At 70.1% G+C, this 55,308-nt stretch carries 57 protein-coding genes and 1 rRNA gene (1 of these 58 only partly in view); 20 read left to right on the top strand and 38 right to left on the bottom strand.

Translation table 11 applies throughout. The features are described 5' to 3' along the window. Nucleotides 1-3,676 carry the 5' portion of a type I polyketide synthase gene (locus ACFC06_RS00290; protein ID WP_375925865.1) on the bottom strand. Its footprint begins 2,795 nt before the window's first position, so only the first 3,676 of its 6,471 coding nucleotides appear in the window; its start codon is at nt 3,674-3,676; its stop codon lies beyond the left edge, outside the window. A 233-nt stretch (nt 3,677-3,909) separates the two neighbouring features. Here ACFC06_RS00290 and ACFC06_RS00285 point away from each other — a divergent pair, with 233 nt between their 5' ends. The 3 genes from ACFC06_RS00285 to ACFC06_RS00275 are packed head-to-tail and all read left to right on the top strand — an operon-like array spanning nt 3,910 to nt 7,216. Beyond that, nucleotides 3,910-4,806: an SDR family NAD(P)-dependent oxidoreductase gene (locus ACFC06_RS00285; RefSeq protein WP_375925862.1), complete on the top strand. Its 897-nt coding sequence runs from the start codon at nt 3,910-3,912 to the stop codon at nt 4,804-4,806. Continuing rightward, nucleotides 4,796-6,004, top strand: a complete 1,209-nt coding sequence (locus ACFC06_RS00280; protein ID WP_375925859.1) for a lipase family protein — start codon at nt 4,796-4,798, stop codon at nt 6,002-6,004. The genes ACFC06_RS00285 and ACFC06_RS00280 overlap by 11 nt, the downstream gene beginning before the upstream one ends. A 24-nt stretch (nt 6,005-6,028) precedes the next feature. Next, nucleotides 6,029-7,216, top strand: a complete 1,188-nt coding sequence (locus ACFC06_RS00275) for a lipase family protein (protein ID WP_375925856.1) — start codon at nt 6,029-6,031, stop codon at nt 7,214-7,216. Nucleotides 7,217-7,269: 53 nt separating this feature from the next. Here ACFC06_RS00275 and ACFC06_RS00270 read toward each other — a convergent pair whose 3' ends face one another. Continuing rightward, nucleotides 7,270-7,524 (bottom strand): hypothetical protein, encoded by a 255-nt coding sequence (locus ACFC06_RS00270; protein ID WP_375925853.1) that lies wholly within the window; start codon nt 7,522-7,524, stop codon nt 7,270-7,272. Nucleotides 7,525-7,680: 156 nt separating this feature from the next. Between ACFC06_RS00270 and ACFC06_RS00265 the strand changes: the two genes are divergently transcribed. Next, a complete protein-coding gene (locus tag ACFC06_RS00265; RefSeq protein ID WP_375925850.1) occupies nt 7,681-8,043 on the top strand; it encodes a nuclear transport factor 2 family protein in 363 nt (120 codons plus the stop codon). 65 nt (nt 8,044-8,108) lie between these two features. Here the strand turns inward: ACFC06_RS00265 and ACFC06_RS00260 are convergent, their stop codons facing one another. Continuing rightward, nucleotides 8,109-8,693 carry a VOC family protein gene (locus ACFC06_RS00260; protein ID WP_375925847.1) on the bottom strand — a complete coding sequence of 195 codons (585 nt, stop codon included), beginning with the start codon at nt 8,691-8,693 and terminating at the stop codon, nt 8,109-8,111. Nucleotides 8,694-8,917: 224 nt separating this feature from the next. Between ACFC06_RS00260 and ACFC06_RS00255 the strand changes: the two genes are divergently transcribed. The 3 genes from ACFC06_RS00255 (at nt 8,918) to ACFC06_RS00245 (ending at nt 10,834) form a co-directional block, all read left to right on the top strand. Then, nucleotides 8,918-9,619 carry an SDR family oxidoreductase gene (locus tag ACFC06_RS00255; protein WP_375935099.1) on the top strand — a complete coding sequence of 234 codons (702 nt, stop codon included), beginning with the start codon at nt 8,918-8,920 and terminating at the stop codon, nt 9,617-9,619. 18 nt (nt 9,620-9,637) lie between these two features. Continuing rightward, on the top strand, nt 9,638-10,057 hold the full coding sequence (locus ACFC06_RS00250) for a tautomerase family protein (RefSeq protein WP_375925844.1): 420 nt from the start codon (nt 9,638-9,640) through the stop codon (nt 10,055-10,057). 66 nt (nt 10,058-10,123) lie between these two features. After that, on the top strand, nt 10,124-10,834 hold the full coding sequence (locus ACFC06_RS00245; RefSeq protein WP_375925841.1) for a hypothetical protein: 711 nt from the start codon (nt 10,124-10,126) through the stop codon (nt 10,832-10,834). Nucleotides 10,835-10,838: 4 nt separating this feature from the next. On the opposite strand, the gene ACFC06_RS00240 is transcribed toward ACFC06_RS00245, so the two are convergent. The 5 genes from ACFC06_RS00240 to ACFC06_RS00220 all read right to left on the bottom strand — a co-directional run bounded on the left by ACFC06_RS00240 (nt 10,839) and on the right by ACFC06_RS00220 (nt 13,757). After that, entirely contained in the window at nt 10,839-10,964 is a 126-nt protein-coding gene (locus ACFC06_RS00240) for a hypothetical protein (RefSeq protein ID WP_375925838.1), read from the bottom strand. Next, the gene (locus tag ACFC06_RS00235) at nt 10,964-11,317 is read right to left on the bottom strand and encodes a DUF2510 domain-containing protein (RefSeq protein ID WP_375925835.1); all 354 of its coding nucleotides are present in this window, start codon (nt 11,315-11,317) and stop codon (nt 10,964-10,966) included. The genes ACFC06_RS00240 and ACFC06_RS00235 overlap by 1 nt, the downstream gene beginning before the upstream one ends. A 178-nt stretch (nt 11,318-11,495) precedes the next feature. Further along, nucleotides 11,496-12,029, bottom strand: a complete 534-nt coding sequence (locus ACFC06_RS00230) for a hypothetical protein (RefSeq protein WP_375925832.1) — start codon at nt 12,027-12,029, stop codon at nt 11,496-11,498. A 44-nt stretch (nt 12,030-12,073) separates the two neighbouring features. Next, nucleotides 12,074-13,162: a PQQ-dependent sugar dehydrogenase gene (locus ACFC06_RS00225; protein WP_375925829.1), complete on the bottom strand. Its 1,089-nt coding sequence runs from the start codon at nt 13,160-13,162 to the stop codon at nt 12,074-12,076. Between the two features lie 46 nt (nt 13,163-13,208). Further along, nucleotides 13,209-13,757 (bottom strand): hypothetical protein, encoded by a 549-nt coding sequence (locus ACFC06_RS00220; RefSeq protein WP_375925826.1) that lies wholly within the window; start codon nt 13,755-13,757, stop codon nt 13,209-13,211. Between the two features lie 369 nt (nt 13,758-14,126). Between ACFC06_RS00220 and ACFC06_RS00215 the strand changes: the two genes are divergently transcribed. Then, nucleotides 14,127-14,711 carry a YdcF family protein gene (locus ACFC06_RS00215; RefSeq protein ID WP_375925823.1) on the top strand — a complete coding sequence of 195 codons (585 nt, stop codon included), beginning with the start codon at nt 14,127-14,129 and terminating at the stop codon, nt 14,709-14,711. 2 nt (nt 14,712-14,713) lie between these two features. Here the strand turns inward: ACFC06_RS00215 and ACFC06_RS00210 are convergent, their stop codons facing one another. After that, nucleotides 14,714-15,697 carry an alpha/beta fold hydrolase gene (locus ACFC06_RS00210; RefSeq protein WP_375925820.1) on the bottom strand — a complete coding sequence of 328 codons (984 nt, stop codon included), beginning with the start codon at nt 15,695-15,697 and terminating at the stop codon, nt 14,714-14,716. A gap of 48 nt (nt 15,698-15,745) precedes the next feature. Between ACFC06_RS00210 and ACFC06_RS00205 the strand changes: the two genes are divergently transcribed. Further along, the gene (locus ACFC06_RS00205; RefSeq protein ID WP_375925818.1) at nt 15,746-16,594 is read left to right on the top strand and encodes an SDR family NAD(P)-dependent oxidoreductase; all 849 of its coding nucleotides are present in this window, start codon (nt 15,746-15,748) and stop codon (nt 16,592-16,594) included. Between the two features lie 90 nt (nt 16,595-16,684). Then, entirely contained in the window at nt 16,685-17,665 is a 981-nt protein-coding gene (locus ACFC06_RS00200) for a diiron oxygenase (RefSeq protein ID WP_375925815.1), read from the top strand. A 17-nt stretch (nt 17,666-17,682) separates the two neighbouring features. On the opposite strand, the gene ACFC06_RS00195 is transcribed toward ACFC06_RS00200, so the two are convergent. The 3 genes from ACFC06_RS00195 to ACFC06_RS00185 are packed head-to-tail and all read right to left on the bottom strand — an operon-like array spanning nt 17,683 to nt 20,647. Beyond that, nucleotides 17,683-18,426, bottom strand: coding sequence for an SDR family NAD(P)-dependent oxidoreductase (locus tag ACFC06_RS00195; RefSeq protein ID WP_375925812.1), 744 nt, complete (start codon nt 18,424-18,426; stop codon nt 17,683-17,685). Continuing rightward, complete coding sequence (locus ACFC06_RS00190; protein WP_375925810.1) at nt 18,423-19,442, bottom strand: phosphotransferase family protein; 1,020 nt, start codon at nt 19,440-19,442, stop codon at nt 18,423-18,425. Before ACFC06_RS00190 ends, ACFC06_RS00195 begins: the two co-directional genes overlap by 4 nt. Beyond that, nucleotides 19,439-20,647 (bottom strand): acyl-CoA dehydrogenase family protein, encoded by a 1,209-nt coding sequence (locus ACFC06_RS00185; protein ID WP_375925807.1) that lies wholly within the window; start codon nt 20,645-20,647, stop codon nt 19,439-19,441. Before ACFC06_RS00185 ends, ACFC06_RS00190 begins: the two co-directional genes overlap by 4 nt. Before the next feature lie 129 nt (nt 20,648-20,776). On the opposite strand from ACFC06_RS00185, the gene ACFC06_RS00180 reads away from it, so the two are divergent. Then, complete coding sequence (locus ACFC06_RS00180) at nt 20,777-21,643, top strand: TetR family transcriptional regulator (protein WP_375925804.1); 867 nt, start codon at nt 20,777-20,779, stop codon at nt 21,641-21,643. A gap of 251 nt (nt 21,644-21,894) precedes the next feature. Here the strand turns inward: ACFC06_RS00180 and ACFC06_RS00175 are convergent, their stop codons facing one another. Then, entirely contained in the window at nt 21,895-22,632 is a 738-nt protein-coding gene (locus ACFC06_RS00175; protein WP_375925801.1) for a PaaX domain-containing protein, C- domain protein, read from the bottom strand. A gap of 101 nt (nt 22,633-22,733) precedes the next feature. Here ACFC06_RS00175 and ACFC06_RS00170 point away from each other — a divergent pair, with 101 nt between their 5' ends. Continuing rightward, nucleotides 22,734-23,573, top strand: a complete 840-nt coding sequence (locus ACFC06_RS00170; protein WP_375925798.1) for an SDR family oxidoreductase — start codon at nt 22,734-22,736, stop codon at nt 23,571-23,573. A gap of 2 nt (nt 23,574-23,575) precedes the next feature. Here the strand turns inward: ACFC06_RS00170 and ACFC06_RS00165 are convergent, their stop codons facing one another. After that, nucleotides 23,576-24,625, bottom strand: a complete 1,050-nt coding sequence (locus tag ACFC06_RS00165; protein WP_375925796.1) for a glucose 1-dehydrogenase — start codon at nt 24,623-24,625, stop codon at nt 23,576-23,578. A gap of 148 nt (nt 24,626-24,773) precedes the next feature. Here ACFC06_RS00165 and ACFC06_RS00160 point away from each other — a divergent pair, with 148 nt between their 5' ends. Continuing rightward, nucleotides 24,774-25,256 (top strand): cation:proton antiporter regulatory subunit, encoded by a 483-nt coding sequence (locus ACFC06_RS00160; protein WP_375925793.1) that lies wholly within the window; start codon nt 24,774-24,776, stop codon nt 25,254-25,256. Nucleotides 25,257-25,268: 12 nt separating this feature from the next. On the opposite strand, the gene ACFC06_RS00155 is transcribed toward ACFC06_RS00160, so the two are convergent. Continuing rightward, complete coding sequence (locus ACFC06_RS00155; RefSeq protein ID WP_375925790.1) at nt 25,269-25,550, bottom strand: hypothetical protein; 282 nt, start codon at nt 25,548-25,550, stop codon at nt 25,269-25,271. A gap of 550 nt (nt 25,551-26,100) precedes the next feature. Between ACFC06_RS00155 and ACFC06_RS00150 the strand changes: the two genes are divergently transcribed. Beyond that, nucleotides 26,101-26,925 (top strand): SAM-dependent methyltransferase, encoded by an 825-nt coding sequence (locus ACFC06_RS00150; RefSeq protein ID WP_375925787.1) that lies wholly within the window; start codon nt 26,101-26,103, stop codon nt 26,923-26,925. A 210-nt stretch (nt 26,926-27,135) separates the two neighbouring features. Continuing rightward, nucleotides 27,136-27,849, top strand: a complete 714-nt coding sequence (locus tag ACFC06_RS00145) for a GNAT family N-acetyltransferase (RefSeq protein WP_375925784.1) — start codon at nt 27,136-27,138, stop codon at nt 27,847-27,849. A 15-nt stretch (nt 27,850-27,864) separates the two neighbouring features. Here ACFC06_RS00145 and ACFC06_RS00140 read toward each other — a convergent pair whose 3' ends face one another. Beyond that, a complete protein-coding gene (locus ACFC06_RS00140; protein WP_375925781.1) occupies nt 27,865-28,713 on the bottom strand; it encodes an alpha/beta fold hydrolase in 849 nt (282 codons plus the stop codon). A 48-nt stretch (nt 28,714-28,761) separates the two neighbouring features. Further along, nucleotides 28,762-30,018, bottom strand: a complete 1,257-nt coding sequence (locus tag ACFC06_RS00135) for an aspartate kinase (RefSeq protein ID WP_375925778.1) — start codon at nt 30,016-30,018, stop codon at nt 28,762-28,764. Nucleotides 30,019-30,221: 203 nt separating this feature from the next. On the opposite strand from ACFC06_RS00135, the gene ACFC06_RS00130 reads away from it, so the two are divergent. Further along, nucleotides 30,222-31,340 carry a homoserine dehydrogenase gene (locus tag ACFC06_RS00130; protein WP_375925776.1) on the top strand — a complete coding sequence of 373 codons (1,119 nt, stop codon included), beginning with the start codon at nt 30,222-30,224 and terminating at the stop codon, nt 31,338-31,340. A gap of 29 nt (nt 31,341-31,369) precedes the next feature. On the opposite strand, the gene ACFC06_RS00125 is transcribed toward ACFC06_RS00130, so the two are convergent. Beyond that, on the bottom strand, nt 31,370-32,257 hold the full coding sequence (locus tag ACFC06_RS00125) for an alpha/beta fold hydrolase (protein WP_375925773.1): 888 nt from the start codon (nt 32,255-32,257) through the stop codon (nt 31,370-31,372). A 97-nt stretch (nt 32,258-32,354) separates the two neighbouring features. Here ACFC06_RS00125 and ACFC06_RS00120 point away from each other — a divergent pair, with 97 nt between their 5' ends. Then, nucleotides 32,355-32,951 carry a TetR/AcrR family transcriptional regulator gene (locus ACFC06_RS00120; protein WP_375925770.1) on the top strand — a complete coding sequence of 199 codons (597 nt, stop codon included), beginning with the start codon at nt 32,355-32,357 and terminating at the stop codon, nt 32,949-32,951. An 11-nt stretch (nt 32,952-32,962) separates the two neighbouring features. On the opposite strand, the gene ACFC06_RS00115 is transcribed toward ACFC06_RS00120, so the two are convergent. Beyond that, the gene (locus ACFC06_RS00115; protein WP_375925767.1) at nt 32,963-33,331 is read right to left on the bottom strand and encodes a VOC family protein; all 369 of its coding nucleotides are present in this window, start codon (nt 33,329-33,331) and stop codon (nt 32,963-32,965) included. A 62-nt stretch (nt 33,332-33,393) separates the two neighbouring features. Between ACFC06_RS00115 and ACFC06_RS00110 the strand changes: the two genes are divergently transcribed. Beyond that, nucleotides 33,394-33,840 (top strand): MarR family winged helix-turn-helix transcriptional regulator, encoded by a 447-nt coding sequence (locus ACFC06_RS00110; protein WP_375925764.1) that lies wholly within the window; start codon nt 33,394-33,396, stop codon nt 33,838-33,840. 57 nt (nt 33,841-33,897) lie between these two features. On the opposite strand, the gene der is transcribed toward ACFC06_RS00110, so the two are convergent. The 12 genes from der to ACFC06_RS00050 all read right to left on the bottom strand — a co-directional run bounded on the left by der (nt 33,898) and on the right by ACFC06_RS00050 (nt 46,118). Next, a complete protein-coding gene (der, locus tag ACFC06_RS00105; protein WP_375925761.1) occupies nt 33,898-35,316 on the bottom strand; it encodes a ribosome biogenesis GTPase Der in 1,419 nt (472 codons plus the stop codon). After that, entirely contained in the window at nt 35,313-36,017 is a 705-nt protein-coding gene (gene cmk / locus ACFC06_RS00100; protein WP_375935097.1) for a (d)CMP kinase, read from the bottom strand. The genes der and cmk overlap by 4 nt, the downstream gene beginning before the upstream one ends. Nucleotides 36,018-36,055: 38 nt before the next feature. After that, nucleotides 36,056-37,288 (bottom strand): pseudouridine synthase, encoded by a 1,233-nt coding sequence (locus ACFC06_RS00095; RefSeq protein ID WP_375925758.1) that lies wholly within the window; start codon nt 37,286-37,288, stop codon nt 36,056-36,058. Between the two features lie 8 nt (nt 37,289-37,296). Next, entirely contained in the window at nt 37,297-37,953 is a 657-nt protein-coding gene (gene scpB / locus ACFC06_RS00090; RefSeq protein ID WP_375925756.1) for an SMC-Scp complex subunit ScpB, read from the bottom strand. Further along, entirely contained in the window at nt 37,950-38,822 is an 873-nt protein-coding gene (locus ACFC06_RS00085) for a segregation and condensation protein A (protein WP_375925753.1), read from the bottom strand. Before ACFC06_RS00085 ends, scpB begins: the two co-directional genes overlap by 4 nt. Further along, nucleotides 38,819-39,652: a ParA family protein gene (locus ACFC06_RS00080; RefSeq protein ID WP_375935094.1), complete on the bottom strand. Its 834-nt coding sequence runs from the start codon at nt 39,650-39,652 to the stop codon at nt 38,819-38,821. The genes ACFC06_RS00085 and ACFC06_RS00080 overlap by 4 nt, the downstream gene beginning before the upstream one ends. A 243-nt stretch (nt 39,653-39,895) precedes the next feature. Next, a complete protein-coding gene (gene xerD / locus ACFC06_RS00075) occupies nt 39,896-40,825 on the bottom strand; it encodes a site-specific tyrosine recombinase XerD (RefSeq protein WP_375925750.1) in 930 nt (309 codons plus the stop codon). A 72-nt stretch (nt 40,826-40,897) separates the two neighbouring features. Continuing rightward, nucleotides 40,898-41,560, bottom strand: coding sequence for an NUDIX domain-containing protein (locus ACFC06_RS00070; RefSeq protein WP_375925747.1), 663 nt, complete (start codon nt 41,558-41,560; stop codon nt 40,898-40,900). A 13-nt stretch (nt 41,561-41,573) separates the two neighbouring features. Beyond that, nucleotides 41,574-43,295, bottom strand: coding sequence for a CTP synthase (locus tag ACFC06_RS00065; RefSeq protein ID WP_375925744.1), 1,722 nt, complete (start codon nt 43,293-43,295; stop codon nt 41,574-41,576). 171 nt (nt 43,296-43,466) lie between these two features. Further along, nucleotides 43,467-44,408, bottom strand: coding sequence for a copper transporter (locus ACFC06_RS00060; RefSeq protein ID WP_375935091.1), 942 nt, complete (start codon nt 44,406-44,408; stop codon nt 43,467-43,469). Beyond that, complete coding sequence (gene steA, locus ACFC06_RS00055) at nt 44,405-45,604, bottom strand: putative cytokinetic ring protein SteA (protein WP_375925741.1); 1,200 nt, start codon at nt 45,602-45,604, stop codon at nt 44,405-44,407. Before steA ends, ACFC06_RS00060 begins: the two co-directional genes overlap by 4 nt. 49 nt (nt 45,605-45,653) lie before the next feature. Further along, the gene (locus tag ACFC06_RS00050) at nt 45,654-46,118 is read right to left on the bottom strand and encodes a MarR family winged helix-turn-helix transcriptional regulator (RefSeq protein ID WP_375925738.1); all 465 of its coding nucleotides are present in this window, start codon (nt 46,116-46,118) and stop codon (nt 45,654-45,656) included. Between the two features lie 113 nt (nt 46,119-46,231). On the opposite strand from ACFC06_RS00050, the gene ACFC06_RS00045 reads away from it, so the two are divergent. Further along, a complete protein-coding gene (locus ACFC06_RS00045; protein WP_375925735.1) occupies nt 46,232-46,669 on the top strand; it encodes an SgcJ/EcaC family oxidoreductase in 438 nt (145 codons plus the stop codon). Nucleotides 46,670-46,715: 46 nt separating this feature from the next. Further along, nucleotides 46,716-47,135, top strand: a complete 420-nt coding sequence (locus tag ACFC06_RS00040; RefSeq protein WP_375925732.1) for an SRPBCC family protein — start codon at nt 46,716-46,718, stop codon at nt 47,133-47,135. Between the two features lie 40 nt (nt 47,136-47,175). Here ACFC06_RS00040 and recN read toward each other — a convergent pair whose 3' ends face one another. From recN to rrf, 7 genes are all read right to left on the bottom strand, one after another. Beyond that, complete coding sequence (gene recN, locus ACFC06_RS00035; RefSeq protein ID WP_375925729.1) at nt 47,176-48,945, bottom strand: DNA repair protein RecN; 1,770 nt, start codon at nt 48,943-48,945, stop codon at nt 47,176-47,178. Then, complete coding sequence (locus ACFC06_RS00030; RefSeq protein ID WP_375925727.1) at nt 48,923-49,867, bottom strand: NAD kinase; 945 nt, start codon at nt 49,865-49,867, stop codon at nt 48,923-48,925. Before ACFC06_RS00030 ends, recN begins: the two co-directional genes overlap by 23 nt. Beyond that, a complete protein-coding gene (locus ACFC06_RS00025) occupies nt 49,864-50,685 on the bottom strand; it encodes a TlyA family RNA methyltransferase (RefSeq protein WP_375925724.1) in 822 nt (273 codons plus the stop codon). Before ACFC06_RS00025 ends, ACFC06_RS00030 begins: the two co-directional genes overlap by 4 nt. A 1-nt stretch (nt 50,686) precedes the next feature. Beyond that, nucleotides 50,687-50,959, bottom strand: coding sequence for a hypothetical protein (locus ACFC06_RS00020; protein ID WP_375925722.1), 273 nt, complete (start codon nt 50,957-50,959; stop codon nt 50,687-50,689). A gap of 13 nt (nt 50,960-50,972) precedes the next feature. Beyond that, complete coding sequence (locus tag ACFC06_RS00015) at nt 50,973-51,866, bottom strand: HAD-IIA family hydrolase (RefSeq protein WP_375925719.1); 894 nt, start codon at nt 51,864-51,866, stop codon at nt 50,973-50,975. Nucleotides 51,867-52,144: 278 nt separating this feature from the next. After that, nucleotides 52,145-53,257, bottom strand: coding sequence for a hypothetical protein (locus tag ACFC06_RS00010; RefSeq protein ID WP_375935088.1), 1,113 nt, complete (start codon nt 53,255-53,257; stop codon nt 52,145-52,147). 1,776 nt (nt 53,258-55,033) lie between these two features. Beyond that, nucleotides 55,034-55,150 (bottom strand): 5S ribosomal RNA (gene rrf, locus ACFC06_RS00005). Between the last annotated feature and the right edge of the window lie 158 nt (nt 55,151-55,308).

The following is a 55,308-nucleotide window of genomic DNA, read 5'->3' as shown; positions in this document are numbered from 1 at the left end:
CCCAGCTCAGCTCATACAGTCCGCCGTCCGAGGGCACCTGGCGCTGTCCCAATGCGGCGAGGGGGATCTCCCGCAATGCCAGCGACTGCACACTCGCCACCGGCTGACCTGCCGAGTCGCTGAGTTCGAGACCGATCCGGTCGGTGCCGACCGGTGTGAGGCGAACCCGCAGCGACGACGCGCCGACCGCGTGCAGCGAGACCCCTTCCCAGGCGAACGGGAGCCGGATCCTGCCGGATTCGGTCGGGCCGACCGTGCCGGTCACGATCATCGCGTGCAGTGCGGCGTCGAGCAGCGCGGGGTGCAGACCGAATTCGGCGGCCTCCCCGGTGGCCGATTCGGGCAGTGTCACCTCGGCCAGGACGTCCTCGCCGTGGCGCCAGATCTGGCCGAGGCCCCGGAAGACGGCGCCGTAGTCGTAACCGGCCGCGGACATCGCTTCGTACGCGTCGCCGATCGCGACCGGCACCGCACCGGTCGGAGGCCAGGTACCGCAGGCCGCCACCGCGATCTCGTCCGCCGGTCGCACGGTGCCGGTGGCGTGACCGGTCCAGGGTCGCTCCTCGGTGGCGGCGGTCTGGATACGCGAGTACATCCCGATCGTTCTGTGCCCGGATTCCCGAGCCGGTCCGACCAGTACCTGCAGTTCCACCGCGCCGTCCTCGGGAATCACGAGTGGGGCCTCGAGCACGAGTTCGCCGACGATCGGGCACTGCGTCAGTTGGCCCGCATGCCAGGCGAGTTCGATGAACGCGGTACCGGGCAGCAATACCGCCCCACCGATCCGGTGACCGGCCAGCCACGGGTGCGAGTGCAGCGACAGCCGCCCGGTCAGCAGCAATCCGCCGTCCTGAGCCAGGCCGATCCTCGCACCGAGCAGCGGATGGCTGTCGGCGTCGAGACCGGCGCCGCGCACATTGCTGCCCTCGCTGACCTCGAGCCAGTACCGATCACGCTGGAAGGCATAGGTCGGCAGATCGACCGCTCGCGCGTCGGCGCCGTCGAACAGCGAGGTCAGATCGAGAGCCGCCCCGTGTGCGTACAGCGCGGACAGTCCCGCGACGAATGCGAGATCGCCCGCGAGACCCGGCCGCTGCAACGCGGCGGCCGTCAGCGCCGCACCGTCGTCGACGATCTCGTGCACCATCGCCGTCAGCGCCGCCCCGGGGCCCATCTCGGCGAAGCAGTCGACCCCGCCCTGCTCACGGGCCCACCGCACCGCGTCCAGGTAGCGCACCGGCTCACGCAGGTGGCTCACCCAGTACTCCGGCGAACACAATTGCGCGGCCTCGGCCACCTTGCCGGTCAGCGCCGAGATCACCGGCAAGGTCGGCGGCCGATAGGTCAATCCGCGACAGACTTCGGCGAATTCCGCCAGCACCGGGTCCATCCGCGAGGAATGAAAAGCATGGCTCACCCGCAGTCGGTGGGTGCGGACGCCCTCGGTCGACCAGTGCTCCACAAGAGCGTCCACCGATGCCCGCACACCCGAAACGACCACGGAGCCAGGACCATTCACCGCGGCGATGCCGACGTCGTCGTATCGGCCCACGAGTTCCGCGACGGACTCGAGATCCGCGGCGACGGCGACCATCGCCCCACCCGCAGGCGCGGACTGCATGAGCCGACCACGCGCGGCGACCAGGGTGCAGGCGTCCTCGAGTGACCACACTCCGGCCACATGGGCCGCGGCGATCTCACCGATCGAGTGGCCCAGCACGAATGCCGGTCGCAGTCCGCATGATTCGGCCAGCCGGTACATCGCCACCTCGGTGGCGAACAGGGCGGGCTGGGCGTTCTCGGTCCGGTCGAGCGATTCCGCTTCGCCGGTGTCGAAGATCAGGTCGCGCAGCGGTGTTTCGCGATGGCGATCGAAGGTCGCGCAGATCTCGTCGAAGGCGGCCCGGTACACCGGATAGCCGTGGTGCAGCTCCTGTCCCATCCCGGCGCGCTGGGCACCCTGACCGGGGAACATCACCGCCGTGACCGCCGCGGTCGTGCTGCCGCGCACCACATTCGGCGCAGGCGTCCCCGCCGCGAGTGCCCGCAGTCCGGTGGTCAGCTCCTCGGCGTCGTGACCCACGATCACCGCGCGATGCTCGAACCGGGCCCGGGTCTCCAGCAGCGCGACACCCACGTCGACCGGGTCGGTGTCCTTGGCCTCGAGCCGGGCCAGCAGCGCGTCGGCCTGCGCGACCACCGCGGCGGCGGATCGCGCGGAGATCACCCACGGAATCACCGACGGTGCGGCTGTTCTCGCGGTCTCGTCGATCTGCGGTGGGTACTCCCCGCGCTCGACGACGACGTGGGCGTTGGTTCCGCTGATCCCGAACGACGACACCGCGGCCCGCGGCGTCCGCCCGGTCGCGGGCCAGGCTCGCGCCTCGGTGACCAACCGGACCGAGCCGGAGGACCAATCCACGTGGGGCGTCGGCTCGTCGACGTTCAGTGTCGGCGGCACCACCCCGTGCCGCATCGCCATCACCATCTTGATCAGCCCACCGACCCCGGCCGCGGCCTGCGTGTGCCCCATATTCGACTTCAGCGACCCGAGCAGCAGCGCTTCCCCGCCGCGCTCGGCGCCGTAGGTCGCGAGCAGGGCTTCGGCTTCGATGGGGTCACCGAGGCGGGTTCCGGTGCCGTGCGCCTCGACGACATCCACCTCGGTCGTGCTCAGCCCGGCATCGGCCAGCGCGGAGCGGATCACCCGCTGCTGGGACCGCCCGTTCGGGGCGGTCAAGCCGTTGGACGCGCCGTCGGAGTTCACCGCTGTCCCCCGCACCAGACCCAGGATCCGGTGGCCGAGACGCCGGGCCTCGGAGACACGCTCGAGCAGCAACATACCGACGCCCTCGCCCCACGCGGTGCCGTCGGCGCCGGCGGCGAACGACTTGCACCGGCCATCGGGCGCGAGCGCGCGCTGGGTGGAGAACGCGACGAACGCGGCGGGTGTGGCCATCACCGTGACGCCGCCGGCCAGCGCCATCGTCGACTCACCGGTGCGCAACGATCGCACCGCCTGATGGATCGCGACCAGCGAGGACGAGCACGCGGTGTCCACCGTGACCGACGGACCCTCCAAGCCGAGCACATACGAGACCCGCCCCGAGGCGACGCTCGATGCTTGACCGGTCATCAGGAACTGTTCGATCGTCGCGCGCACCCGCTCGTCGATATCGCGTGAGGACGGGCCCTCGGTATCGGGCATCAACCCGACGAACACCCCGGTGGCACTGCCGCGCATGGTCGTCGGATCGATACCCGCCCGCTCGAAGGCCTCCCAGGCCGTCTCGAGCACGAGACGCTGCTGGGAATCCATCGCCTGCGCCTCGCGCGGGCTGATCCCGAAGAAGTTCGCGTCGAAACCGGTGGCGCCGTCGAGAAATCCACCCATCCGCACATACGACTTGCCCGGTACCCCCGGCTCGGGATCGAACAGACCCTCGATGTCCCAGCCGCGATCGGCCGGCCACTCCGACACCAGGCTGCGTCCCTCGACCGCCGCCTGCCACAGCTGCTCCGGCGAGGTGACCCCTCCCGGATAACGGCACGCCATGCCGACGATGGCGATCGGCTCGGTCGCGCGCGCTTCCACATCGTCGAGGCGGGCGCGGGTGGTCTGCAATTCCCGGATCGCCTTCTTCATGTAATTGCGTAGTTCGTCTTCGCGAGCCATAGGGCAAACATCTCCTGCATCAGAGGTACGACAGGGAATCGAGCAGTGCGACGGGATCGGGTTTCGCCGGCGATCCACTCGACAACACTGACCGGCGCCACGCTACGACAGCCGACGACCGAATTCCTGGCCCGTCCGGCCTCTTTGGGAAACGACCAATGTCTGCCGCCTCGTCCCTGACGTTTTCCAAACGCATTGCCACCCGATGACCGTGATTCGTAAGGTCATGCGCCATGGCAAGGACTCCCGATCCGATACCGGATCAGCACGGCCGACGATTCGTGATCACCGGAGCCAACGGTGGCCTCGGCGAGGTGGTGACCCGCACGTTGGCCGCCCGTGGCGCCACGGTGATCATGGCGTGCCGCGATGTGGACCGGGCGCGCGAAATCGCCCGGCGGCTCCCCGGCGATATCTCCGTTGCCGCCCTGGATCTCGCCGATCTCGCCGATGTACGGCGGTTCGCGGCGGAATGTGGCGAATTCGATGTGCTGATCAACAATGCGGCCCTGATGAATGTGCCGTTCGCCCGGACAGCCGACGGATTCGAAAAACAATTCGGCGTCAACCACCTCGGCCACTTCGCTTTGACAGGTCTGCTGCTGGACAGGATCCGGGACCGGATCATCTCTGTGTCGAGCATTTCCCACGGATGGACCAAGGCGCTGCCCCTCGACGATCTGCGCTTCGACCACCGCCGGTACAGCCGGCACGCGGCCTATCCGGAATCGAAGCTGGCCACCCTGATGTTCGGCCGCGAACTCCAGCGCAGATTGCGCGAATCCGGGTCGACGCTGCGCTCCTACGCCGTGCACCCCGGCATCGCGCCGACCGGGCTCGTCGCCAGGACCCAGACACCCCTGGACTACGTCGCCGAACCCTTCATCCGACTGGTGGGCCAATCACGCACCGCCGCAGCGCAATCGATGCTGTACGCCGCCACCGCGCCGGACGCCGATCCCGACGTCTACTGGGGCCCGACCAGGCTGTTCAATACCCGAGGCCCGGTCAGGGCCTGCCCGTCGAGCGCGCTGTCACAGGACCGGGCCCTCTGGGCGCAACTGTGGGCGGCCTCCGAACGCGCCACCGGTGTCCGATTCCCCGTGGTGGCGGCGACCCATGAGAATTGATCCGCGCGCACTGGCCTGTGCGGTCATGGTCGGACTGCTCACCGCCGCGGGCTCGCCGTCGGCCGCCGGGGCACCGCCGGTCTACCCGGCTCCCGACCCCGACCCCTTCTACGCGGCGCCCGCCGATATCGCGAGCAAGGAACCCGGCGCCGTGCTGGCGGTCCGGACCCAGGAGCCACTGCCCTACTTCCCCACCGCCACAGTCACTTTGATCAAGTTCCGATCCAGCGACTCGCACGGTCGGCCGATCGCCGCGACCACCACGGTCCTCACGCCGGCCGACCATCGCCCCGGCGCGCCCCTGCTGTCCTACCAGCACATCATCAACGGCCTCGGTACCCAGTGCGCGGTCTCGCGCGCCCTCTACGCCTACGATCCCAATCTGCTCTATCGTGCGGTGCCCCTGCTGAACACGATGCTGCTGCGCGGCTGGAGCGTCGCCCTGCCCGACCACCTCGGCCCCCACGCCGCCTACGGCGCGGCCAGACTGGGCGGGCAGATCACTCTCGACGGCATTCGCGCCGCGACCAGGGTCCCCGAACTCGGACTCGCCGAGAGCCCCTCGGCCATGCTCGGCTACTCCGGCGGTGGCATGGCGACCGGCTGGGCCGCCGCGCTCGCACCCCGGTACGCGCCCGAATTGCGCCTGGTGGGCGCCGCGCAGGGCGGGGTACCGATGAACATCACCACGATGGCGCGCGCGCTCGGCTTCGCCCCACACCCCATGTTCGGCCTCGCGATGGCCGCGGCGCTCGGCCTCGAACGCGAGTACCCCGACCGGCTGCCGATCAGCGAGCAGCTCAACGACACCGGCTTGGCGGTGCGCGACGCCATGGCCAACGGGTGCACGGTCGAGCTCATCGCCGCGGGCGCCATGCACAGCGCCGCCGATCTCGCCTCGACCGTCTCCCTCATCGACGACCCGCGCGCGTGGGAAGTCGGCGACGCCAACAGCCTCGAACTGTTCGAGCCCGTGCCGACGATCCCGATCTTCGAGTGGCACACGCCCATCGACCCGCTCATCCCCGTCGACGCGGTCGACCGTACGAACGAGCGGTACTGCCGGGCCGGGACACCGGTGCTGTCGGAGCAGTATCCGAGCCCCGATCACCTGGCCACCGCGGTCATGGGTTTCCCGTCTGCCGTCGCGTGGCTCGATGCCCGCTTCCGCGGCGAACCCGCGCCGAGCAACTGCTGACTTCCCCAGAGAGAAGGATCCACCATGCGCCGGATTCTGACGGCCGCACTCACGGTGCTGTTCTACGGCCTCACCGTTGCCCTCTTCGCCCCCGCGGCGACACCGGAGCCGCGATATCCCACCCCCGATCCCGACCCGTTCTTCACCGCGCCTGCCGATATCGGCGACTTCGCGCCCGGTGACGTCGTGCGGCAGCGGAAGTTCAACCTGGGCGCCTACCAGGGAACAGATATCTGGCATGTCGCCTTCCGCTCGACCAACTCCGCAGGCGACCCCATCATGGGCGTCACCACGGTCTTGATCCCCGCCGGTGTGACGGACCCGCCGCTGGTCTCCTACCAGGCGCTGATCAATTCCCTCGGCACCAAATGCAACCCCTCCGCGTCGCTGATCAACGACGAGACCCCTGACATGTTCGGCGCGGTACTGCCGCTGGGCCGTGGTTGGGCGGTGGCCTTGCCGGACTACCTCGGGCCCACGGTCGCCTACGGCGCCGCCAGACTCAGCGGCATGGTCACCCTCGACAGTGTGCGAGCGCTCCAGCGCGCGCCCGAACTCGGCCTCGGCCGGTCCCCGATCGCGCTCGCCGGATACTCCGGCGGCGGCCTGGCGACCGCGTGGGCGGCGGCGATGCAACCGACCTACGCACCGGAACTGAAGCTCGCGGGCGTCGCCGCCGGTGGTATTCCGGCCGACCTCGAACAGATGGCCCTCGGGATCGGCTTCGGGCACCATCCCGGGTTCGGCCTCGCCTGGGCCGCGGCGATGGGCCTGGAACGCGAATACCCCCAGCGCCTGCCCATTTCCGACCAGCTCAACAGCGAGGGCCTGTGGTTCCGTGACTTCACCGCCGACGAGTGCCGACGTTTCCTGCTGTTCCACGGCGTGGCCCGCAGCGCCGAGCAGCTGGCGGCCACCAAATCCCTGATGGACAGCCCCGAGGCGCGAGCGGTGTTGCGCGAGAACAGCCTCCGCTACGACTCCGCGGTGCCGGACACCCCGATCTTGATCTGGCAGGGCGTCTTCGACGAACTGACCCCCTTCGACGCCGTCGAAGACGTCGCCACCCGCTACTGCGCGGCAGGAGCGCCGGTCACGTTCTCCCGCTACCAGATAGCCGAACACATGACGACCGCGGTGGCCGGCCTGCCCGAGGCCTGGAACTTCATCGAAGCGCGGTTCCGCGGCGAACCGGCACCGACCCGCTGCTGAGCACAGCGTCGACCGTCCCGCCCGATGACCTGGTCGATCCGCGGCGACACCCGTCAGTCGGTCAGTGTGTCCTGCACGGTGTCGAGCAAGTCGGCCACGTCATCTCGGCCCGGCGCGAAGACCCACACCTCGGCGCCCCCTTGGAGTGCGCAGAATTCGGCGCGGGCTATGCCGTTCTCGGTCCAGAGTCGCAGAGCGCGGCCATCGGCGAAGTCGATATCGACCGCCCCGGCCGCGCCGTGGGTCCCGGTGATGTGATCGGCGAACTGATCTGCCACCTGCTGGTGAATGCTGTCGACGGTGGTCATAGCCGAACTCCTCGGATGGGTCGCACGGGGCGCTCGCCCGCGTCCCACGGACTCTGACACGTGCATGCGAGAACTGCCATGTTCCCATCGGGTGGTGGCTGCGCTGTCAGCGAAACGGGCGGGCCGCAGCGGCGCTCGGCTGGCATGCTCGGAGATATGGAGAACGAGTTGCGGGACGCTGAGCGGCGGCTTCAGGCCGCGCAGCTGGCCGGGGATGTGCGGGCGCTGGACGAGTTGCTCGATGACCGGCTGATCTTCACTTTCGGGGCGGACACGTTCACCAAGGCCGATGATCTCGAACTGCACCGCACCAAGACCCAGATCATGAGCAAGCTCGAGGAAGAGCAGCTGACGGTGCTGGTGGAAGGGACCACCGGGGTCACGTGGTTCCTCGGCGTCGTCGAGGGCAGTGTTCACGGATCACCCTTCGCGGCCAGGATGCGCTATACCCGCACCTGGGCGCACGACGACTCGCGTGGCTGGCGAGTCGTCGCCGCTCATGCCTCGGCGGTTGCGTAGTTCTCGCCCCGGAGGTCCGGAGCACGATGCCCTGCGGCGCGGACGAGGCCGCAGGGCACAGCAGGTCAGCGGGTGCGCGGATCCTTCAGCGACGCCATCGCTTCCATGAGCGAGGAATGAATGGCGCTCAGTTCCGGGGTGGCGAACGACTCCCAGGACTGTTCGCCCGCGCCGTCCTCGGCGGAATCGGCCTGCCCCCAGTCACCTTCGCCGGCGCCGTCCGCCGAGCCACCGTCCCAGGACGCGTTACCCGGATTGTGCTTGTACACCCACCACAGGTGGCCGAACGGGTCGGCGAAGCGCGAGAGTACGTCGCCCCAGAAATCCGTCGGCTCGGTCACGATCCGCGCACCGCGCGCGGCGGCTCGTTTCAGCGTGGCAGCCGGATCGTCGACGTAGACACGGACGAAGGACGGCATATACGGCCAGTCCGGCTTGCGATCGGCGATCGTCAGCGTCGAATCACCGATCCGCAGTTCCGAATGCAGGATCAGGCCGTCGGTGTCGGCGGTCCGCGTCTCGGGGACCTCGATCGCGCCGAACACATCGACGAGGAAGTCGAGCAGACCTGCCGCGTCATCGGTCCAGATGAAGGGGTCGACCGTTGCTGATCCGGCGGGCGCCGCGGGCACGGTGGGGGTGGTGGACATAGTGTCTCCTTCCGGTTGGTGCCCCCACGGTCGCAACCGTCGCGGTCAGAATGTGGCCGCAAAGGCCCCGAACCTCAGTACGTGCCCCCCGGCACCCGCAGTCGACGCGCGCCGAAGCAAGCCATGGTGACCTACCGCACATAATCGGCGACCTGATTCCCCTCGCATCTCCGCGATTCATCTAGCTATAGTGAGCCATAGTCAGATGGATCGGGAAGGTGAACATGACAGTGATCAACGGCGCACGCGCCCTGGTGACCGGCGGGCAGCGGGGCCTGGGCAAAGCCATAGCCGACGAGCTGCTCGACCGTGGCGCGAGCAAGGTCTACGTCACCGCACGCGAGCCGAAGCCGAGTACGGACAGCCGGATCGTCGCACTTCCGTTGGAAGTGACCGACCCGAATTCTGTTGCGGCACTGGCAGAGCGGGCGCGGGATGTGAACATCGTGGTGAACAACGCGGGCATCCTGCGGCCCGCTCCCCTGCTGGACGCCGAGATGGCCGACGTCGTGGAAACATTCGAGGCCAATGTGTTCGGTCCGCTGCGGATCGCGCGGGCCTTCGCGCCGATCCTCACGGCCAACGGCGGCGGGGCACTGGTCGACATCCACTCGGTTCTGTCGTGGAGCGCCGGAGCCGCCGCGTACGGCGCCTCCAAGGCGGCGCTGTGGTCGATCACCAATTCGCTGCGGATCGAGCTGGCGGCGTTCGGTACACACGTCGTCGGGGTCCATCTCGGGTTCGCCGATACCGACATGGTCGCCGCCATCCGGGCCCCGAAACTCGATCCGGCCGTGGTCGCCGCGGCCGTCGCCGACGGGCTCGAGCGCGGCGACACCGAGGTGCTCGTCGACGAGTTCACCCGGAATGTCAAAGCCGCGCTGTCCGGCCCGGTCGAGAACCTCACCCTGTCGTTCACCCGCTGAGAACCGAAGGACCCCCTCATGCCTCTCTGGCACATCTACCACCGCCCTGGCACCTACACTGCCGAGGACAAACGCGACTTCGCGACCGACATCACCGCCTACTACAGCCGATTCGGGCTGCCACCCTTCTACGCGGTGGCCCTGTTCCACGAGATACCGGCCGACTCCTTCTACGTCGGCGGCGAGCCCGTCGCCTCGGTGCGCATCACCATCGACCACCTCGCCCGCCAGCTCGACGACCCCGACCGGCGCACAGCGATGACTCGGCAGCTGCACGACCTGATGGCGCCCTACACCCACGACCGCGGACTGCACCTCGAGTTCAACATCAACGAGGTGCCTCGCGATACCTGGATGATCGCGGGCTCGTTCCCCCCACCCGCGGGCAGCACCGCCGAACGCGACTGGGCCCGGGCCAACCGCCCTCTCCTCTATTGACCGCGAAATTGTCTGCACGGCTGTCGAAGTCGTACATTCGACGGGCCGACGCCGAGAGGACAGCCAGTGGTCGACGAAGACGAGGCATGCCGATTCTGTGGCCGATACGTGCTGGAGGTGGACGGCTGGGCGGAGTCCATCCAGCCCTACCACCAGATGCGTGCCTCGTGGGATGCGAACGCGAGCTACTTCTGGGGCTTGTTCCATCTCGGGTGCATCCGGAACTTCCCGGAACGTGACACATTCCGGCGCGAGGCCGCAGCCTGGGTCTCGACGGTCGAGGATGTGGTGCGGATCCGGGGCGGCGACGGCGAGTGGCGCGAAGTTCCCCGACGCGGACTCGGATACACCGAGATGGTGGCACGCCTTCCGAGCGGTGTGGTCTACGAGAGTCCACGGTTCAACGAATGGGCGTTCGTGGAGGAAGCGGGGCCTGTGCACTTCTTCGACATGGACCGTGCCGCGAAGCTCGGCCGGGGCGAACGTCTGCGCGGGAGCGACGGCGGACAGTCGGCACTGCTGACCGATGACCCACGCGCCGATGTCTCGCGCATGGACCTGGTGGAACTGCTGGACTTCCTCGACGTGCGCGATCTCTACCAGGAGATGCTGGACACCCTCGAGCCGAAGTATCGCTATCTGTCCTCCGGACGCAACCGCTTCGGATTGGTGCTGGACTACTCGCTGTCGTGCATTCAGGCGTACCCACCGGACCTCGCCGCGTTCTTCGGTCAGTACCTTTCCGACTACCGACCCAAGCGCCTCGAGGACGCTTGAGCCGCTATCGGGTGGTGTTCAGCACGACGGAGACCGCGTGGTCCCCGTAGAGGCTGCCGGAGTTCGCGGAGGCCAGATCGGCCAGCAGTAGCGGCGGACCGAAGCGGGCGTCGGGCGCACCGGTGGACATCACTCCGGCGAGTTCGGTGGGCGAACCTGTTCGGTCCAGGCTCGGCCGTCGAACCACCTCGTCGCTCCCTGCGGGTCGAGGTACCAGCCGGGGGGTGCTTGAGTGGAAACGGTGTTGATCACGATCGGAGCCGGGCGTTTGTCGCCGAGCCGGACCAGGGCCCGGATCACCAAGACGATGAGCGCGCCGATTCCGAGAATGATCGCCAGGACGACAACTTCGGCACCGGCGTAGTTGTTCGCCGCCATGTAGGCGACCAGCAGGCCACCCGCGATCACGACGACGATCCATTGCGGGATCAGCTGTGCCGGGCGGTCGGGTGTCGGTTGCTGCGCCGTCGCCGGCGGTCGCATTCCGGGTCGCGGTTGTTGCGGCTGAGTCATGCGGGGCCTCGGGGTCGGCAGCTGTGTGCAGGCAGTTTACGACCGGTCATGGTGGGTTCGTGATGCTTTGGATCGTTCGGCCGAGTTGCCGAGAGCGCGCGGCGCGGAGCGATGCCCAGGATGTGGGCTCGAATAGGCGGCTCGGGATCTAGGTCGACAGGAGGACCCGGATGGGTTCGGTGGCTTCGGGGTGGGTGGATTGGAGTTCTCGGGCGTGGTGGGTGGGGTCGAGGAGGCGTAGTGCTCGGCGGGCGTAGGCGTGGACGCGGCGGGGGAGGTCGGCGCGGATGGTGGCCAGGTCGGTGGGGTGGGCGTGGCGGCCGGGGCGGGTGGGGTCGGTGCGCAGGGTCCAGGGGGTGGTGAGGTCGGTGGGGAGACCGGCGGTGTCGAGGAGGCCGGGGCCGGTGGCCTGGTCGAGCGGGGTGGGCGGGAGGCCGAGTGCGGTGTCGCGGTGGGTGCAGTGTTCCCACCAGGCGCGGGGGGTTGCGGTGAGTTCGAGGCCGAAGGTGAGGACCTGGCGGCCGTCGGTCCAGGTGCGTTGCACGCGGGTGCGGCGGATGGTGGCGACTCCTTCGGGGGCGAGGTGCACCCAGCGGGTGTCGTCGCCGTGGAAACCGTAGGGCTGCAGGAGGTTTCCCGCTTCGCGGGTCAGCCGGCGCACCGCCGCATCGGAATCGACCATTCGAGCAGAGTAGCGGCGGGCGCCGACAGGTTCCCCGCGCGCGATCAGCGTGCCGGGAAACGCAGGACGCGGTCGTCGCCGGTGCGTGGGTCGCCGCGGCCGTCGGTGTTGGAGGTGGTGAGCCAGAGCGCGCCGTCGGGGGCCACGGCTACGGTGCGCAGGCGGCCGTAGGTGTCGTCGAACACCGGTCGCGGGGTGGCGGCGGTCCCGTCGGACAGCGTTGTGGTCCAGAGTCTTTCGCCGCGCAGGGCGGCGAGATAGAGGGTGTCGCCTGCGATGGCGATACCGGAGGGGGACGCCGCCGAGGTCGGCCAGGTGAGCACGGGGTCGGTGAAGCCGCGGTCGCTGCCACCGGGGCCTTCGACGGTGGGCCAGCCGTAGTCGCGGCCGGGTTCGACGAGGTTGAGTTCATCGAGGCGGTTCTGGCCGAATTCGGCGGCGAAGAGGCGGCCGGTGCGGTCCCAGGCCAGGCCCTGGACATTGCGGTGGCCCAGGCTCAGGACCGGGGAGCCCGGGGTCGGATTGCCCGGGGCGGGGGCGCCGTCGGGGGTCAGGCGCAAGATCTTGCCGTTGGGGCTCGCGGGGTCCTGGGACAGGGCGCTGTCGCCCGCGTCGCCGGTGCCGACGTAGAGCATGCCATCGGGGCCGAAGGCGATGCGGCCGCCGTTGTGGTTGCCTGCCTTCGCGATTCCGGTGTAGACGATCTCCTCCGGTTCGCCGGGGCGCACACGCAGGATGCGGTTGTCGTTCTCGGCGGTGAAATAGGCGTAGACCGCACCGGATTCGCCGGGGGCGACGGCCAGGCCGAGCAGCCCGCCTTCGCCGCGGGCGACGACGCCGGGGACCTCGTGGAACAGTTCGGGTGCGCGGCCGGGTGTCACGCGCAGGATTCGCCCGGAGTCGCGTTCGGCGACCAGTGCGGTGCCGTCGGGAAGGAAGGCCAGGCCCCAGGGGACATCGATGCCCTGCGCCACCTCTTCGGGGGCGCCCAGGTCGGGGATGCCGCCGGGACTGCTCGGCGCGACCGAGGAGGCGATCGGGGTCGCGGGTGCGTCCGGCTGCTGGTCCTGAGCGCAGGAGGCCACCGTGAGGGCCAGCAGCGCGGCCGTCAGGGCGCGTCGGACGCCGGTCACGGAAACCTCCCTCCGGGTGGGTTTCCTTCCAGAGTAGAGCGGTTTCCTAGGGCAGATCGGCGGTCACGCCGTCGGCGAAGGCGGGAGTCAGCCAGGGGCGGAAGGTGCGTTCGGCGGCTTCGGCGGACTCGGCGCCGATCACCCGGCCGACGGCGTCCCAGGACGCGCCGGAGGCGCGGACGAAGCGCACGGCCTCGACCAGGCGCTGCTGGGCGGAGGCGGAGTCCTGGAAGGCCAGGTGGACGGGGAGCAGGGCCTGCATCTCCAGGCGGTGGTAGTCCCATTCGGCGACGACCAGGCGGGTGAGCTCGGGGGCCAGGCGGCCACCGGGGCAGTGCAGGACGCGGTCGAGCGGGGAGTGGTCGTCGGCGTGGCCGGCGCGGAGCCAGGTGCGGCCCTGCCAGGCGCCGCAGGTGCACAGCGCGCGCCAGCCGATCACTTCCTTCTCGTCGCGGGGGCGCCGGTCGCGGGGGGAGAGCGGCTTCGCGTCGACCGCCACGGTGGCCCGCGGGTCGGGAGTGTCGCTGTGGCCGCGCAATCCGTCGGCGAAGATATCGGCGACCCATCCACGATGATTGTCGAGCAAGCTGTTCATTCTGACTCCGATGTCGAATCCACACGGCTCGTTCCGATGCATGGGACTACAAATCCCACGTATCCACCATCGGTGTTCCGGACGCCCCGGGCAACCATTCTCCGCGATATTGTCGCCAGTCACATAACGACCGGTCCGGTCTTTGGAGAAACAGCGACGAACCGGCCGCTACCGGCATCGACGGAGGTCCGGCGGGGTTCGTCCCAATCGCGAAGGGCTGCCGCTGGGCCGTGCAACAGCGGCGTTTCCGCGCACCACCAAACCCTCGTGATCCGCGTGTGAATTGTCCAGGAACAGCGAATGGCCGACGAATTCCCGGCCCCGACAGCGGATTCTGTGGCGACATCACCGGAATATTCGGGAGTCTCCATGTTCGCCCCATTTGTCCACTTTCGCTCGTTCGCCCGGCGCCTGCCCTGTGCCGTCGCCGGGGCGGTGATCGCCACCTCGGCGGTGTTCGGCACGCCACTCGCGCTGATCGGCCCCGGGCCGGCCGCCGCCGTCGCACCACTGGGGGTGCGCGGTCCCGAGACGGCGATCGTCATCCTCGGCTACGGGCTGCTGCCCGACGGCAGCATGCGTCCGGAACTGGTCGACCGGCTCACCGCCGGCTATGTCCAGGCGGTGCTCGCCCCGCTGTCGCCGATCGTGGTGACCGGCGGCAATCCGCACAACGGCATCACCGAGGCCGACGCGATGACGGCCTGGCTGGTCGAGCGCGGGATCGCCGCCGAGCGGATCCATCGCGAACCGCAGGCCGACTCGACGATCCAGAACGCGCAGTTCTCCGCGATGATCCTGCGCGAGATCGGCGCCAAGGACGCGGTCATCGTGACCTCGGCCGACCACATCGACCGCGCCGTGGCGAACTTCCTCGGCGCGGGCGTGCTGGTCGTCTCGGCGGTGACACCCGAGCAGGTGCCACCGTTCGTGCCGACCCCGATGCACTGGTAGCCCTAGGACCGGGCAGACACCGTGACCTCGCGCAGCGCGGTGAGCAGGAAGTCGTCCACCGCGTCGGTCCGCTCGAGCTGGACCAGGTGCCCGGCGCCCGGAACCCGCACCACCGCACGCAGATCGGTGACCGACGCGCGCAGGGCGGCCAGGGGGTCGCGGCCGCTGAAGCCCTCCATGTCGGGATCGTTCTCGCCGTAGAGGAAATAGGTGGGAACCTGCACGGTGGCACCGGCGAAGGGCTCGGTGAGTTCCCAGTTCCGGTCCAGATTGCGATACCAGTTCAGGCCGCCGGTGAAACCGGTGCGCTCGAATTCGGTGGCCAGGGTGTCGAATTCGGCGTCGCTGAGCCACGGCCACGGCAGCGCGGGAGCCTGGGGCAGCACGTCGAGGTAGCCGAGGCCGGGCGGGTTCTTCCAGGAGTCGAGGTAGTGGTAGTCGCCGGAGAGCGAGAAGTAGACGCGGGCGAGGAATTCCCGTGTCCGCGCGGCCAATTCGGCATCGGCGACGCCCGGCTCCTGGAAATAGGCCAGATGCAGGAAGTGCCGCTGCGCGGCCTTGGTCCAGTATTCGGACGGCACGCGGGGCGGGCGGGGCGAGAACGGATTGTTGAGCACGATCGCGGCGGCGACGCGTTCGGGGGCGCGCAGGGCGAGCTCCCACACCAGCTGGGCGCCGAAATCCAGGCCGACGAACACGGCCCGCTCCGCGCCGATGTCGTCGAGCAGGGCCAGCAGGTCGCCGATCACCGCCGCGTTGGTGTAGGCGGTGACGTCGCCGGGGGCCTCGGTGCGGCCGTAGCCACGCAGGTCGGGGGCGATGGCGTGGAATCCGGCCGCGGACACGGCGCTCACCTGGCGATGCCAGATGAAGCCGGTGTGCGGGAAGCCGTGACAGAACACCACGGGGAAGCCGCTGCCCTGCTCGGTGAGGTGCATCCGGGCGCCGTCGGTGTCGAGGAATCGATGGGTCTGCTCCACTACCATCTCCAATTTCTAGAACGTGTTCTTATTTCACGGTAGTGTCCGGAGGTCATGAGCGGAACACCCCAGATTCTGGCCGGGCGCGTCGCGGTGGTGACCGGAGCCAGCCGCGGCATCGGCAAGGGCATCGCCCTGGAACTCGGCGCGGCCGGGGCGACGGTCTACGTCACCGGGCGCACGACCGCGCCGGGCAGGCTGCCCGGCAGCGTGCACGACACCGCCGCCGAGATCACCGAACTCGGCGGGCGCGGCGTGGCGGTGGTCTGCGATCATCGCGACGACGCGGCGGTCGAGCAGCTGTTCGCGCAGGTCGGCGCCGAGCAGGGCAGGCTCGATGTGCTGGTCAACAATGTCTACAACTCCCCCGCCGCGGCCCGCTGGCTCGGGCGCAAGTTCTGGGACGTGCCGCCGAAGGCGTGGGACGAGACCTTCGACGTGGGCGTGCGATCACACTATGTGGCCAGTGTTTTCGCGGCGCCCGCGCTGATCGGGTCGGCGGGGTTGATCGTCAATGTGTCCTCCCCGGGCGCGCAGCGCTATATGCACAACGCGGTCTACGGCGTCGGCAAGACCGCCCTGGACCGGCTCACCGCCGATCTGGCCCACGACCTCGACGGCACCGGCGCGACGGCGGTCTCGATCTGGCCGGGCATCGTCGACACCGAGCTGCTCCAGCTGGTGCCCGCCGACGATCAGGGACGGCGCCTGGTCACCCTGCCCGGTGAGGGCACCTTCGATCTCGGCGCCGCCGAAACCCCCCGTTTCCCCGGCCGGGCCGTGGTGGCCCTGGCCGCGGACCCGGATCGCGCGAGCCGGGCGGGCAAGGCGTGGAAGGTGGCCGACCTCGCGGTCGAGTACGGCTTCACCGATGTCGACGGACGAATCCCCCGGGCCGACTGACGACCCCTGGAAATAGGTGCGACAGTGCGTTACAGTTACATGGGGAATGTGCCGGTACCTCGGCCATCCCGGTGACATTGGAGAGAAACAATGACGTTCTCGAAGACCACGACACAGGCATCGGAGTACGCGGACACCCTGCTCACCCTGTCGGAGGGGTCGGTCCACCGGCGGTTCGATCCGTATCTCGATATCGACTGGGACGCACCGGAACTGGCGATCGACCGGGACGACCCGCGCTGGGTCCTCTCACCCGAACTCGACCCGCTCGGCGCGACGAGCTGGTATCAGAACCTGCCGCTCGAGCAGCGCGTCGAGATCGGGCGCTGGCGCCAGGCCAATGCCGCCAAGGTCGGTCTCGCGTTCGAGTCCATCCTGATCCGCGGGATGATGCAGTACGCCATGGCGCTGCCCAACGGCTCCCCCGAATTCCGGTACTGCCTCCACGAGATGACCGAGGAGTGCAACCACATCCAGATGTTCCAGGAGCTGGTGAACCGCATCGGTGACGATGTGCCCGGCATGCGGCCGCTGTTCCGGCTGGCCTCGCCGTTCATCGGGGTGGCGGGCGGCTACTTCTGGGTCATCCTGTTCATCGGCATCCTCGGCGGCGAGGAGCCGATCGACCACTACCAGAAGGCATTGCTGCGTTCGGGCAGCGCGACCCAGCCGACGCTGCGGCGGATCATGGAGATCCATATCGCCGAGGAGGCGCGCCACATCTCCTTCGCCAACGAGTTCCTGCGCGCGCACGTGGCGCGGATGAACCCGGTGAGCACGGCGGCCTGCGCGGTGGCGTTCCCGATCGCGATGCGCTGGCTGGCCGACGAACTGGTGAAACCGTCGAAGTCCTTCGCCCGCAAGTTCGACATCCCCGACGCGGTGTTCAAGGACGCGTTCTGGCGCAGCCCGGCCTCCCGGCAGATCCTCAGCGGGTTCTTCGGTGACATGCGCACGCTCGCCGACGAACTCGGGTTCCTGAACCCGGTGACCAGGCCGCTGTGGAAGCTGCTGAAGATCGACGGCGGCTACACCCGCTACCGCGGCGAGCCGCAGCGCCGCGCGAGCTGAGCCGCACCGGGGCCGCGTCAGGCGTGATAGGCGTCGGCCCCGGCGCGTGAGAGCACGATCTCCGGGACGACCGCGCGCGAGGACAGGCGCAGCAGCGCGTCGGCCAGTTCGACGATGTCGTCGACGGCGAGCATGCGTTCCGGCGGGATGCGGTCGTGGATCCAGGCGCTCATCTCGGTGTCGACATAGCCGGGTGCCAGCGCGGTGGCGGTGATGCCGTTGCCGGATTCCTCGGCGTTGAAGGTGGCCAGCAGGGAGATGAGGGCCGCCTTGGCCGCGCCGTAGACGGCCAGCCCGGCTTCGGCGTAGACACCGGTGATCGAGGACAGCGCGATGACCTTGGCCCCGCGTGCCGGTTCGGCCGCGGCGGCGGCGCGCAGCAGTGGCAGCGCGGTCTGGATCAGCTGGAGCGGGGCGCGCACATTGACGGCGATCGTCTTGTCGAAGCGGCGCAGGGAGGCGTCGGCCAGCGGGCCCGCGGTGCCGACACCGGCGTTGAGGATCAGCGCCGACAGGGTGTCGTGGTGGTCGCCGTGGATGGCCACGACCCGGTCGATGGCGTCCTCGTCGGCCATGTCGGCGGCGACCGGCACCACTTCGGGGGCGCCCGCCGCGCGGAGCTCGGCGGCGACGGCGTCGAGGCGGGCCGCGTCGCGGGCGGTGATGGTGAGGGCGTAGCCCTGCTGGGCGAGGCGGTGGGCGATGCCGAGGCCGATGCCGCGGGAGGCGCCGCTGATCAGGGCGGAACGGGTGGTGGTCATCGTTGTCCTCGCAGTGCGCGCAGGCCGGCGGCCATGAATTCGGGGGTGGCCTCGGCGGCGCGGTCGGCGGCCGCACCGGCGTCGGAGCCCTGGCGGGCCCGGTGGGTGATGCCCTCGCCGATGATGCCGAGTTTGAAGTTGGCCAGGGCCAGGTAGAAGCCCCAGTCGTCGAGATCGCGGCCCGCGGCGGTGGCGTAGGTCTGGGCCAGGGTGTCGGGGGTGGGTAGGCGGTCGCTGGTCCAGGCGGCGCGCGAACCGAGGACCAGATCGAAGATCGGGGATCGGTAGACGCACATCAGGGCGACATCGGTGAGCGGGTCACCGAGGGTGGACAGTTCCCAATCCACCACGGCGCGAACACGTCCCGGGTCGGCGGTGTCGAGAATCGTGTTGTCGATCCGGAAGTCGCCGTGCACGATCGAGGTGCTCGACCGGCCGGGGACGGCGTCGACCAGCGCCGAGTGCAGGGTGGCGACATCGGGCAGGTCCCTGGTCTTGACCCGGTCCCACTGCGACGCCCACAACCTCACCTGACGTTCGACGAAACCCGTCGGACGCCCGAACTCCGCCAAGCCGACGGCGGCGGGGTCGACCGCGTGCAGGTCGGCCAGGACCCGGACCAGCGCGGTGGTGGCCGTGGTGACCTGGTCGTCGGTGAAGGTGGCGAGGTCGTCCTGATCACGCACGACGGTGCCGTCGACGAATTCGACCACCGTCATCGGGGCGCCCAGGGCGCTCCCGTCGGCGTCGAAGGCGACGGTGCGCGCCACCGGCACGGCCGAATCACGCAGGGCGCTGGTGACGGTGTACTCGCGGGCCATGTCGTGCGCGGACGGGGTGAGACCCGCGACCGGGGGCCGCCGGACCACCCAGCGCGACACGTCGTCGGCGGCGGCGAAGGTGAGGTTCGAGCGGCCGCCGCTGATCAGCTCCACCCGCAGCGCACCGCGCACCGGCACACCCTGGTCGCGCAGGAACCGCTCGAGGGCGGCGATCTCCATGCCGGGCAGGCTCATTCGCTGTCCCGCTGCGCTCGCTTGGCCGCGCCGACCACGCGCTTGGCGATGGCCCAGCGGTGCACCTCGGAGGGCCCGTCGTAGATCCGGAAGGGGCGCACCTCGCGGGAGAGCCGGGCCAGCGGCAGATCGGCGGCGACACCGAGACCGCCGCACATCTGCATGCTGCGGTCGATGATCCGGAAGATCGCCTCGGCGGCAAAGGTTTTCGCGATGGAGGTCGAGTTGGCGGCGGTCTCGCCGTTGTCGAGTTCCCAGCAGGCGCGGGTGAGCAGGGCGCGGGTGGCGGCGATCTCGATCTCGTTGTCGGCGATCATCTGCTGGATCATCCCGAGATCGCCCAGCCGCGAACCGAACCCCTCGCGCTCGGCCACCCGGGCCACCGCGACATCGTGACCGCGGCGAGCGGCGCCGAGCCAGCGCATCACGTGGGTCATCCGGGCGGGGCCGAGGCGGACTTGGGCGTAGTCGAAACCGCGGTCGACCTCGCCCAGCACCGCCGAATCGGGGACGAACAGGTCCTCGAAGAACACCTCGCAGTGGCCGCCGAGCATGGAGCGGTCCAGGGTGTCGATGTGCCTGCCGACGCGCAGGCCGGGGGCGGCGGCGGGGGTGAGGAACATGGTCGCGCCGCCGCGCTGCCCGGGTTCGCCGGAGGTGCGGGCCATGATGATGAAGAAGCCGGCACCGTCGGCACCGGTGATGAACATCTTGTGGCCGGTGATCCGCCAGCCGCCGTCGGCGCGGACCGCGCGGGTGCGCAGGGCGGACGGGTCGGACCCGGCGCCGGGGGCGGGCTCGGTCATGGCGAAGGCCGAGCGCACCTCGCCGCGGGCCAGCGGCGCGAGGTACTGCTGCTTCTGCTCCGGGTCGGCGATGTGGGCGAGCATGTGGACATTGCCCTCGTCGGGGGCGGCGATATTCAGTGCCGTCGGGCCGAACAGCGAGTAGCCCGCCTCCTCGAAGATCGGTGCGCGATCGGACATACCGAGCCCGTGACCGCCGAATTCCACGGGCGCGTGCGGGGCGAAGACACCGGCGTCGCGGGCGGCCTGCTGCAGTTCGATCCGGAGCTTCTCGCCACCGGCGGCGGTGATGTCACCGTCGTGCGCGTCGTCGAGCGGGAGCACCTGCTCGCGGACGAAGGCACGGGTGGCCTCGGCCAGGCGCCGCACCTCGGCGGGATGGGACAGATCGATCGCCACGGACCAACTCCTCGACCTCGGGTGCCGAACGAACGCTCGGCAACTAATGCTATCGACCCTGACATGTGGTCACTATCGGTGTCAATGCCGGTTTCTATCGGCGAACACTTGTTCAGCTATCCTGAACAGGTGAAGACTTCCGAACAGCAGGCGCTGGGCGCGCGGGTCCGCCGGGCCCGCACCGCCGCCGGTCTGTCGCTGCGCGAGGCCGCCCAGCGCGTCGGCGTGAGCCCGGCGACGCTGAGTGCCGTGGAGAACGGCAAGACCGGCGTCTCGGCCGCCCGCCTGCTCGTGCTGGCCGAGACGCTCGGCGTCGCGGCCTCCACCCTGCTCGGCGAACTCCCGGAACAGGCGCCGCCGCGCGTGGCCGTCGTCGAGCACCCGCCGCATTCGTGGCGGGCGTTCCCGCCGCTGGACATCGATCCGGTGCTGGCCGCCGCCATCGCCGCCTTCGTCGAGACCGGCTACCACGGCGCCACCATGCGCACGATCGCGCGGCGCGCGGGCATGAGCGTGCCCGGCGTGTATCACCACTACCGCGACAAACAGGATCTGCTGGTGCGCGCGCTCGATCTGACCATGGACGAGTTGCACCGCCGGGTGGACGCGGCCCGCCGGGAGGCCGGGACCGGGCGCGACCGGGTGGCGCGCGTGGTGGAGGCGCTCGCGCTGTTCCACACCCATCGCCGCGAGCTGGCCTTCATCGGCGCCAGCGAGATGCGCAGCCTGACCCCGGACAACCGGCGCCGGATCACCGCCTCGCGCAACGCCATCCAGCACCGGCTCGACGCCGACATCGACGCGGCCCTCACCGAGGCGGGCCTGGACACCGCGCGGGCGCGCACGGCCGGCCGGGCGATCGCCACCATGTGCACCGCACTGCCGCAATGGTTTCGGCTCGGCGGGGCGGCCACCCCGGAACAGATCGCGACCGACTACGCGGACCTGGCTCTCCGGATGCTCGGAATCGGCGGGCCCCCGGCGACCTCGCCGTGACCGGCGGCCCCGGCGATGCCGCGCACGAATTCCGTTGCGCGGCATCCGGAACCGGAAACCGATCGCGCACCGTCGCGTGACGTCCACTGCTGCCGGTGTGTGCGACCCGCCCCAACTGTCGGGGCGGGTCCTTCCCCACGCACCATGCGGCGCCGCCACGTCGCACGGCTCCCCCATCGTAGGCGCTGATCGTCGCGCACCGAGGGAGGCGCACAGGAGTTACCGTGGATGTGTGCCGAAGCCTGGGCTTTTCAGCGGTCGACGTCCGCCGGGGCGAGCGTGCGGAACCACGCGAGATAGGCGGTGGTCGCCGCCCGGAGCCGGTCGGCGGGCCAGCCGGCGGGCAGCAGCTCGGCGGGCAGCACCGGGTCGGTGGTGAGATGGTCGAGCCCCGCGCAGACCGCGGCGAATCTCGCGGTGGGATCGGAGGTTTCGGTGGCGGCCAGGATGTCCGTGGCGCGCTCGGCCCAGGCGCCCAGCGGCCAGAGGCGGTGCGCGAGCTCCACCGGGTCATCGACCGCGTGGGTCCGCAGCCGGAACAGGGCGTCGTCGAAGGCGCCGGGCCAGGGGCGATCGAGATTGGCCGGGCGCATCCAGACGCCCTCACGCAGTTCGGCCAGGCGCGCGGACAGCAGCGCGGCCCGCAGCGCCGCCCGGTCGGCGGCGGGGCGGCCGCTCGCGGTGACCACGACCTGGTCCCACTCCCCCGTCCACGGCCGGGTGCGCGGCGGATCGAGTTCGCTGCGCCGCGCACGCAGCGCGGGCACGAGGGTGTAGGCGCGGCGATCCCGCAGCAGTTCGCCCGAGGCCACCATCCGCGAGACCGCCACGCGAATGGTGGTCTCGGGGTAGCCCAAGGCGGTGGTGACGGCGCAGATCTCCCGGGAGCTCAGCGTCGGGGACTCGGCGGCGATGAGGATGCGGACCAGGGCCGAGCGCGCGGTCACCGGACGGATGGCGACGTCGGAGCCGGTCACAGCGCTTTTCACGCCTCGAGTGTACATATTTCAGTCTTGCCACAGTCGTTTTGCATCTGTAACGTCACCGCGTAGCAGCCGCCTCGCGGCCTCGTCCACGACAAGGAGTCCCCATGACAGCCCCGTTCCCGCTGGCCGGGCGCACGATGATCATGTCCGGTGGCAGCCGCGGTATCGGCCTGGCGATCGCCGTCGCCGCCGCGCGCCAGGGCGCCAATATCGTGCTGCTCGCCAAGACCGATGCCCCCGATCCGCGCCTGCCCGGCACCATCCACACCGCCGCCGCCGAGATCGAGGCGGCCGGTGGCCAGGCGCTGGCGGTGGTGGGCGACGTGCGCGACGAGGACTCGGTGCGCAACGCCGTCGCCAAGGCGGTGGAGCGCTTCGGCGGCATCGACTACTGCGTCAACAACGCCTCGGCGATCGCGCTGGCCCCGACCGAGGAGCTGCCGATCAAACGCTTCGACCTCATGCAGCAGATCCAGCTGCGCGGCACCTACCTGCTCTCCTCGACCTGTCTGCCGCACCTGCGCGAGAGCGACAACGCGCACATCCTGAGCCTGTCCCCGCCGCTGAACCTCAGCCAGAAGTGGCTCGGCCAAGCCCCGGCCTACATGCTCGCCAAGTACGGCATGTCCCTGCTGACGCTGGGCTGGGCGGCCGAGTACGCCGAGCACGGCGTGGCCGCCAACTGCCTGTGGCCCGAGACGCTGATCGCGACCGCGGCGGTGCAGAACCTGCTCGGCGGGGACGACGCCATCGCCAAGGCCCGCACCCCGCAGATCGTCGCCGACGCCGCCGTGGCCATCCTGGGCAAGGACGCGCGGACGACCACCGGCAACACCTACCTCGATGTCGACGTGCTGCGCGCCGAAGGCATCACCGACCTGTCGGGCTACGGCGGCGCGGGCGAACTCGAGTACGACATCTTCGTCGATCCGCCGCAGGACTGAGTTCAGAGGTCGACGACGACCTTGATGTCGGCGTGGTCACCCGGATCGAAGGCCTCGAGCGCGCGCTCGAGCGGCAGTCGCCGGGTGATCAGCCGGGTCAGCCAGGAGGCGTCGGCCTTCGCCAGGGCGTCGGCGGCGAGTTCGTAGTGGTGCCGGTTGGCGTTGACCGAGCCGAAGACCAGTGCGTTGTCCAGCACGATATTGCGGTTCAGACCGCCGACGTCGACCTCGGTGTCGCTGCCCGGCGAGGAGACGCCGGTCAGGCAGACCAGCACACCCGGGTTGTTCACCTCCATGGCCTGCAACGCCACCGCGGGCGCCCCGGTCGCCTCGACGACCACGTCCGGCTGGATCTCGTCGGCCACCGCCGCGGCCGAGCCGGTGTGGAAGGTGGCGCCCAGATCGGCGACCAGGCCGGGCTTGGGGCCCTCGTCGGTGCGGTCGAGCACGTGCACGTCCAGCCCGCGCTGGGCGCCGAGCAGCGCGGCCAGCAGGCCGATCGGCCCGGCACCGGTGACCAGCACCGATTTCGGTTCGAACCAGGCGCGCTGGTTGATCCGCTCGATCTGGTCCCAGGCCTTGGCGACCACCGTGGTCGGTTCCATCAGCACACCGACCTCGGTCAGCGCCGGATCGAGTTTCACCGTGTAGTCGGCCCGGACCACCCACGCGGTCGAGCCGTAACCGTCGATCTCCTTGATCCCGCGCTCGACGTAGCGGCCGTTGCGGCACATGTCGAACTCGCCGCGCGCGCACGCGCCACACGGCACCGGGTCCGGGCGCCGCACGATCCCGACCACGAGATCGCCGGGGGCGAAACCACTTCCGTCCGGCGCGCTGCGCACCCGGCCCAGCGATTCGTGCCCGAGCACCAGCCGCTCCCTGCCCGGTGGGGCCCAGCCGTAGAGGCCGCTCGCGATCTCGCGGTCGGTACCGCAGATCCCCAGTGACACTCCGTCGACGAGCAGTTCGCCCGGCCCGGGTACCGGATCGGGAACCTCCTGCACTCGCAGCGATCCGGCCTGGTTCGGCACCACAGTCAACGCCCGCATGTCGTCTCCTTTTCCGCCCGGCTCTTCGCCGGCGTGGTCAGCTTTCCGCCGCAGCACATTCCTGGCATCGTCTTCCCGGCAAACGGAGCGCGCCCGCCGTCGAACTGTGACCAGCGTCCGTCCATTTTGTCCGGTTACAGTGGACGGTGTGCAGATCGACGTGACGCCACTGCCCGGCGTGGGGGTACGCAAGGATTTCACGGCGCGCAAGGGCGGGCGCCGGATCGGCGTGGTCGAGCGGCGCGACGGCACCGTCGAGCTGCTCGTCGGCAGGCCGGGCAATCCGGAGGTGACCGATCAGGTAGCGCTCACCGCCGACGAGGCGTCGGCCCTGGCGAGCCTGCTGGGCGCCCCACAGGTGGTGGCCCGGCTCGAGGCCGAGCATCGCGAGTTCGACGGCGTGCACACCCGGCAGTTCCCGGTGGGCGCCGGGTCGCCCTACGACGGGCGCACGCTCGGCGAGACCCGGCTGCGCACCCGCACCAAAGCCTCGATCGTCGCCGCGATGCGCACCGGCGCGGTACTGGCGTCACCGGGGCCGGAATTCCTGATCACCGCCGGCGATGTGCTGATCGTGGTGGGCTCGGCCGACGGGCTCGCGGCCGCCGCGCGCATCCTGCACGACGGCTGAGGCAGCCGGGCCTCACCGGTGGCGCAGCGCCCAGACCGTGAACGCACTCCACTGCACCAGGCGCGCGGCGGCGGCCATATAGAAGACATAGGCCAGCACGACCAGCGGCACGCCGTAGTCGCCCGTCCAGTCGCCCAGGCGCACCGCGGCGATGATGCCGAGGCCGAGCAGGGTCATGCCGAGGATCAATCCCGGCATAGCGAGCGGGGCGAGGGGCGAGTCGGCGGCGGTGACGCGACGATCACGGCCGGTAACCGGCAGGTTGCTGTCGGACTCGAAGTACATGCTGCTCATAACCATGTGGCCCCTTCCGGAAGGCCGTTTCGACACGGCCGGCGGGTGATCACTGCCCGATCCCCTGGTGGTGCGTTCGTGACGCAAGGTCCACACCGACCCTGGCGATGATCACAAACGGTTAACGTTCAGCAATTACGAGCGTGCCACCCGAACCGGACGAATGACACCCCAGTGTGATCTGCGTCACATGGAACTGATGTGCGACACGAACGGGTAACGAACCCGGCGTCGCCGGTGAACCGGTCACGGAACTGGCGAAACAGCAGAACAACTGGACGTTTGCTCAAAATACTGTCAGCCGTGTGATTTATCGAACCGTTACGGCTTCGACGTGCGCGAACACCACCGGTCACGAGGTTGCCACCGCCGTGACCCACACCATCGGACCGACCGGAACAGCGGCCGTCCCCACCACCCGACCGCACCGGAACCGATACGCCCCGAACCGATTTCGCCTCCGGCCGCGCACCGAAACCCTGCCGACACGCCGAAGTTCTCCTACGATGGGCGACATCATGTACCAGCACAACGGGAGAGGTCCTCGACGATGAGCGACAGCGCGAATGTGATCGACCAGTCGACGCCGAGCATCGCCCGGGTCTACGACTATCTCCTCGGCGGCAAGGACAACTACGAGGTCGACCGCGCGGTCGGCGATCACTTCAAGCTGAACCTGCCCGGTTCGGTCGCGATCGCCTTCACCAACCGCCAGGCGCTGACCCGCGCGGTGCGCGAGATGGCAGGCGCCGGGCTCACCCAGTTCCTCGACTTCGGCTCCGGCCTGCCCACCGCCGACAATGTGCACCAGGTCGCGCAGCGGGTGAACCCGGACGCGAAGGTGGTCTACATCGACAACGACCCGATCGTGCTCGCGCACGGCCGCGCGCTGCTGGCCACCGACGCCAACACCACCGTCATCCACGCCGACGTCCGCGATTCCACCGAGATCCGCGAGCACCCCGAGGTCGCGCGGCTGATCGACTTCGGCAAGCCGATCGGCGTGATCTTCAGCGCGATCCTGCACCACCTCAACGACGACGAGGACCCGCAGGCCGTCGTGCGCTACTGGGCCGAGCAGATCCCGGCGGGCAGCAGTGTGTTCATCTCGCACTTCCGCTCCGGTGACAACGCCGAGACCATCGAGGCCGAGAGCAAACTGCAGTCGACCTTCGGGCGCGGCCGCTGGCGCACCGACGCCGAGATCGAGGCCCTGTTCGGCGAGCTCGTCCTGCAGGAGCCCGGCGTGGTGGCCGCGGCGCGCTGGCGGCAGAGCGGCCCGGCCGACGGCGCGGCCCCGCAGATCGGCTCGGCCGACCGGGACCTGTCGGTGTGGGAGGAACTCATCGTCGCGGCGATCGCCGACAAACGGTAGGCGTTTCGTCCGGGTCGGGGAAACCGGGAAATTTTCCGGTCACGACATCTTGTGCGTTCGTGTGGGCGAACGCGGCACGGTGGGCTATCGTCCATCTTGCTTTTTTCGATGCCGCTGGATCGTTCGTGTCGCTTCGCCGCAATCACGTGCCGCGTGAGATCCACGCCTCGTGATTCGGCGACCCTCATCAGACGAAGGACGCCGGACACCATGCCCGCACCCGTTATCCTCGATGGCCGCATCGTACGGCTGGAACCGCTTGCACCCCACCATGTTCCCGGCTTGGTCGCCGCGGCGGCCGCGCTCGACGGACAAGCCGGGTTCACCATCGTCCCGCACGGTGAACAGGAGGCGCGCACCTATGTCTTCCAGGCCGAAGCCGCGCAACTGGCAGGCACCGCGCTGGCTTTCGCGATCCGCACCACCGCCGACGACTGCGTGGTCGGCGCGACCCGCTTCACCCGACTCGACTACTGGCAGGGCCCGCTGACCTGGCCGTTGTCGGCCGAGCCGGTGACCGCGCTGCCCGGCGGCGCGATCCCCGACGCCGTCGAGATCGGCAACACCTGGCTGGTGCCCGCGGTGCGCGGCGGCCAGGTGAATCTCGAATCCAAGCTGCTACTGCTCACCCACGCCTTCGACGGCTGGGGTGTGCGCCGGGTCAGCCTGCGCGCCGACGCCCGCAATCAGCGGTCCCGCGCGGCGATCGAACGTCTCGGTGCCGTGTGTGACGGTGTGCGCCGGGCACATTCGCGCGGGCTCGACGGCGCGGTACGCGATACCGCGTTCTATTCGATCCTGCACGACGAGTGGTGCGGGGTACGCGCGCGCATCGTCGAACGGCTGGCGGCGCGGGCCGCCCCCGGCCCGGCGCCGCTCATCCCGGCCACCGCCGCGGCGTGGCGTCCGCTGGTCCATCCCTGACCGGCACCTCGGCGGTCACCGGCGGGTGGATTCGATCCGTTCGGCGATGATCCCGGCCAGCTCGGCCGGGTGTTCGTCGGGCAGCCAGTGCGAGGCGCCGTCGAGCACCACCAGCCGGTAGTCACCGCGGGCGTAGTCCCCGGCCAGTTCGGCGCCGCGGCGGGTGAGCGCGGTGTCACCGGTGCTCCACACGTGGGTCACCGGCGCCCGCACCCGGCCGGCCCGGCCACCCAAGCCCCCGAACGGCAGCCCGCGATACCAGTTCAGGCCGCCGGTGAGCGCGCCGCCGTCGACGATCTCGGTGCGCACCCGCGCCTTCGCCTCGGGCGGCATCCCGGTCGAGGACAGCACCCGGTCCAGCAGCGTGGGCCGGGTGCGCAGCAGGTACTCGGGCAGCACGGGCAGCTGGAACAGGCCGATGTAGTACGAGCGGAGCAGCTGGTCGCTGCTCACCAGCGACCGCAGGAACGCGCCGGGATGCGGCACCGAGATCGTGACCAGCGAGCTGACCAGCTCGGGCCGGGCCGCCGCCACCGCCCACGCGACCATCGCACCCCAGTCGTGGCCGACCAGGTGCACCGGGCCGCGATCGAGCGTCTCGATCAGCGCGGCCACGTCGTCGACCAGTTCGGGCACGCGATAGGCCCGCCGTCCGCGCGGGCGGGCACCGGGTGAGTAGCCGCGCTGGTTCGGCGCGAGGGTGCGGTAGCCGCGCTCGGCGAGCAGGCCGCTCAGCTCCGTGAGGGAGGTGGCGGTCTGCGGAAACCCGTGCAGGGCAACGACGACGGGACCGTCGAGCGGGCCCGAGTCGACCACGTCGAACTCGAGTCCCGCCCGGGTGTACGAGGTCAGCCGAGTACTCACATGTCCTCCGACCGTCGAGGTGGCGCCGACCGATCGATTATGCCCGGTTCAGCGTCCGGTGCCGCCGTGCACGACCGCCACCTCGGGTCCGCCCAGGTCGAAGGCGCGGTGCAGCACCTGGACCGCGTCGTCGAGATCGGTGTCGCGGACCAGCACCGAGATGCGGATCTGCGAGGTGGCGATGAGATCGAGGTTGATGCCCGCCGCGGCCAGCGCCTCGCAGAAGGTCGCCGTCACGCCGGGATGGTTCTTCATCCCCGCGCCGATCAGCGACACCTTGCCCACCCGGTCGTCGTAGCGCACATCGGCGAAACCGATCTCGGCGCGGCGCGAGCGCAGCAGCGCGACGGCGCGGTCACCGTCGGCGGCGGGCAGGGTGAAGGTGATGTCGGTGCGGCCGGTGCCGGTGTTCTGCACCACCATGTCGATGCCGATCTCGGCGTCGGCGACCGCGCGGAACACCCTGGCCGCGTATCCGGGTTCGTCGGGCAGCCCGACCACGGTGATCTTGGCTTCGGCGCGGTCGTGCGCGATGCCGGTGAGCACCGCCTGCTCGGCCGGGATATCGGCCATCGAGCCGTACACCGTGGTGCCGATGCCGTCGGTGTAGGACGAGCGCACGTGCACCGGAACGTGGTAGCGGCGCGCGTATTCCACGCAGCGCAGCATCAGCACCTTGGACCCGCAGGCCGCCATCTCCAGCATCTCCTCGTAGGAGATCTGGTCGAGTTTCTGGGCGTCGGCGACGATGCGCGGGTCGGCGGTGAACACGCCGTCGACATCGGTGTAGATCTCGCAGACATCGGCGTGCAGCGCCGCGGCCAGGGCGACGGCGGTGGTGTCGGAACCGCCGCGACCCAGCGTCGTCACGTCGCGGCTGTCCTGGCTGACGCCCTGGAACCCGGCCACCAGCACGATCTCGCCGTCGTCGAGAGCACGCCGCACCCGGCCCGGGTCGACCTCGATGATCTTGGCGTTGCCGTGCGCGCCGGTGGTGATGACACCGGCCTGCGAGCCGGTCAACGACCGCGCGTCGGCGCCGAGTGCGTGAATGGCCATGGCCACCAGGGCATTCGAGATGCGCTCGCCGGAGGTGAGCAGCATGTCCATCTCCCGCGGCGGCGGGGCCGGGGCCACCTGCCCCGCCAGATCCAGCAGCTCGTCGGTGGTGTCGCCCATCGCCGAGCACACCACGACCACGTCGTTGCCCTGCTTCTTGGTCTCCACGATCCGCTCGGCGACCCGGCGGATCCGCTCCGCCGTGGCGACCGACGAGCCACCGAATTTCTGTACCACCAAGGCCATTGGCGTCGTCCTTCCCCTGCTCGCCCGCGTGCGATCCGCGGGTGACCCTTCCGAGTATCCAGGCAAACCGGGCACATCGGGGAGATTGGTGGACGAAAACGACTGCCGCCGAATCGATTCGGCCGTGATACTGGCAGCCGGGGGTAGCGCGTGCCGGCGGGCGGTCCCCCGGCTCGGCAACTCTCGGCGGTTAGGCGAAATCCATGGCTACACAACTCGATGTCACTGTCCTCGGCGCGGGCCCACTGGCCGCCGAAGTCCTCCGGATCATCCGCGACACCGGCACCGACCTGCGGGCCCGCGTCGGCGCGCCGCTGGTCCTCGGCGCGGCGGATCCCGATCTGGTGATCGACACGAGCGACTCCGCCGACGCGCTCGCCCCGGTGCTCGACGCACTGCGCGCGGGCCGCACGGTGATCACGGCCAACGCGGCACTGGTCGCCACCCACGGGCACCTGCTGGCGACGGCCGTCGAAACCCACGGCGGTGACCTGCATTTCGAGGCGGCGGTCGCCGGTGGTGTGCCGGTGGTCCGCCCACTGACCCAGTCGCTCTCCGGTGACCGGGTGCGCGAACTGCTCGCGGTGTTCCCCGGACACGACGCCGACCGCACCGTGGCCCAGGCCGCCATCCTGGCCACCTTGGCCTTCCACACCCGGGTGGAGCCCGGTGACGTGCACCGCGAGCCGTTCGGCGCGCCCTCGGCGCACGATCTCGCGGCGGCCGGATCGCTGGGGCTGACCCTGCGCCTGCTCACGGTCTGCGCGCTGGTCAGCGAGGCGCCGGGACCCGAACACGGTGGCAAGGAAAGGATCTCGGTGCGCGTCGGTCCCGCCCTGCTGCCCGCCGAGCATCCGCTCGCCCCGCTGGACCCGGCGGTCAGCGCGGTGTCGGTGACCGCCGAGGGCGCCGGTCCGCTGATGTTCTCCGGCGGTACCGACGTCACAGCGACGGCCTCGGCGCTGCTGGGCGACCTGGTCACCGCCGCGCGCAACCGGGTCGACGGTGCCCGCGCCCCGCGCGCCTCGACCTACGCCGAACTCCCCCTCGCCCCGCTCGGCGACTGCCCCACCCGCTACTACCTGAACCTGCACGTCACCGACCATGCCGGCGCCCTGGCCCAGGTCGCGGCGGTCTTCGCCGCCCACGGCGTCGGCATCGCCCGCCTCCGTCAGGAACTCCACGACACCGACGCCCACCTCATCGTCCTGACCCACCGCGCCCCCGAGTCCGCCCTGTCCGACACCGTCGACGCCCTCACCGACTCCGCGTGCGTGCGCGCGGTGACGACCCGCTGGCGCGTCGAGGGCACCGAGGACTGAACACCGTCACCTCGGCGACAGGACCGGCCTCACTCGCCGCGACGGGCGTCGGTCGGTTCGTAGCGGGCGGCGAAGTCGAGGATGCGGGGGACGATGTCCTCCGGGATCGCGTGGAACAGGCCGTGGCCCTCGCCCGGGAAGACCACCACCTCACAGTGGGGCAGGTTCTCGCGCAGGCGCTGTTCGGCCAGGACCGGGTCGACCACCAGCGACTCGGCGCCGAGCATCACCAGGGTGGGGGTCGTGATGGTGGCCAGGCGCTCGTCGGTGAACAGCTTCGGATAGCCGATGGCGGGGTGGAAACCCAGGGCCGATTTGACGCCGTCGAATTCCGCGTCGCTGAGGGTGACACCGGGGTTGAGCCGGGCGTTCATCGCGCGCAGGTTCTTGTCGGTCGGGCGCGCGCCGACCCGGATCATCGTCCACAGCAGGCTCCACTTGATCTTGGTGAGAGTGCCGCTCGGCTCGATGACGGTCAGGCTGGCCAGCCTGCGCTGCTGGGTGGTGGCAGTGACCATCGCCTGCCAGGCGCCCTGCGAATAGCCGACCAGGTGCACCCGCTCGGCGCCGAGCCCGTCGAGCACCTCGCCCAGCCACGTACCGAACCCGGACTCGTCGATCGGGGCGGTCTGCACGCTGAGGCCGGGCGTGCCGATCATCTCGGGCAGGTGGACGACGTGCCCGCGCGCGATGTCCTCGATGACATGGTTCCAGGCCAGACTGTTGCCGCCCAGCGAGTGCAGCAGCACGATCGGAATCCCGGTGCCCGCCCCCGCGGTGCGCACCCGGGTGCTGCCGAAGGACGTGGGGATGTCGACCGTGGTCGACGGGACCGGCATCTCCTTTTCGAGTGCGCGGTAGGTGCGGAAGTACTCCTCGCGCGCCTTGTCGTTCTTGAATCGTCCGAGCTTGGCCATGACCACCCCTGAATCTCGTTGGTGATATGACCGTACCACATCAGTGATATGGGCGTACCATGAAGACCTCGACGGACGGGACAGCAAGGAGACAGCGGTGCCACGCTTGGCCGATCACGAAGAACGGCGCGCCGCCATCACCGGCGCGGCCCGGCGGGTCATCGCCCGGGGCGGCCTCGACGCGGCAACCTTCCAGTCCGTCGCCGCCGAAGCGGGGGTCTCGGTCCGGTCGGTGCAGTACTACTTCGGCACCAAGCGCGAGTTCCTGCTGGCCACCCATCGTGCGGTCGTCACCGATGCCGGCGCCCGGTTGCATCAGGCACTCGGCGAGCTCGGGCCCGGCGCGGGCCCGCGCGACATTGTCCGCACGGTGCTGCTCGGATTGCTGCCGCTCGACGAAGCCCGTCGCGAGAACACGATGATCCTGGGCATCTTCCACGCGGCAACCCTCACCGGCCCGCACCTCGAATCGGCGGACACCGCCGAGACGCCGACCTACATCATCGACGCGGTCGCGGCCCAGCTGCGCGCCCTACGCGGCCCCGACGCCGACGAGGCGACCCTGCGCGCCGATGCCGAGGTGATCCTACTGGCCGTCGCCGGACTGGCCCAGGGCATGCTCACCGACCAGGGCATGACCGAGCGCGCGACCGAGCTCGTCGACCACCTGCTCGACCGCGTGATGATCGGCTGAGCTACGACCACTCAGGCGCGGTCGTGCAGGGTGATCCGGTAGCCGTCGGGATCGGCGAAGGTGAATGTGCGGCCGAAGGGGCCGTCGATGGGCTCGGTGACGATGGCGTGCCCGTCGGCGGCGAGAGCGTCGTGGATGGCCTGGACCTCGGTGGCGTGCAGCCAGATCGCGGCGCCGATGCCGGGCTGGGCGGCGGAATCGAGATCGGTGCCGGGCACGAGGTCGCGCAGCGCGAAGGCGATGGGCTTCGTCTCGAAGACGACGGCGTGTGGCGGACCGGTCTGCGCGCGGACGAGACCGAGGTAGTGCTCGTAGAACGCCTGCGAGGCGGCGAGGTCGCGCGTTTGGAGCGAGATGAAGTCGGGGCCGGTGACGGGCATGGTGATCCTCCTCGTTACGTGTCAGCTTTCTGACACGAACCACGCTATGTCAGAATACTGACATGAGTCAAGAGGGTGTCGACCTGGAGACGTCGCTGGGCTACCTGCTGAAGGAGGCGTCGAGCGCGCTGCGCACCGCGATGGAGGAGGTACTGCGCCCGCTGGGCATGAGCGTGACGCACTATTCGTGCCTGGAACTGCTGTCGCAACGGCCGGGCTTGTCGAACTCCGAGCTGGCGCGGGGCGCGTTCGTGACGCGGCAGACCATGAACGTGCTGCTCCAGGCCCTGGAACGCGACGGCTTCGTGACCCGGCCCGCCGAGGCGCCGGTGGGCAAGGCATTGCCGACCCGGCTCACACCGAGCGGACGGCGGAGTCTCGAGCAGGCGTCGGCGGCGGTACGGTCCGTCGAGCGGCGCATGCTGGCCGGGATGACCGAGGCCGAGCAGGCGGACGCGTTGCGGGCACTGAAGAGCATGGTCGGTGCCCTGCGCGCGAGCGGCGGATAGCCGCCGAAACGTCGAGAGCCCGGGCGTGACGGCCCGGGCTCTCGGCGGAAGATCGCGCTACTTCTTGCGTTCCTTCTTCTCGCGCACACGCACCGAGATGCGCACCGGCGAGCCGTCGAAACCGAACTCCTCGCGCAGGCGCCGCTCCAGGAAGCGGCGGTAGCCCGCCTCCAGGAAACCGGTGGTGAACAGCACGAACGTCGGCGGACGGGTGCCTGCCTGGGTGGCGAACAGGACGCGGGGCTGGCGGCCACCGCGCATCGGCGGCGGGGTCGCCGCGATGACTTCCTTGAGCCAGGTGTTCAGACGGCCGGTGGAGACGCGCTTGTCCCAGGACTCGAGCGCGGTCTCCATCTGCGGCACCAGCTTCTGCACCGCGCGACCGGTGTGAGCGGAGATGTTGACCCGCTGGGCCCACGGCACCCGCACCAGATCGCGATCGATCTCGCGTTCCAGGATGTAGCGGCGGTCCTCGTCGACCAGATCCCACTTGTTGAACGCCAGCACCAGCGCCCGGCCGGACTCGGCGACCAGGCTGATCACCCGCAGGTCCTGCTCGGTGATCGGCACCGACGCGTCGATCAGCATGATCGCGACCTCGGAAGCCTCCAGCGCCGACTTGGTGCGCAGCGAGGCGTAGAACTCGGTCCCCGAGGCGTTGGACACCTTGCGGCGCAGACCGGCGGTGTCGACGAACTTCCACACCTTGCCGCCGAGCTCGACCAGCGAGTCGACCGGGTCGACCGTGGTCCCCGCGACATCGTGGACCACCGAACGCTCGTCGCCCGAGAGCTTGTTGAGCAGGCTGGACTTGCCGACATTGGGCTTGCCGACCAGCGCCACCCGCCGCGGACCGGCCACGCCGGTCCCCTCGCGCGGGGTCTCCGGCAGCGCGTTGAGCACATCGTCGAGCAGGTCGCCGGTGCCGCGGCCGTGCGAGGCCGAGACCATGCGCGGCTCACCCAGACCCAGCGACCACAGGCTGGCCGCCTCGAGTTCGACCTTCTGGTCGTCGACCTTGTTGGCCACCAGGATCACCGGGATCTTGGAGCGGCGCAGCTTGCGCACCGCGGCCTCGTCGGTCGCGGTGGCGCCGACGGTCGCGTCGACCACCAGCAGGATCGCGTCGGCGGTCTCCATGGCGACCTCGGCCTGGCGGGCCACATGCTGCTGCAGGCCCTTGGCGTCGGGCTCCCAGCCGCCGGTGTCCTGCACCAGGAAACGGCGCCCGGCCCAGCTGGCCTCGTAGGAGATGCGGTCGCGGGTGACGCCGGGGATGTCCTCCACGACGGCCTCACGGCGGCCGAGGATGCGGTTCACCAGGGTCGACTTGCCCACGTTCGGGCGGCCGACGACGGCGACGGTCGGCATGGCGAGCTGTTCGCCGTCCTCGTGCTCGCCTTCGAGATCGGCGATCTCCCAGTCGGTTTCATCGCTCCAGACGCCGTCTCCGGCCAGTACCTCTTCGTCGATCATCGCGACCTTCCTGTCGTGGCCGAAAGCTGCTGGGCCACCACGCGGTAGAGCTCGTCGATGGTCTGATCCATCGTCAGGTCGCTGGTGTCGACGAGCACCGCGTCGGCGGCGGGGCGCAGCGGCGACACCGTGCGGGTGGAGTCGAGGGTGTCGCGGCGCTGCACGTCGGCCAGCACGGCCGCGTAGTCGTCGCCGCGGCCCTCGCGGATGTTCTGGGCATTGCGCCGCTGGGCGCGCGCCTCCGCGGAGGCGGTGAGATAGATCTTGGCGTCGGCGCCGGTGAGCACCACGGTGCCGATGTCGCGGCCCTCGACCACGACCCGTCCGGCCACCGCGGCGATCTCGCGCTGCAGGGCGACGAGCTGCTCACGCACCTGCGCCACCGCCGAGACCGCCGAGACGGCCTTGGTCACCGCGTCGCCGCGGATCTCGGCCGAGACGTCCTCGCCGTCGAGCTCGATGACCTCGTGGCTGGGATCGGTGCCGATCGACAACGGCAGCGCGGCCACCGTGTCGGCGATCGCCACCGGGTCGGTCAGGTCGACACCCGCGCGCAGCACGCACAGGGTGGCGACCCGGTACATGGCGCCGGTGTCGAGGTAGCGGGCGTTCAGGCGCGCGGCCAGCCGGCGCGAAACGCTCGACTTGCCGGTGCCCGAGGGGCCGTCCATGGCGACCACGAGCGTGCCGTCACCGGTCATCCGGCCGCCGGTGAGTTCCACCGGCAGATCCACTCCGTTCACAGCTGCACCGCCTCGTAGAGTTTGCCGATCTCGTCGCGGCCGAGCACCCGCAGCGTGCCGGGACGCTGATCACCCAGCGCGACCGGGCCCAGGTGCGTGCGCACCAGGCGGACCACCGGGTGGCCGACCTCGTCGAGCAGCCTACGCACGATGTGCTTGCGGCCCTCGTGCAGCACGAGCTTGACCAGCGACCGGCCCTCGTGGGCCTCGAGCAGGACGAACTTGTCGACCTTGGCCGGGCCGTCCTCGAGCTCCACACCGTCGCGCAGGCGCTTGTTGACCAGGCGGTAGTTCACCTCGCCGTTGACGGTGGCCAGGTAGGTCTTGGGCACCTCGAAGGACGGGTGCATCAGCCGGTGCGCCATCTCGCCGTCGTTGGTGAGCAGCAGCAGGCCCTCGGTGTCGGCGTCGAGGCGGCCGACGTGGAACAGGCGCTGACCGGCGGCGATGCGCTCGGCCACGATATCGCCGACACACGGACGGCCGAGATCGTCGGACATGGTGGACTGCCAGCCCTTGGGCTTGTTCAGCACCAGGTGCACCAGTTCGTCGCGCACGACGACGCGGGTGCCGTCGACGCGCACGACCGCGTTCTGCGGGTCCACACGCAGACCCTGCTCGCGCACGATCCGGCCGTCGACCTCGACGCGCCCGGCGGCGATCATCTCCTCGGCCGCGCGGCGCGAGGCGACACCGGCCTTGGCGAGCACCTTCTGCAGGCGTTCGCCCTCGCCCCAGGGCAGCTTCTTCGGGCCCTCGGCGTTCTCGGCGTGCTGGTGGCGGGCCGGCTTGGCGTTGTTCAGGATGGTCGGCGCGACCACCTTGCGCTGCGGCTTCGCCGACTTCTTGCGGGCGGTCTGCGCCTGCGCGGTGGCGGGCCTGGCGGTCCCGCCGGCGCGGGGTGCGCCGCCGCGCTGACCGGCGCCACCGGTGCGGGGGTAGCCGCCACGCTCGGCGTCGTCGCGCTGGTAGCCACCGGTGGACCCGCCACGGCGGCCGCCGGACTCGTCACGCTGGTAGCCGCCGGTCGCGCCACGGCGAGGATTGTCACCGCGCTGGAAGCCACCCGCGCCGGTGCCGCGGCGGCCGGGGGCCTCCCCACGGGAGCCCGCCTGCCCGGTGCGCGCACTGCCGCCGCGGGTTCCCGCGGTCCGGTTCGCGCCACTTCGGGGCTGGTCGCTGCGTTTTCTTCGATCCGGTGTGCCATCTCGGCGAGCGGAATTATTCATCTGTCCTGTCAATCGTCGGTGCCGAGGTCCATGTCGGACTCGGCGGGTTTCTTCAGCCTGGTGAACCGGGGATCGGTCTCCAGGCTCTCGCTGATCTCGTCGATCAGATCGACGCCGGGAAGCAGCGGCGCCAGCGGGGGCAGGTCGCCCAGGGAGGCGAGCCCGATCCGTTCGAGGAACAACTCGGTGGTGCGGTAGAGCGTGCCGTTGGTCTCCGGGTCCTGACCCACTTCCGCGATCAAGCCCCTGGCCAGCAGCGTGCGCATCACTCCGTCGACGTTCACCCCGCGGACCGCGCTGACCCTGGTGCGAGTCACCGGCTGGCGGTAGGCCACCACCGCCAAGGTTTCCAAGGCGGCCCGGGTCAGTTTCGTCCGGGCCCCGTCGAGCAGCACACGCTCGACATAGGGCGCGTACTGCTGTCGAGTATAGAAGCGCCACCCGTCACCGACGAAACGCAGGTCGATCCCGCTGCCACGCGCGGACAACTCGGCCGACATCTCGCGCAGCACCGCCTCGACCCGCTCGGTGCTGTCGTCCAGGGCCGCTGCCAGCTGTTCTGCCGGGGCGGGCGCGTCGACGACGAGCAGCATGGCCTCGAGCGCCGCGCGCAGTTCGGCGTCGTCGAGCGGCTCGGAGGTGAATTCCACCACTGTCTCCGTCATCCGTAATCCTCCTCGAAGGTCAGCGCCGCCGCCTCGGCGTCGGGATCGAGCTCGCCGAGCCAGCTCACGGCCAGCGGGCCGAGCGGGTCGGGCTGGTCGAAGGCGATGGTCTTGCCACGGTAGAGCTCGAGCAGGGCCAGGAAGCGGGCGACGATCTCGACCGGGACCGTGCAGTCGGCGACGATCTCGGCGAAGGTAGTCCAGCCGCCCGGTCCGCGTTCCTTGAGCAGCGCCAGCACCAGCTCGGCCTGTTCAGCCACCGAGATGGTGTGCATGTGCAGATGCCCGAGCCCGACCTCGGCGACCGGACGGGGCCGGAAGGCGGCCGCCGCGATCTCGGCGAAGGCGGCGATGTCCACGCCGAGGGTCACCTCGGGCAGCAGGCCCTCGAACTGTTCCTCGAGCGCCACCGAGCGCGGGTAGCGGCGCAGGGCGGCGGCCTCCAGTTCACCCAGCAGCTCGGCGACCTGCTTGAACGCGCGGTATTGCAGCAGCCGGGCGAACAGCAGGTCGCGCGCGTCGAGCAGTTCCAGATCGTCGGCGTCGGTCATCTCCCCCGAGGGCAGCAGCCGGGCGGCCTTCAGATCGAGCAGGGTCGCCGCGACCACCAGGAACTCGGTGGTCTGGTCGAGAATCTTGTCCGCGCGCAGCTTGGTGTTCTCGGCCAGCTCGGCCGTGAGTGCCTTGGTGTAGGCGATGAATTCGTCGGTGACCTGGTGCAGCGCCACTTCGGTGACATCGAGTTTGCGCGAACTGATCAGCGTGAGCAGAAGATCGAACGGCCCCTCGAAGTTCTTCAACCGGAGGTGAAAGCCGGTCGGGGCAGGGTCTTCGGGTACTGCGGGTACCGCGGGTGAAGCGTCGATCACCGGCCCGACCGGTGGATGACTTCACGTGCCATGGCCCGATACGATTCCGCGCCCGCGGATTTCGGCGACCACGTGGTGATGGGTTCGCCGGCGACGCTGGCATCGGGGAAGCGCACGGTGCGCGAGATGGCGGTGTCGTAGACCAGGTCGCCGAACACCTCGACCACGCGCGACATCACCTGGCGCGAATGCAGCAGGCGCGCATCGAACATCGTGACCACGATGCCGTAGAGGCTCAGCCGCGGGTTGAGCCGGTCGCGCACCTTTTCCACGGTGTCGTTGAGCAGCGCGAGGCCGCGCAGCGAGAAGTACTCGCATTCCATCGGAATGATGACGCCGTCGGAGCAGGCCAGCGCGTTGACGGTGAGCAGGCCCAGCGAGGGCTGGCAGTCGATGAGGATGTAGTCGTAGCGGTCGCGCACCGACGCCAGTGCCCGGCCCAGCGACTGTTCGCGGCCGACCTCGTTGACCAGCTGGATCTCGGCCGCGGACAGGTCGATGTTGCTGGGTAAGAGATCCATGCCGTCGACCTTGGTGGTCTGCAGCACGTCGTCGACCTTGGCCTTGCCGCCGATGAGCAGGTTGTGCACGGTGAGATCGAGATCGTGGTGGGCCACGCCGAGACCGGCCGAGAGCGCACCCTGCGGATCCAGATCGACCAGCAGCACCCGGCGGCCGTATTCGGCCAGGGCCGCACCGAGATTGATGGTCGAGGTGGTCTTGCCGACCCCGCCCTTCTGGTTGCACATGGCCACCACGAGTGCGTCACCGTGACGCTGCACCCGTGGCGGTTCGGGCACCAGTCGCAGCGGGCGCCCGGTCGGCCCCATCTCGGCGACCTCGTCCGATCCACCGTCCCACGGTGTTTCCGCTGTCGTCACGATCCGCTGCTCCTTATACGTATTCCTGCCGGTAACCCCTGTCGAGGGTAGCGAGACCGATTCGGGCCCGGACTCGCTTTCGTACGGTCCAGCTCTGGGGGTAGACGCTACCGCTCGCACCGGTGAGGTACGGCATGGCAACGCCGGGCGTGTTCGCACGATACCCGCTGCGCGCCGAGCCGCGCCGGGGGTTCACCGCGCGCGCGGGTGCGCGGTGGCCCAGACCTCGCGCAGCGTGCTCACCGTCACCAGGGTGTAGATCTGGGTGGTGGTCACCGAGGCGTGGCCGAGCAGTTCCTGCACCACCCGCACGTCGGCGCCGCCGTCGAGCAGGTGGGTGGCGAAGGAATGGCGCAGGGTGTGCGGGGAGACCGCGGCGCCGATGCCCGCGCGGTCGGCCGCGGTCTGCAATACCTGCCAGGCGCTCTGGCGCGACAACCGGCCACCGCGCGCGTTGAGGAAAAGCGCTCCGGCCGAACCCTTTCCGCTCGCGGCCAGGCTCGGGCGGCCACGCACCAGGTAGGCGTCCACGGCGGCCAGAGCCGGCCTGCCGATCGGGACCAGCCGCTGCTTTCCGCCCTTGCCGCGCAGCACGACGCACCGTTGTTCGGCGTCGATGTCGTCCACATCGAGGCCGACCATCTCCGAGATACGCGCGCCGGTCGAGTACAGCAGTTCCAGCAGCGCCCGATCACGCAGTCCGCGCGGGCCGCCATCGGCTTCGCCCTCGCCGCCCGCGGCCTCCAGCAGGCGCAGAACCTGGTCGTAGGGCAGCGCTTTGGGCAGCCTGCGCCCTTGCGCGGGCGGTTTCACCGCGTGCGCCACATCGGTGTCGGTGATGCCCTCGGCGGCGGCGAAGCGATGCAGGCCACGCACCGCGATCAGCGCCCTGGCCACCGATCCCGCGGCCAGCGGCGGATGTTCGTCGCCGCCGGAGCGCAGGGCCATGGTGAATTCGGCGACATCGCCCTGCGCCACCGCGGCCAGGTTCGCGATGCCGCGGCGGTCGAGAAAAGCCTGGTAGCGGGATAGATCCCGGCGATAGGCGCCGAGAGTGTTGCGGGCGACACCGCGTTCGACCGTCAGATGGTCGAGGTAGGCGTCGATTTCACGCGCGAGCACGGCGGAGGCCCGGTCGGTCCCCGTCGGTCGCGGCGGCAGGAATCCCTGTCGCGCCGCGATCCGACGTCGTGCTCACGCGTCGCTGCCGGACGCCGTCGCGCGGGCCTCGTCGGCCTTGCGCCGCAGGAAGGCCCTCGGCTGACCCGGCCACGGCGCGTCGGCCGGGCGCAACGGCACCCCGCTCGCCTGCGCCGCCGCGTACGCCAGCACCCCGGCCACGGCCGTCGCGTTCACGATCTCCCCGGCCAGCGCGGCCCGCACGGCCTCGGCCACCGGCATCCGCACGGTTTCCAGGTCGGCTTCCTCGTGTTCGGGATCGGGCCGCTCGGTCGGGGTGAGACCGGTCGCGACGAACACCCGCAGCGCCTCGTCGGTGAACCCCGGCGAGAGCGCCACGTCCACCAGCACCGACCATTCGGCCGCGGCCAGGCCCGTCTCCTCGGCCAGCTCGCGCTCGGCCGCGGTGAGCGGGTCCTCGCCGTCGATGTCGAGCAACCCGGCGGGCAGCTCGAGCAGCCGGGTACCGATCGGATGCCGGTACTGGCGGATCAGCACGATCTCGCCCTCGTCGTCGAGGGCGAGCACCGCGACGGCCCCGTGATGCTCGATGACCTCGCGCTCGGCGATCCGCCCACCGGGCATCGCGACCTGATCCTGGCGCAGAGCCAGGATCGCACCGCTGTAGAGCACCCGGCTCGACACCGTCTCGAACTCGTGACTACCGGGTGCGCTCATGACCTCGACTCCCTCAGAGTTCCGCGGCCTGCTCCGCGAGCTCTTCCTCGGGAAAGTCTACGGGAAGGCGTTCGGCCAGTTTGTATTTCAATGCCGCGTTGATCAGCGCCGCGAACAGCGGGTGCGGGCGGGTCGGGCGGCTCTTGAGCTCCGGATGCGCCTGGGTGGCGACGAAGAACGGGTGCACCGAGGCCGGGTACTCCACGAACTCCACCAGGTGCCCGTCGGGCGAGGTACCCGAGAACACCAGACCGCTCTTGGCGATGGCGTCACGGTAGGCGTTGTTCACCTCGAACCGGTGCCGGTGCCGCTCGGAGACCTGCTCGGAACCGTAGGCCTGCGCGACCACCGAACCCTTCTGCAAGGTGGCCGGGTAGGCGCCCAGTCGCATGGTGCCGCCCAGATCGGCCTCACCGGCGACGACGTCTTCCTGATCGGCCATGGTCGAGATGACCGGGTTCTTCGTCTCGGGCTCGAACTCGGCCGAATTGGCGTCCTCGATACCCACCGAACGCGCCGCCTCGATCACCACACACTGCAGACCCAGGCACAGACCCAGCAGCGGGATGCCACGATGACGGGCATAGCGGATCGCGCCGAGCTTGCCCTCGATACCGCGGATACCGAACCCGCCGGGGATCAGCACGGCGTCGACGTCCCGCAGCGCGGCCTGCGCACCGGCTTCGGTCTCGCACTCGTCGGAGGGCACCCAGCGGATGTTCACCTTGGACCGGTGCGCGAAGCCACCGGCGCGCAGCGCCTCGGTCACCGACAGGTAGGCGTCGGGCAGGTCGACATACTTGCCGACCAGCGCCACCTCGACGGTCTCGCGCGGGGAGTGCACCCGATCGAGCAGGTCACCCCACACGGCCCAGTCCACATCGCGGAACGGCAGGCCGAGCTTGCGCACCACATAGGCGTCGAGGCCCTCGCTGTGCAGCACCTTCGGGATGTCGTAGATCGACGGCGCGTCGGGGGTGGAGATGCAGGCCTCCACGTCGACGTCGCACATCAGCGCGATCTTGTTCTTGAGACCCTGCGGCACCTCACGGTCGCAGCGCAGGATCAGCGCGTCGGGCTGGATACCGATATTGCGCAGCGCCGCGACCGAATGCTGCGTCGGCTTGGTCTTGAGCTCACCCGAGGGCGCCAGATACGGCACCAGCGAGACGTGCAGGAAGAACACATTGTCGCGACCCACGTCGTGACGGATCTGGCGCGCCGCCTCGAGGAACGGCTGCGACTCGATGTCACCGACGGTGCCACCGATCTCGGTGATCACCACATCCGGCACATGACCCTGCAGATCCGGACCCTGCATCGCCATGATGCGGTTCTTGATCTCGTCGGTGATGTGCGGGATCACCTGAACCGTGTCGCCCAGGTACTCACCGCGGCGCTCCTTGGCGATCACCGTCGAGTAGATCTGACCGGTGGTCACGTTCGCGTCCTTGGTCAGGTCGCGATCGAGGAAACGCTCGTAGTGGCCGACATCGAGGTCGGTCTCGGCGCCGTCCTCGGTGACGAAGACCTCGCCGTGCTGGAACGGGTTCATGGTGCCCGGATCGACGTTCAGATACGGGTCGAGCTTCTGCATCGTCACCCGCATACCGCGCGCGGTCAGCAACTGACCGAGGCTGGAGGCGGTGAGACCCTTACCCAAAGAGGAGGCGACGCCACCGCTCACGAAGATGTGCTTGGTGGCATTTCGAGCCTGATTCCGTGTTTGACCCACGGAACTCCAGCCTAGCAGTACCGCCTCCCCGCGAATTCAGCGTGCCGTTTTCGAGGGGGCGTGTCGGGCGTCGGCCCGGCGGTGAGGGGGTGCCGGAGTTCTGGGCGTACCCGGCGAGTTACCCATGTCCGTGCGTGATCAGTCGGTGCGTTTCGACCGTGGAATCGGGGGTCAGCGGGGCATGGCGACGAGGGTGAACGATGTCGCTGTCGGGGTGGTGCCGTAGCGGCCCGCGCCGCCGGTGAGTTGTTCGGTGAAGGCGAGAGCGGTTGTCACGCGGCCGATTTCGCGGTCGGCATTGTCGACGGTGGTGACCGCGGTGGACAGCGGGGCCTGGGCGCGGACGAAGGCGATGGCGCCGTTGTTCTCGGCGGCGCCGGCCCGGCCCGCCAGGACGGTGCCCGCGGCGCGGGCGCGGACCGCGCCGGTGAACCGGGCGATAGTCGCGCCCTGGCCGGTGTCGGAAACAACACCATTGCCGGTGACGACGACGGCCAGTTGCGCGGGTCGCACCGGAGTGTCGCGGTAGGCGAGGAAGCCGCCGCCGCGCAGGGTCTCCAGGGCGAGTGCGAGTTCCTGGGGTGTGCTGCGGGGCTGGTTCGTGGCCGGATCGAGCAGCAGGGTCAGGCCGAGCAGGTCACCCGCCATGCTGCCCTGGTCGACGGCGCCGGTCTGCAGCTGGGCGCCCGCGGGGACGATGTTCGTCAGCGCCGAGCGCATCCGGTCGCCCTCCCCCGCGTCGGTGAAGGCCTCGGTGAGCGCGATCCGGCCGGTGACCGCGGCGCCCGCGGTCTCGAGCGAGCGGCTCACGCCGTCGATGTCGGCGGGATCGGCGTCCGGAGTGCTGAACACCACGACGCTGCGGTCGGCCAGGGTGCCACCGAGGATGCGTTCCGCCGCGCCGGCGACGAACTTGTCGGCGGTGTCGAGGCGGGCGGTGAGCTGCTCGTCGCGCGCGGTCAGCGCGTCCACCTGCCCGCGCAGGTCACTGCGATCCGAGCGCAACCCCGACAGCATGTCCGCGGCCAGGGTCTGGGAACCGAGGATCACCCCGATCGCCAGCGCGAGGAAGATCGCCGCGATCGAGATGGCGTGCTGACGCAGCGAGATCACCGCAGACCCCGCACCCACAGCACGAAACGGTCCCAGTACGCGATCGCCCAGTCCAGCACCTGGGAGCCGTTGTGCGAGGCCAGGATCACCACCACGATCGCCACCAGCGCGGCCAGCACCACCAGCGCCAGCGCGGCCCCGGAGGAACGCTGCCGGTACAGCGTCGCGACGGCATTGGCGTCCACCAGCTTCGCGCCGACCTTGAGCCGGGTCAGGAAGGTGGCCGGATTGCTGTCGCGGCGACCGCGGTCGAAGAAGTCCTCCAGCGAGGCGGGCGCCCCGGCCAGCACGATCAGCGAGGCGCCGTGATGATCGGCCAGCATCAGCGCCAGATCGGCCGGGGAACCCGAGGACGGGAAGGTGGTGGCGCCGATGCCGAGATCCTGGATGCGCTCCAGACCCCTGGCATGCCCGTCGGTATCGGCGGGCAGGATCATCTCGGCGCCGCAGCGCAGCGTCTCGGTGCTGATCTCGTCGGGCTCGCCGACGATCAGGTCCGGCGTGTACTTCAGCGTGCGCAGGGTGTCGGCGCCGCGGCCGACGCCGATCAGGATCGGCGCGTACTCCTTGATGAACGGCTTGAGCCGCTGGAGCTCCTCACGATGACCCGGCCCGTCGGCGATCACCACGACATGCCTGCCGCGCAGCTCGAGCTCGATGTCGGGCACCCCGATACCGTCGATGAGCAGCGCGCTCTCGGTGCGGACGAACTCGGTGGTGTTGCCCGCGAAGGCGTCGAGGTGATCGGCCAGGCCGTTGCGCGCCTCGATCATCCGGTCCGCGATGGCCGACTCGTCGAACTCGATGCCCTCCACGAGGACCTCGGGTTCCTTCTTGGTCAGCTTGTCGGCGTAGACGATTCCGGCGTCGATCCGGATCCTGGTGCCGTCCTTGATCTTGCCGAAGGCATCGGAGGACACGGTGTCCATGAGCACGATCCCGTTGGCCACCAGCACTTCCGGACCCAGGTTCGGATAGCGTCCCGAGATCGACGGCGAGGTGTTGATCACCGCGACCACCCCGGCTTCGACCAGCCGGTCGGCGGTGTGGCGGTCCAGATCGGTCTCGTCGAGGACGACCACGTCCCCCGGACCGACCCGCCGCAACAGTCGCCGGGTATCGCGATCCACCCGGGCGATCCCGGTGACACCGGGCAGCGTTTCCGTGTTCCTCGACAACAGCGCCGGCATCCTCATGGCCCGATGATGGGCGCAAACCCTCAACCTGTGGTGGAGGCGCGCCGAGTCAGTCCTGCGCGCGCAACGCCGCGGCTACCTCCAGCGAGGTCGCGTGCAGCCGCCCGAACAGGTCGAGAACCAGCTCGAGCTGTTCGTCGGAGTAGTCGTCGAGCGCGGCCGCGAAACGGCGCGCGAGCAGCTCGTAGTGCGGGGCGATCTCGTCGATCTTCGCCGGAATCGCGCTCACGATCACCCGGCGCCGGTCCGCGACATCGTGTTCGCGGCGCACATAACCCGCCGCGAGCAACCGATCGACCATCTTCGTCACCGCGCCGGTCGACAGCGCGGTCTGCGCCGCGAGCTCCCCCGCGGTGGCCGGACCGCCCAGGCGCAGCATGTTCAGGCACCGCAGATCGGTGACGTGCAGACCGAGCTTGTCCGCGACCGCCTGGTGCAGCATCACCCCGTCCGTCGCGCTGCGCTGTGCCGCCACCGTCAGCGCGGCCGCGAGTTCACCCCTCTTGCCGGACATCCCTTGACACCTTCCGCAGCTTCCGCAATTATCTTCCTCAGTAAGAATATTACCCACGCAGATACTTACCGAATCGAATTCTGACTGTTCGATCCTAGTTTCCGGGAGCCCCGATGACCGAACCCCATGCCGACGAGCGGGCCGTGCGCGCGCTGTTCGCCGCCAACACCGCCGCCTGGGACGCGGGCGACGCCCGCGCCTTCGCCGCGACCTTCACCGAGGACGCCGAGTACGTCACCTGGTTCGGCCGCCACTACGCCGGCCGCGACGCCATCGAGTCCTCGCACGCCGCGCTGTTCACCTCGTACCTGAAGGGCAGCCGCCTCGACGGCGAGATCACCCGGCTGCGGTTCCTGACCCCCGATGTGGCCGTGGTCGACGGCCGGGGCGCGCTGCTCAAAGGCAAGAGCAGGCGCAACCGGCGCAACACCAAGGACTATGTGTACGTCGCGGTGCGCCGCGAGGGAACCTGGCGCTTCGCCACCTTCCACAACACCAAGTTCCACTGGTTCTTCGACGCCATGGCGGCCAGATCGGAACGCGTCCGATAGGTACCCGTATGCTGCGGGTCACAGACATCTCGGACAGGAGACATCCATGCCCCGCAGCACCGTCGAGACGGTTTTCGACGCCCCTCGCGATATCGTCTACCGCCTTTTCACCGAGCGTGAGAGCGTCAGCCCGTACCTGCCGGTCAACGTGAAGCTGGTCAAGCAGGGCGACCCGGCCACCGGGGTCGGCGCCCAGCACACCCTCGGCCTCGGCAAGGTCGCCGTCACCGAGGAGATCACCGCGCTGGTTCCCGGTGAGCGGATGGAGTACAAGATCGTCAAGGGCGCCCCGGTCAAGCGCCACGTCGGCACCGTGACCTTCGCCGACACCAGCTCCGGCGGCACCCGCGTGGTCTACACCATGGAGTCCGAGCCGTCGCTGCCCGTGCCCGCCCCGGTGCTCGAGTTCGGTCTGCGCCAGCTCACCAACCAGCTGCTCGGCGGCGTCCGCAAAGCCCTGAAGTGAGCCTCGGGGCCGCCCGCACCCAGTCGCGGGCGGCCTCGGTTCAGGCCGGAGTCCGCTCCGCCCTGGCGGTCTCGAGCAGTTCCTCCGCGTGCGCGCGGCCGGTCTCGGTGTCGTCGAGACCCGCCAGCATGCGGGCCAGTTCGACCACGCGTTCCTCGTCGGTGAGCGTACGAACGCCGCTGTCCACCTTGCCTTTTCCGTCGTCGGACTTGTTGACGACGAGATGGGTGTCGGCGAAGGCCGCCACCTGCGGCAGGTGGGTCACCACGATCACCTGATGGGTGCGGGCCAGCCGCGCCAGCCGCTTACCGATCTCCACCGCCGCCCGGCCACCGACACCGGCGTCGACCTCGTCGAAGACCATCGTCGCCCCGTGATCGGACCCGGCCAGCACCACTTCCAGCGCCAGCATCACCCGCGAGAGCTCACCGCCGGAGGCGCTCTTGCTCAGCGGCAGCGACTGCGCGCCCGAATGCGCCGAGAGCCGGAACTCCACCTCGTCGACGCCGGTCGCGCCCGCGTGCAGCGCGACACCGTCGACCTCGAGCGGCGCGGAATCCTGTGCCCCCGCGGGCATCGGCCGGACCTGTACTTCCAGGCGCGCCTTGCCCATCGCCAGCCCACCCAGCTCGGTACTCACCGCCGTGGCCAGCTTGCCCGCCGCCTTCGCGCGCGCGGCACTGAGCTTGCGGGCGGTCTCGCGTACCTTGCCCGCGGCGGTCTCCACCTCACCGGCCAGCTTGGCGAGCGCGTCCTCGGACACGTCGAGCGAGTCCAGACGCGCGCGCGATTCGTCGGCCCAGGCGAGCACGCCGTCGATGTCGGGCGCGTACTTGCGGGTCAGCGACTTCAGTTCGGCCTGGCGGGTGAGCATCGAGTCCAGCGCGCCCGGATCCGACGGCAGCTCGGACAGATAGCCGCTGATCTCGGTGGTCACGTCGACGACCACGGCGATCGCCTCGCCCAGCCGGGGCGCGAGCGCGGTCAGCGCGGGGTCGTCGGCCGAATCCAGCCGGGCCCTGGCGCCACCGAGCAGGTCGAGGACTCCCCCGCCGTCAACGGGTTCGTCTCCCGGCCCGGACAGGGCCTCGTGCGCGGCGACCGCCGCTTCCCGCAACGAGTCCAGGTCGCTGAGCCTGCGGATCTCGGCGACGAGACGTTCGTCCTCGCCGGGTTCGGGCGCGATGCCGTCGATCTCGGCGAGCGAATGCTTGAGCCGGTCGGCCTCGAGCGCCAGTTCGCGGCTGCGCGCGGTGCGTTCGAGCAGTTCGGCGCGCGCGTCCAGCCAGGTCCGGCGGTGCACCTGGTACTTGCGCAGCAGCCCGGCGACACCGTCACCGGCGAACTGGTCCAGCGCGGCGAGCTGCTGTTCGGGACGCTGCAGGCGCAACTGATCGTTCTGGCCGTGCACGGTCAGCAGCCGCGAGGTGAACTCCCCGAGCACCGCCGCGGGCACGCCGCGACCGCCCAGGTGCGCGCGCGAGCGCCCGTCGCTGTTGACGGTGCGCACCGCGATCACGCTGCCGTCCTCGTCGGCCTCGGCGGCCGCCGATTCCAGCACCTCGTGCACCGCGGCGCGGGCCGCCTCGTTGACGTCGTCGACCACGAACCGGCCCTCGACCACCGCCTTGGCCGCGCCCAGGCGCACCCGGCCCGCGTCCGCGCGCGCACCGCTGAGCAGGTGCAGGCTGGTGACCACCATCGTCTTGCCCGCGCCGGTCTCACCGGTGAGCACGGTCAGTCCCGCGTGGAACTGCGCGGTGGCCGTCGAGATGACGCCGAGTCCGTCAATTCTGATCTCGGTCAGCATCGGTGTCCTTTCTGCCCCGCCAGCCCGTCACCGGCAGCTGGAACTTGCGCACCATCCGGTCGGCGAAGGGCGCGGAATCCAGCCGCACCCAGCGCACCGGCCGGGCGCCACGCACCACTTCGACCCGCCCGCCACGCGGCAGGCCCAGCGTGCGCCTGCCGTCGAGGAACACGATCGCGTCGTGCCCGGTCGCCACGGCCTCCACCGCGATATGCGATTCCGGGCTGATCACCAGCGGCCGCGCGAACAGCGCGTGCGCGTTGCTGGGAATCACCAGCATCGCCTCGAGCTCCGGCCACACCACCGGCCCGCCCGCCGAGAACGCGTAGGCGGTGGATCCGGTGGGTGTCGAGACGAGCACGCCGTCGCAGCCGAACGACGACACCGGCCTGCCGTCCACCTCGAGCACCACCTCGAGCACGCCCATGCGCTGGGCGTTCTCGATGCTGGCCTCGTTGAGCGCCCAGCCGCGTTCGGCCACCACGTCCTCGACCCGGACGGTGACGTCGATGGTCATCCGGTCCTCGATGCGATAGTCCCGGTCGACCACCTGCGCGAGCGCCTCGTCGAGATGTTCGGCCTCGGCCTCGGTGAGGAATCCGATGCGTCCCAGATTGATTCCGAGCACCGGAACCCCGCTGGGCCTGCCGAGTTCGGCGGCGCGCAGGAACGTGCCGTCACCGCCGAGGGCCAGCACCATCTCGCAACCCAGGGCGGCCGACGGGCTGTGCGGCACCACCCGCACCGGATAACCGGCGGGTTCGTCTTCGAAGCGGGTGCTGTCGGCCTCGTCGGCCAGTACCCGCAGGCAGATCCCGGCCGCGGCGAAGATCTTGGCCACCCGGTGGGCGGTCTCGATGATCTCCGCGCGGCCCGGATGGGCGACGAGCAGGATCTCCCGGTCGCCGGCGTGCGTGCTCACTGCGGACCCTCCTCGACAGCCTTCGCGACCAGCGCGGCCACCTGCTCGGCGTCGTAGTCGAACGGGCCGACCTTGCGCAGCCACAGGAAGTACTCCACATTGCCCGACGGCCCCGGCAGCGGGCTCGCGACCACGCCCTCGGTCCGCAGCCCCAGCGCGGCGGCCGCGGCGGCGACATCGGTCACGACCTCGGCGCGCAGCGCCGGATCACGCACCACCCCGCCCGCGCCGACCCGCTCCTTACCGACCTCGAACTGCGGCTTCACCATCGGCAGCAGATCGGCACCGTCGGCGGCGCAGGCCGCCAGCGCGGGCAGCACCAGGCCCAGCGAGATGAACGACAGGTCGCCCACCACCAATTCGACTGTGCCACCGATGATCTCGGGGGTGATGTTGCGCACGTTGGTGCGGTCGTACACCTGCACCCGGTCGTCGTTCTGCAACCGCCAGATCAGCTGGCCGTAGCCCACGTCGACGGCCGCCACCTCCCGCGCGCCGCGCTCGAGCAGCACATCGGTGAACCCGCCGGTCGACGCTCCCGCGTCCAGGCACCGCTTCCCGGCGGCGCTCACCCCTTGCGGTTCGAACGCCTCGAGCGCGCCGAGCAGCTTGTGCGCGCCGCGCGAGGCCCACGACACCTCGTCGGGTTCCTCCCGCACGATCAGCGGGGTGTTGGCCTCCACGGCCGTCGCCGGTTTCACGGCGACGGTTCCGGCTATCAGGACGCGGCCCGCGCCGATCAGTTCGACCGCGTGTTCCCGCGATCGCGCCAATCCGCGGCGAACCAGTTCGGCGTCCACACGCGCTCGCCTGGCCACCTCAGATCTTGTCCACTGTCGCCAGGGCGTCCACCAGCACCTCGTGCGCCTGTTCGAGGATGCGCGCGCGGCGGGTGATGTCGGCCCCGGTCTCGACGTTCTCCGCGGGGCCCGACGTGGGCCGGGGTCCGAGTTCGGCGAGCAGCGCGTCGACCTCGGACCTGATCCGGTTCGGGTCGGCCGGTTCCTGGCCCGCCAGATGACTGCCCGGCACGGGGATGCCGGGTCGGGGTGGCTGCGACGCGCCGGTCGGCGGTGAACTCGGAGTACTCATCGTGGGGTCAACGCTATCGGATTTCCGGATCGGCTGCGCGCACCCGTACGGCCCGGCCGGGGTGCTGTCGCAACAGCTCCGCGACCTCGGCGGGCGCGACCGGCTCCTGGAGCGGCTCGGTATTGAGCGCGTCCAGCGATCCGGCGATATAGCCGGGGATCCGGGCCGGTGGCGCGGTACACACGTCGGCGAGGGTGCTGACGCCGGTGAGCACCAGCAGCGAGTCGAGCCCGAGTTCGTTGGCGCCTTCGATATCGGTGTCGAGCCGGTCGCCCACCACCAGCGGCTCGCGCGCGTTCGAGCGGGCCAGCGCGTCGCGCATGAGCGGCGCGAACGGTTTGCCCGCGACCAGCGGTTCCCGGTCGGTGGCGGCGCGCAGGGCGGCCACCATCGCGCCGTTGCCCGGGGCCAGACCGCGCTCGTTGGGCAGAGTGCGGTCGGCGTTGGTGGCGATCCAGAGCGCGCCGTCGCGCAGCGCGTAGGCGGCTTCGGCCAGGTCGGGCCACGCCGTCGTCGGCGAATGCCCCTGGACGACGGCGGCGGGCGGCGTGTCACCGAAACGGCGCACCGGGATCAGTCCCACCGCCTTGACCTCCGCGGCCAGGTCCTCGGTGCCCACCACGAGCACCTGGGCGCCCTGCTCGAGCCGTTGTGCGAGCATGCCCGCCGCGGCCTGGGCACTGGTCACCACATCGTCGGCCGTGGCCGGATACCCCAGCTCCGCCAGATGGCCCGCGACCTGGCCGGGACCACGGGAGGCGTTGTTGGTGACATAGATCAGCCGCTGGGCCGAATTCCCGTCCGGGACGAGCGCTTCGGGCGCACCGTCGATCACCTCGGGCCCGCGGTACAGCGTGCCGTCCAGATCGAGCAGCAGAGCGTCATATCGATCGCGTAGCCGGTTCACACACCCTCACTCCGTCGTCGCTGCCGGGCCGAGTACGTCTGCGACCCTAGGCGAGGCCACCGACAGGTTCCGGCTCGCGCCGCCGTCGAATCGCCCTCGCCCTCTTCATGATCGAGCATGGCTCGACGATCGGTGCCGGGTGTGCGAGGTTCGGTCGCCCGGGGTGACCCACTTCACCCCCGCGCCACCACAGACACCGGAATACGGCAGCGGCCGCAGTTCGGGGCCGGGTGCTCCGGGTGCCGAACTGCGGCCGGTGACCGTGTGTGTGTGTGTGGTCAGGCGCCGCCGGTGAGTTCCGCGGCGCGCTCCTCGGCATCGGTTTCGCCGTCCTCGTCCGCCGCGGCGGCATTGAGGAACCACTGCAGGCCGTCCTCGGTGCGACCGGCGGCCACCAGGGCGTCGGCGTAGGCGTAGAACAGCCGGGCCGCGGCGGAGCCGGTGCGAGCGGGGTCCAGATCCGGGGTCTGCAAGGTGACCACGGCCTGGTCGAACTGTCCCAGGTCCATGCGCGCGCCGGCGACCACGATGCGCAGCTCGGTGGCCTCGTCACCGCTGAGCCGCTGGGCTTCCTCGCTGCGACCGAGCTCGATCGCCCGCTCCGGACGGCCCAGACCGCGCTCGCAGTCGGCCATCACGGCCAGCAGCCCGGACCCACCCGACATGCGTCGCGCGGTCCGCAGCTCCGAGAGCGCCTCGGCCCACTCCTCGGCGTGATAGGCCACCACACCGGCGGTCTCGCGCACCACCGCGATTCGGCCCGCGCGCTGCCGCGCGGCCCGCGCGTGGGCCAGCGCCAGGCGCGGGTCGTCCTCGAGCAGCTCGACGGCCATCACCATGTGCCGGGCGACGGTCTCGGCGTTGTTCTTGTCCAGGCTCAGCAGATCGCGGCGCACGGCCGGATCCAGATCCGAGGCCTGCACGTCCTCGGGCAGATCGGGCTCGTCCGGACGCGCGTTGCGCCGGTCGGTCGGCCTGCCACCAGTGGTGCGGGCGCCTTCGCCGCCACGACGGCGGTCCTCGCGGTCGTAACCGGCCGAACGCGAATCGTCGTCACGGTCGTAGCCGCCACGGCGGTCATCCGCCGAGCGTCCGCGGGCGCCACGGTCGTCGTCGGCGCGGTCGTCGGTCGCCGCGGACCTGCGATCGCTTCGGTCGTCGTCGGCGGAGTCCCGAGCATCGTCCGCACGAACGGCGCGATCGTCCGCCGAGTTCTCACCGCGGCCTTCGGATGCTGCGTTCTGTTCGCCGTCCGTGCGCTCGGCCCGGTCTCCGGCCGAGCTGTCGGCCCGAGAGTCGGCGCCGTCCTCATCGACCTGTCCGGTCCGGTTGCCGGCCGAGCGATCGGCCTCATCGGAGACCCGATCGTCGTCCGATCCCCGATCGCTCAGGGAGGCGGAGTCGCCTTCGGACTGCACAGTGGACGCGGTCTGGTCATCGGCATCGCCGGTGGCCGATACGGCATCGGCGGTGGGCTGGTCCGCGTCGGCGGCGCTCGACATCACGCCGAGCACATCACCTTCGCGTTCACGCCGCTTCTCCCGGTAGGTGCCGTTCAGCGGAGCGCCGTCCTCACCGACGTACTCGGTCCGGTCCGCGTCACCGCCACGCTTGAACCCGCCGCGCGGGTTCTCGTCACGCCGCTGGTACCCGCCGGACTTCTCGCCGCGCTTGAACCCACCACGATCGGACCCGCCGCGCGAACGATCGTCGTCGCCCCGCTTCTGGTACCCGCCGCGGTCGCTGTCGCGCTTCTGGTACCCGCCACGGTCGCCTTCGTCGCGACGCTGGTAGCCACCGCGCGAACGATCGTCGCCTTCGTTGCGGCGGAAACCACCACGGTCGGAACCACCGCGCGAATCGTCGCCACCACGGCGGAACCCGCCCTGACCCGAGCTGCCGCGGTCGGAGCTGCCCCGCGAGCGGTCGTCGTCACGACGGAAGCCGCCACCCGAGCCACCGCGATCACCTGAACCACCGCGACCCTGGTAGCCGCCGCGCGAATCGTCACGGCGGAAACCGCCGCGCTCGTCATCGCGCTTCTGGTACCCGCCACGGTCACTGTCGCGCTTCTGGTAGCCGCCGCGCTCGTCATCGCGCTTCTGATAGCCGCCACGGTCGCCGTCGTCGCGGCGCTGGTAGCCGCCACGCGAACGATCGTCACCCTCGCTGCGACGGAAACCGCCACGGTCCGAACCGCCGCGCGAATCATCGCCGCCGCGGCGGAACCCACCGCGGTCCGAGGCACCACGGTCGGAGCTGCCACGCGAGCGGTCGTCGTCACGACGGAAGCCACCACGATCACCGGAGCCACCTCGGCCCTGGTAACCGCCGCGGTCTCCGCTGTCACGGCGGAAACCGCCGCGATCGTCGTCCCGCTTCTGATAGCCGCCGCGGTCACTGTCGCGCTTCTGATAGCCGCCGCGCTCGTCATCGCGTTTCTGATAGCCGCCACGGTCGCCTTCGTCGCGGCGCTGGTAGCCGCCGCGCGAACGATCGTCGCCTTCGTTGCGGCGGAAACCGCCACGGTCGGAACCACCGCGCGAATCATCACGCCGGAAACCACCGCGATCGGAGCTGCCACGCGAGCGGTCGTCGTCACGACGGAAGCCGCCACCCGAGCCACCGCGGCCCTGGTAGCCACCGCGCGAATCGTCGCCGCCACGGCGGGATCCACCGCGCTCGTCATCGCGCTTCTGATACCCACCGCGGTCGCCTTCGTCGCGCCGCTGGTAGCCACCACCGCGGGGACGGTCGTCGTCGCTGCGGCGGAAACCGCCACGGTCGTTGGAGCCGCCGCGTCCCTGGTATCCACCGCGGTCGGAGCCGCCGCGATTGTCGTCGTTGCGGCGGAAGCCGCCGCCTTCGCCGCGCCCGGCGCCGCGGTTGTCACCGTGGCCGCCTCGGGGGCGATCGGTCGGTTCGCCGCGCCGGCCGAAACCGCGGGCGTCTCCGTCCCGGCGGAAAGGCTTCCGTCCGTCGTTGTGTTCCGACACGGCGATCCCTTTCTAGATTCCCCGCCTCCGGGGAGATGTCGTGGTGCCCCGCCTGAAGAATTCAACCACGGGCGGAGGACGGGGCATCGTCCGCGTGGCAGATCGGGCCCCGTTCGAGACCCGGAAACGCCGATAGGGGACCCAGATCTGGGTCCCCTATCGCGAAAGATGTTCCGGCGGTGTCCTACTCTCCCACACCCTGTCGAGTGCAGTACCATCGGCGCAGGTGGCCTTAGCTTCCGGGTTCGGAATGGGACCGGGCGTTTCCCCACCGCTATAACCGCCGTAACACTATGAAACTAGACAGCGCTCCCCACCCAGAGTTACCCCTGGCGGGTGTGCTGCAGTGTCTGTTGTTTCAGATACCGCACAGTGGACGCGTAACACCTTCGTAGTAAGCCCTCGGCCTATTAGTACCAGTCACCTACACACATTACTGTGCTTCC

The sequence above is a fragment of the Nocardia sp. NPDC056064 genome, from assembly GCF_042266925.1.
GTDB lineage: Bacteria > Actinomycetota > Actinomycetes > Mycobacteriales > Mycobacteriaceae > Nocardia.
This window is presented reverse-complemented; position numbering and strand designations above follow the sequence as displayed.

Excerpts from the sequence above, each read along its gene's own strand:
- ACFC06_RS00285 (WP_375925862.1), top strand. The coding sequence starts at position 3,910 with ATGGCAAGGACTCCCGATCCGATACCGGATCAGCACGGCCGACGATTC.
- ACFC06_RS00280 (WP_375925859.1), top strand. The coding sequence starts at position 4,796 with ATGAGAATTGATCCGCGCGCACTGGCCTGTGCGGTCATGGTCGGACTG.
- ACFC06_RS00275 (WP_375925856.1), top strand. The coding sequence starts at position 6,029 with ATGCGCCGGATTCTGACGGCCGCACTCACGGTGCTGTTCTACGGCCTC.
- ACFC06_RS00270 (WP_375925853.1), bottom strand. The coding sequence starts at position 7,524 with ATGACCACCGTCGACAGCATTCACCAGCAGGTGGCAGATCAGTTCGCC.
- ACFC06_RS00265 (WP_375925850.1), top strand. The coding sequence starts at position 7,681 with ATGGAGAACGAGTTGCGGGACGCTGAGCGGCGGCTTCAGGCCGCGCAG.
- ACFC06_RS00260 (WP_375925847.1), bottom strand. The coding sequence starts at position 8,693 with ATGTCCACCACCCCCACCGTGCCCGCGGCGCCCGCCGGATCAGCAACG.
- ACFC06_RS00255 (WP_375935099.1), top strand. The coding sequence starts at position 8,918 with ATGACAGTGATCAACGGCGCACGCGCCCTGGTGACCGGCGGGCAGCGG.
- ACFC06_RS00250 (WP_375925844.1), top strand. The coding sequence starts at position 9,638 with ATGCCTCTCTGGCACATCTACCACCGCCCTGGCACCTACACTGCCGAG.
- ACFC06_RS00240 (WP_375925838.1), bottom strand. The coding sequence starts at position 10,964 with ATGTCCACCGGTGCGCCCGACGCCCGCTTCGGTCCGCCGCTACTGCTG.
- ACFC06_RS00235 (WP_375925835.1), bottom strand. The coding sequence starts at position 11,317 with ATGCGACCGCCGGCGACGGCGCAGCAACCGACACCCGACCGCCCGGCA.
- ACFC06_RS00230 (WP_375925832.1), bottom strand. The coding sequence starts at position 12,029 with ATGGTCGATTCCGATGCGGCGGTGCGCCGGCTGACCCGCGAAGCGGGA.
- ACFC06_RS00220 (WP_375925826.1), bottom strand. The coding sequence starts at position 13,757 with ATGAACAGCTTGCTCGACAATCATCGTGGATGGGTCGCCGATATCTTC.
- ACFC06_RS00215 (WP_375925823.1), top strand. The coding sequence starts at position 14,127 with ATGTTCGCCCCATTTGTCCACTTTCGCTCGTTCGCCCGGCGCCTGCCC.
- ACFC06_RS00210 (WP_375925820.1), bottom strand. The coding sequence starts at position 15,697 with ATGGTAGTGGAGCAGACCCATCGATTCCTCGACACCGACGGCGCCCGG.
- ACFC06_RS00205 (WP_375925818.1), top strand. The coding sequence starts at position 15,746 with ATGAGCGGAACACCCCAGATTCTGGCCGGGCGCGTCGCGGTGGTGACC.
- ACFC06_RS00200 (WP_375925815.1), top strand. The coding sequence starts at position 16,685 with ATGACGTTCTCGAAGACCACGACACAGGCATCGGAGTACGCGGACACC.
- ACFC06_RS00195 (WP_375925812.1), bottom strand. The coding sequence starts at position 18,426 with ATGACCACCACCCGTTCCGCCCTGATCAGCGGCGCCTCCCGCGGCATC.
- ACFC06_RS00190 (WP_375925810.1), bottom strand. The coding sequence starts at position 19,442 with ATGAGCCTGCCCGGCATGGAGATCGCCGCCCTCGAGCGGTTCCTGCGC.
- ACFC06_RS00170 (WP_375925798.1), top strand. The coding sequence starts at position 22,734 with ATGACAGCCCCGTTCCCGCTGGCCGGGCGCACGATGATCATGTCCGGT.
- ACFC06_RS00165 (WP_375925796.1), bottom strand. The coding sequence starts at position 24,625 with ATGCGGGCGTTGACTGTGGTGCCGAACCAGGCCGGATCGCTGCGAGTG.
- ACFC06_RS00155 (WP_375925790.1), bottom strand. The coding sequence starts at position 25,550 with ATGAGCAGCATGTACTTCGAGTCCGACAGCAACCTGCCGGTTACCGGC.
- ACFC06_RS00150 (WP_375925787.1), top strand. The coding sequence starts at position 26,101 with ATGAGCGACAGCGCGAATGTGATCGACCAGTCGACGCCGAGCATCGCC.
- ACFC06_RS00145 (WP_375925784.1), top strand. The coding sequence starts at position 27,136 with ATGCCCGCACCCGTTATCCTCGATGGCCGCATCGTACGGCTGGAACCG.
- ACFC06_RS00135 (WP_375925778.1), bottom strand. The coding sequence starts at position 30,018 with ATGGCCTTGGTGGTACAGAAATTCGGTGGCTCGTCGGTCGCCACGGCG.
- ACFC06_RS00130 (WP_375925776.1), top strand. The coding sequence starts at position 30,222 with ATGGCTACACAACTCGATGTCACTGTCCTCGGCGCGGGCCCACTGGCC.
- ACFC06_RS00125 (WP_375925773.1), bottom strand. The coding sequence starts at position 32,257 with ATGGCCAAGCTCGGACGATTCAAGAACGACAAGGCGCGCGAGGAGTAC.
- ACFC06_RS00115 (WP_375925767.1), bottom strand. The coding sequence starts at position 33,331 with ATGCCCGTCACCGGCCCCGACTTCATCTCGCTCCAAACGCGCGACCTC.
- ACFC06_RS00110 (WP_375925764.1), top strand. The coding sequence starts at position 33,394 with ATGAGTCAAGAGGGTGTCGACCTGGAGACGTCGCTGGGCTACCTGCTG.
- der (WP_375925761.1), bottom strand. The coding sequence starts at position 35,316 with ATGATCGACGAAGAGGTACTGGCCGGAGACGGCGTCTGGAGCGATGAA.
- cmk (WP_375935097.1), bottom strand. The coding sequence starts at position 36,017 with ATGACCGGTGACGGCACGCTCGTGGTCGCCATGGACGGCCCCTCGGGC.
- ACFC06_RS00095 (WP_375925758.1), bottom strand. The coding sequence starts at position 37,288 with ATGAATAATTCCGCTCGCCGAGATGGCACACCGGATCGAAGAAAACGC.
- scpB (WP_375925756.1), bottom strand. The coding sequence starts at position 37,953 with ATGACGGAGACAGTGGTGGAATTCACCTCCGAGCCGCTCGACGACGCC.
- ACFC06_RS00080 (WP_375935094.1), bottom strand. The coding sequence starts at position 39,652 with ATGGGGCCGACCGGGCGCCCGCTGCGACTGGTGCCCGAACCGCCACGG.
- ACFC06_RS00070 (WP_375925747.1), bottom strand. The coding sequence starts at position 41,560 with ATGAGCGCACCCGGTAGTCACGAGTTCGAGACGGTGTCGAGCCGGGTG.
- steA (WP_375925741.1), bottom strand. The coding sequence starts at position 45,604 with ATGAGGATGCCGGCGCTGTTGTCGAGGAACACGGAAACGCTGCCCGGT.
- ACFC06_RS00050 (WP_375925738.1), bottom strand. The coding sequence starts at position 46,118 with ATGTCCGGCAAGAGGGGTGAACTCGCGGCCGCGCTGACGGTGGCGGCA.
- ACFC06_RS00045 (WP_375925735.1), top strand. The coding sequence starts at position 46,232 with ATGACCGAACCCCATGCCGACGAGCGGGCCGTGCGCGCGCTGTTCGCC.
- ACFC06_RS00040 (WP_375925732.1), top strand. The coding sequence starts at position 46,716 with ATGCCCCGCAGCACCGTCGAGACGGTTTTCGACGCCCCTCGCGATATC.
- recN (WP_375925729.1), bottom strand. The coding sequence starts at position 48,945 with ATGCTGACCGAGATCAGAATTGACGGACTCGGCGTCATCTCGACGGCC.
- ACFC06_RS00020 (WP_375925722.1), bottom strand. The coding sequence starts at position 50,959 with ATGAGTACTCCGAGTTCACCGCCGACCGGCGCGTCGCAGCCACCCCGA.